Source organism: Microbulbifer aggregans (assembly GCF_001750105.1).
GTDB classification, from domain to species: Bacteria; Pseudomonadota; Gammaproteobacteria; order Pseudomonadales; family Cellvibrionaceae; genus Microbulbifer; species Microbulbifer aggregans.
Genome location: NZ_CP014143.1, coordinates 1,595,516 through 1,653,186 on the forward strand (window position 1 = coordinate 1,595,516; position 57,671 = coordinate 1,653,186).

At 60.1% G+C, this 57,671-nt stretch carries 49 protein-coding genes (2 of these 49 running past the window's edge); 36 read left to right on the forward strand and 13 right to left on the reverse strand.

Translation table 11 applies throughout. From position 1 onward, the window contains the following. Positions 1-712: the 5' end (the start) of an excinuclease ABC subunit UvrA gene (uvrA, locus tag AUP74_RS06985; RefSeq protein ID WP_069946948.1), read on the reverse strand. It extends 2,114 nt beyond the left edge of the window; 712 of the gene's 2,826 nt are visible here — the first part of the coding sequence; its start codon is at positions 710-712; the stop codon falls past the left edge of the window. A gap of 252 nt (positions 713-964) precedes the next feature. On the opposite strand from uvrA, the gene AUP74_RS06990 reads away from it, so the two are divergent. From AUP74_RS06990 to AUP74_RS07000, 3 genes are all read left to right on the forward strand, one after another. Further along, a complete protein-coding gene (locus tag AUP74_RS06990) occupies positions 965-2,131 on the forward strand; it encodes an MFS transporter (RefSeq protein WP_069946949.1) in 1,167 nt (388 codons plus the stop codon). Positions 2,132-2,237: 106 nt separating this feature from the next. Then, positions 2,238-2,822: a single-stranded DNA-binding protein gene (gene ssb, locus AUP74_RS06995; RefSeq protein ID WP_069946950.1), complete on the forward strand. Its 585-nt coding sequence runs from the start codon at positions 2,238-2,240 to the stop codon at positions 2,820-2,822. 15 nt (positions 2,823-2,837) lie between these two features. Further along, positions 2,838-3,674 carry a sugar nucleotide-binding protein gene (locus tag AUP74_RS07000; RefSeq protein ID WP_145924337.1) on the forward strand — a complete coding sequence of 279 codons (837 nt, stop codon included), beginning with the start codon at positions 2,838-2,840 and terminating at the stop codon, positions 3,672-3,674. An 87-nt stretch (positions 3,675-3,761) separates the two neighbouring features. Here the strand turns inward: AUP74_RS07000 and fabB are convergent, their stop codons facing one another. Then, the gene (fabB, locus tag AUP74_RS07005) at positions 3,762-4,985 is read right to left on the reverse strand and encodes a beta-ketoacyl-ACP synthase I (RefSeq protein WP_069946951.1); all 1,224 of its coding nucleotides are present in this window, start codon (positions 4,983-4,985) and stop codon (positions 3,762-3,764) included. A gap of 77 nt (positions 4,986-5,062) precedes the next feature. Next, a complete protein-coding gene (gene fabA, locus AUP74_RS07010) occupies positions 5,063-5,587 on the reverse strand; it encodes a 3-hydroxyacyl-[acyl-carrier-protein] dehydratase FabA (protein ID WP_069948749.1) in 525 nt (174 codons plus the stop codon). A 258-nt stretch (positions 5,588-5,845) separates the two neighbouring features. Between fabA and galU the strand changes: the two genes are divergently transcribed. Both galU and AUP74_RS07020 read left to right on the forward strand, forming a co-directional pair. Continuing rightward, positions 5,846-6,694 (forward strand): UTP--glucose-1-phosphate uridylyltransferase GalU, encoded by an 849-nt coding sequence (gene galU, locus AUP74_RS07015; protein WP_069946952.1) that lies wholly within the window; start codon positions 5,846-5,848, stop codon positions 6,692-6,694. Between the two features lie 13 nt (positions 6,695-6,707). Beyond that, positions 6,708-8,057, forward strand: a complete 1,350-nt coding sequence (locus AUP74_RS07020) for a phosphohexomutase domain-containing protein (protein ID WP_069946953.1) — start codon at positions 6,708-6,710, stop codon at positions 8,055-8,057. 478 nt (positions 8,058-8,535) lie between these two features. Here AUP74_RS07020 and AUP74_RS07025 read toward each other — a convergent pair whose 3' ends face one another. After that, positions 8,536-9,498 (reverse strand): polyprenyl synthetase family protein, encoded by a 963-nt coding sequence (locus tag AUP74_RS07025; RefSeq protein ID WP_069946954.1) that lies wholly within the window; start codon positions 9,496-9,498, stop codon positions 8,536-8,538. Positions 9,499-9,736: 238 nt separating this feature from the next. Here AUP74_RS07025 and rplU point away from each other — a divergent pair, with 238 nt between their 5' ends. From rplU to proB, 4 genes are all read left to right on the forward strand, one after another. Next, the gene (gene rplU, locus AUP74_RS07030; protein WP_069946955.1) at positions 9,737-10,048 is read left to right on the forward strand and encodes a 50S ribosomal protein L21; all 312 of its coding nucleotides are present in this window, start codon (positions 9,737-9,739) and stop codon (positions 10,046-10,048) included. Between the two features lie 18 nt (positions 10,049-10,066). Next, entirely contained in the window at positions 10,067-10,324 is a 258-nt protein-coding gene (gene rpmA, locus AUP74_RS07035) for a 50S ribosomal protein L27 (RefSeq protein ID WP_067086922.1), read from the forward strand. 140 nt (positions 10,325-10,464) lie between these two features. Further along, positions 10,465-11,667, forward strand: coding sequence for an Obg family GTPase CgtA (gene cgtA / locus AUP74_RS07040; RefSeq protein ID WP_069946956.1), 1,203 nt, complete (start codon positions 10,465-10,467; stop codon positions 11,665-11,667). A gap of 52 nt (positions 11,668-11,719) precedes the next feature. Then, positions 11,720-12,853 carry a glutamate 5-kinase gene (gene proB / locus AUP74_RS07045; RefSeq protein WP_069946957.1) on the forward strand — a complete coding sequence of 378 codons (1,134 nt, stop codon included), beginning with the start codon at positions 11,720-11,722 and terminating at the stop codon, positions 12,851-12,853. Between the two features lie 71 nt (positions 12,854-12,924). On the opposite strand, the gene rpsT is transcribed toward proB, so the two are convergent. The 4 genes from rpsT to AUP74_RS07065 all read right to left on the reverse strand — a co-directional run bounded on the left by rpsT (position 12,925) and on the right by AUP74_RS07065 (position 16,905). Next, positions 12,925-13,191 carry a 30S ribosomal protein S20 gene (gene rpsT, locus AUP74_RS07050; protein WP_067086911.1) on the reverse strand — a complete coding sequence of 89 codons (267 nt, stop codon included), beginning with the start codon at positions 13,189-13,191 and terminating at the stop codon, positions 12,925-12,927. Between the two features lie 89 nt (positions 13,192-13,280). Continuing rightward, positions 13,281-15,353, reverse strand: coding sequence for an ATP-binding protein (locus AUP74_RS07055; protein WP_069946958.1), 2,073 nt, complete (start codon positions 15,351-15,353; stop codon positions 13,281-13,283). A 37-nt stretch (positions 15,354-15,390) separates the two neighbouring features. Next, the gene (gene pdsR / locus AUP74_RS07060; protein ID WP_069946959.1) at positions 15,391-16,080 is read right to left on the reverse strand and encodes a proteobacterial dedicated sortase system response regulator; all 690 of its coding nucleotides are present in this window, start codon (positions 16,078-16,080) and stop codon (positions 15,391-15,393) included. Positions 16,081-16,215: 135 nt separating this feature from the next. Further along, positions 16,216-16,905 (reverse strand): OmpA family protein, encoded by a 690-nt coding sequence (locus AUP74_RS07065; protein ID WP_069946960.1) that lies wholly within the window; start codon positions 16,903-16,905, stop codon positions 16,216-16,218. A gap of 472 nt (positions 16,906-17,377) precedes the next feature. On the opposite strand from AUP74_RS07065, the gene murJ reads away from it, so the two are divergent. The 17 genes from murJ to AUP74_RS07150 all read left to right on the forward strand — a co-directional run bounded on the left by murJ (position 17,378) and on the right by AUP74_RS07150 (position 37,574). Beyond that, entirely contained in the window at positions 17,378-18,985 is a 1,608-nt protein-coding gene (murJ, locus tag AUP74_RS07070) for a murein biosynthesis integral membrane protein MurJ (protein ID WP_418287626.1), read from the forward strand. Between the two features lie 83 nt (positions 18,986-19,068). Continuing rightward, the gene (gene ribF, locus AUP74_RS07075) at positions 19,069-20,058 is read left to right on the forward strand and encodes a bifunctional riboflavin kinase/FAD synthetase (protein WP_069946962.1); all 990 of its coding nucleotides are present in this window, start codon (positions 19,069-19,071) and stop codon (positions 20,056-20,058) included. Positions 20,059-20,108: 50 nt separating this feature from the next. After that, positions 20,109-22,913, forward strand: coding sequence for an isoleucine--tRNA ligase (gene ileS, locus AUP74_RS07080; protein ID WP_069946963.1), 2,805 nt, complete (start codon positions 20,109-20,111; stop codon positions 22,911-22,913). Continuing rightward, on the forward strand, positions 22,906-23,436 hold the full coding sequence (gene lspA / locus AUP74_RS07085) for a signal peptidase II (protein WP_069946964.1): 531 nt from the start codon (positions 22,906-22,908) through the stop codon (positions 23,434-23,436). The genes ileS and lspA overlap by 8 nt, the downstream gene beginning before the upstream one ends. Before the next feature lie 5 nt (positions 23,437-23,441). Next, positions 23,442-23,882 carry an FKBP-type peptidyl-prolyl cis-trans isomerase gene (locus AUP74_RS07090; protein WP_069946965.1) on the forward strand — a complete coding sequence of 147 codons (441 nt, stop codon included), beginning with the start codon at positions 23,442-23,444 and terminating at the stop codon, positions 23,880-23,882. A 48-nt stretch (positions 23,883-23,930) separates the two neighbouring features. Next, complete coding sequence (gene ispH, locus AUP74_RS07095) at positions 23,931-24,863, forward strand: 4-hydroxy-3-methylbut-2-enyl diphosphate reductase (RefSeq protein WP_069946966.1); 933 nt, start codon at positions 23,931-23,933, stop codon at positions 24,861-24,863. A 258-nt stretch (positions 24,864-25,121) separates the two neighbouring features. Beyond that, a complete protein-coding gene (locus AUP74_RS07100) occupies positions 25,122-25,619 on the forward strand; it encodes a GspH/FimT family pseudopilin (RefSeq protein ID WP_069946967.1) in 498 nt (165 codons plus the stop codon). 10 nt (positions 25,620-25,629) lie between these two features. Continuing rightward, positions 25,630-26,109 (forward strand): type IV pilus modification protein PilV, encoded by a 480-nt coding sequence (gene pilV, locus AUP74_RS07105; protein WP_069946968.1) that lies wholly within the window; start codon positions 25,630-25,632, stop codon positions 26,107-26,109. Between the two features lie 2 nt (positions 26,110-26,111). Continuing rightward, positions 26,112-27,194, forward strand: coding sequence for a PilW family protein (locus AUP74_RS07110; protein ID WP_069946969.1), 1,083 nt, complete (start codon positions 26,112-26,114; stop codon positions 27,192-27,194). Then, entirely contained in the window at positions 27,194-27,754 is a 561-nt protein-coding gene (locus tag AUP74_RS07115; protein WP_069946970.1) for a pilus assembly PilX family protein, read from the forward strand. The genes AUP74_RS07110 and AUP74_RS07115 overlap by 1 nt, the downstream gene beginning before the upstream one ends. Positions 27,755-27,763: 9 nt before the next feature. Next, on the forward strand, positions 27,764-30,868 hold the full coding sequence (locus tag AUP74_RS07120; protein WP_069946971.1) for a PilC/PilY family type IV pilus protein: 3,105 nt from the start codon (positions 27,764-27,766) through the stop codon (positions 30,866-30,868). A gap of 493 nt (positions 30,869-31,361) precedes the next feature. Further along, positions 31,362-31,886, forward strand: a complete 525-nt coding sequence (locus AUP74_RS07125) for a GspH/FimT family pseudopilin (RefSeq protein WP_069946972.1) — start codon at positions 31,362-31,364, stop codon at positions 31,884-31,886. 9 nt (positions 31,887-31,895) lie between these two features. Next, a complete protein-coding gene (gene pilV / locus AUP74_RS07130; protein ID WP_069946973.1) occupies positions 31,896-32,369 on the forward strand; it encodes a type IV pilus modification protein PilV in 474 nt (157 codons plus the stop codon). A 2-nt stretch (positions 32,370-32,371) separates the two neighbouring features. Further along, positions 32,372-33,442, forward strand: coding sequence for a PilW family protein (locus tag AUP74_RS07135; RefSeq protein WP_069946974.1), 1,071 nt, complete (start codon positions 32,372-32,374; stop codon positions 33,440-33,442). Continuing rightward, positions 33,442-33,978 (forward strand): pilus assembly PilX family protein, encoded by a 537-nt coding sequence (locus AUP74_RS07140; protein ID WP_069946975.1) that lies wholly within the window; start codon positions 33,442-33,444, stop codon positions 33,976-33,978. Before AUP74_RS07135 ends, AUP74_RS07140 begins: the two co-directional genes overlap by 1 nt. A 9-nt stretch (positions 33,979-33,987) precedes the next feature. After that, positions 33,988-37,038 carry a PilC/PilY family type IV pilus protein gene (locus tag AUP74_RS07145; RefSeq protein WP_069946976.1) on the forward strand — a complete coding sequence of 1,017 codons (3,051 nt, stop codon included), beginning with the start codon at positions 33,988-33,990 and terminating at the stop codon, positions 37,036-37,038. Positions 37,039-37,115: 77 nt separating this feature from the next. Then, positions 37,116-37,574, forward strand: coding sequence for a type IV pilin protein (locus AUP74_RS07150; protein WP_069946977.1), 459 nt, complete (start codon positions 37,116-37,118; stop codon positions 37,572-37,574). Here the strand turns inward: AUP74_RS07150 and AUP74_RS07155 are convergent. From AUP74_RS07155 to AUP74_RS07165, 3 genes are all read right to left on the reverse strand, one after another. After that, a complete protein-coding gene (locus AUP74_RS07155) occupies positions 37,571-38,167 on the reverse strand; it encodes a GspH/FimT family pseudopilin (protein ID WP_069946978.1) in 597 nt (198 codons plus the stop codon). The two genes, AUP74_RS07150 and AUP74_RS07155, sit on opposite strands and share 4 nt — an antisense overlap. A gap of 105 nt (positions 38,168-38,272) precedes the next feature. Next, on the reverse strand, positions 38,273-39,682 hold the full coding sequence (locus tag AUP74_RS07160) for a sigma-54-dependent transcriptional regulator (RefSeq protein ID WP_069946979.1): 1,410 nt from the start codon (positions 39,680-39,682) through the stop codon (positions 38,273-38,275). 80 nt (positions 39,683-39,762) lie between these two features. Beyond that, positions 39,763-41,361: a two-component system sensor histidine kinase NtrB gene (locus tag AUP74_RS07165; protein ID WP_069946980.1), complete on the reverse strand. Its 1,599-nt coding sequence runs from the start codon at positions 41,359-41,361 to the stop codon at positions 39,763-39,765. Positions 41,362-41,460: 99 nt separating this feature from the next. Between AUP74_RS07165 and AUP74_RS07170 the strand changes: the two genes are divergently transcribed. Further along, complete coding sequence (locus AUP74_RS07170) at positions 41,461-43,089, forward strand: NAD+ synthase (protein ID WP_069948750.1); 1,629 nt, start codon at positions 41,461-41,463, stop codon at positions 43,087-43,089. Positions 43,090-43,155: 66 nt separating this feature from the next. Here the strand turns inward: AUP74_RS07170 and AUP74_RS07175 are convergent, their stop codons facing one another. Then, entirely contained in the window at positions 43,156-44,088 is a 933-nt protein-coding gene (locus tag AUP74_RS07175; RefSeq protein WP_145924338.1) for an outer membrane protein assembly factor BamD, read from the reverse strand. A 129-nt stretch (positions 44,089-44,217) separates the two neighbouring features. On the opposite strand from AUP74_RS07175, the gene rluD reads away from it, so the two are divergent. The 6 genes from rluD to AUP74_RS07205 all read left to right on the forward strand — a co-directional run bounded on the left by rluD (position 44,218) and on the right by AUP74_RS07205 (position 53,926). Continuing rightward, entirely contained in the window at positions 44,218-45,174 is a 957-nt protein-coding gene (gene rluD, locus AUP74_RS07180) for a 23S rRNA pseudouridine(1911/1915/1917) synthase RluD (protein ID WP_069946982.1), read from the forward strand. 82 nt (positions 45,175-45,256) lie between these two features. Further along, the gene (pgeF, locus tag AUP74_RS07185; RefSeq protein ID WP_069946983.1) at positions 45,257-46,021 is read left to right on the forward strand and encodes a peptidoglycan editing factor PgeF; all 765 of its coding nucleotides are present in this window, start codon (positions 45,257-45,259) and stop codon (positions 46,019-46,021) included. Positions 46,022-46,129: 108 nt separating this feature from the next. Then, positions 46,130-48,742 carry an ATP-dependent chaperone ClpB gene (clpB, locus tag AUP74_RS07190; RefSeq protein WP_069946984.1) on the forward strand — a complete coding sequence of 871 codons (2,613 nt, stop codon included), beginning with the start codon at positions 46,130-46,132 and terminating at the stop codon, positions 48,740-48,742. Between the two features lie 235 nt (positions 48,743-48,977). Then, the gene (locus tag AUP74_RS07195) at positions 48,978-50,117 is read left to right on the forward strand and encodes an efflux RND transporter periplasmic adaptor subunit (protein WP_226999909.1); all 1,140 of its coding nucleotides are present in this window, start codon (positions 48,978-48,980) and stop codon (positions 50,115-50,117) included. A 31-nt stretch (positions 50,118-50,148) separates the two neighbouring features. Beyond that, positions 50,149-53,223 (forward strand): efflux RND transporter permease subunit, encoded by a 3,075-nt coding sequence (locus AUP74_RS07200; RefSeq protein WP_069946985.1) that lies wholly within the window; start codon positions 50,149-50,151, stop codon positions 53,221-53,223. A 160-nt stretch (positions 53,224-53,383) separates the two neighbouring features. After that, a complete protein-coding gene (locus tag AUP74_RS07205; protein ID WP_083261100.1) occupies positions 53,384-53,926 on the forward strand; it encodes a fasciclin domain-containing protein in 543 nt (180 codons plus the stop codon). Positions 53,927-54,069: 143 nt separating this feature from the next. Here AUP74_RS07205 and AUP74_RS07210 read toward each other — a convergent pair whose 3' ends face one another. Continuing rightward, entirely contained in the window at positions 54,070-54,558 is a 489-nt protein-coding gene (locus tag AUP74_RS07210; protein ID WP_069946986.1) for a DUF4124 domain-containing protein, read from the reverse strand. A 500-nt stretch (positions 54,559-55,058) separates the two neighbouring features. Between AUP74_RS07210 and AUP74_RS07215 the strand changes: the two genes are divergently transcribed. The 3 genes in view from AUP74_RS07215 to ilvC are tightly spaced (at most 25 nt apart) and all read left to right on the forward strand, a layout consistent with a single transcriptional unit that may run on beyond the window. Further along, the gene (locus tag AUP74_RS07215) at positions 55,059-56,795 is read left to right on the forward strand and encodes an acetolactate synthase 3 large subunit (protein ID WP_069946987.1); all 1,737 of its coding nucleotides are present in this window, start codon (positions 55,059-55,061) and stop codon (positions 56,793-56,795) included. A 12-nt stretch (positions 56,796-56,807) separates the two neighbouring features. Then, positions 56,808-57,299 carry an acetolactate synthase small subunit gene (ilvN, locus tag AUP74_RS07220; RefSeq protein WP_069946988.1) on the forward strand — a complete coding sequence of 164 codons (492 nt, stop codon included), beginning with the start codon at positions 56,808-56,810 and terminating at the stop codon, positions 57,297-57,299. 25 nt (positions 57,300-57,324) lie between these two features. Beyond that, positions 57,325-57,671 carry the 5' end (the start) of a ketol-acid reductoisomerase gene (gene ilvC, locus AUP74_RS07225; RefSeq protein ID WP_069946989.1) on the forward strand. It continues 679 nt past the right edge of the window, so 347 of the gene's 1,026 nt are visible here — the first part of the coding sequence; the start codon lies at positions 57,325-57,327; its stop codon lies beyond the right edge, outside the window.

Below are 57,671 nucleotides of genomic sequence, written 5' to 3' on the forward strand. Positions count from 1 at the left end.
CCATAAAGGCGATGGAAGCGATACCATCGGTCAGGGTCAGGGCGGTTTCGAAGGACTCTGCCAGGCGCAGCTGCAGGTCGCTGCGTACCTTGAACCGGTCCACCACCACTTCGACGGTGTGTTTCTTGCGCTTGTCGAGGCTGGGGGTGTCGTCCAGATCGCACACCACGCCGTCGATTCGGGCGCGGACGAAACCGTCCCGGCGCAGGCGCTCGAACACGTGCAGGTGCTCGCCCTTGCGATCGCGCACCACCGGTGCCAGCAGCATGACCTTGGTGCCCTCCGGCAGGGCCAATACCTGGTCCACCATCTGGCTGATGGTCTGTGCCTGCAGCGGCTCGCCGTGGTCCGGGCAGCGGGGTTCGCCGACACGGGCAAACAGCAGGCGCAGATAATCGTAAATCTCAGTGATGGTGCCCACGGTGGAGCGGGGGTTGTGGGAGGTGGACTTCTGCTCGATGGAAATGGCCGGGGAAAGCCCTTCCACGGTGTCCACGTCCGGCTTTTCCATCATGGACAGGAACTGTCGGGCATAGGTGGACAGGGACTCCACGTAGCGGCGCTGTCCCTCCGCATAGAGCGTGTCGAAGGCGAGTGAGGACTTACCAGAGCCGGACAGCCCGGTAATCACGATGAGTTTGTCGCGGGGAATGTCCAGATCGACATTCTTCAGGTTGTGGGTGCGCGCACCCCGTACGTAAATCGTGTCCACGCTCTACCTATCAGTTGGCCGGAAAAACAGCGAAGTATAAGCCCGCAGTCAAGTGCACCAAAACCTCACTGCTGGTCATGTCGATTCCCCGTGCCTACGTTAGGGAGCGGATCACCGGATTCCAACACGTCTACCCTGGGGCAGACGGGCGTGACGCATAAGTCTGAACCTGCGCGGAGTGGCCACTGACCTGTTTGCGCGCCGCTGGTACAATGCGCGCCCTCAGCCAACTGTCGTGACCCGGATTGCCCCATGAATTCCAATGAGCGCCGCGCCCTAGCGGGTCTCGCCTCCCTGTACGTGTTTCGCATGCTCGGCCTGTTCATGGTGCTGCCGGTCCTGTCCGTTTACGGTGCAGACTACGAGGGCAGTACCCCGGTCCTACTCGGCATCGCCCTGGGGGCCTATGGCCTGAGCCAGGCGCTGCTGCAGATCCCGCTGGGCATGCTGTCCGATCGCTGGGGGCGCAAGCCGGTCATCTACATGGGACTGGCAATCTTCGCGCTGGGCAGCCTCGTGGCGGCGCAGACGGATTCCGTCTATGGCCTGATTGCCGGGCGCATCCTGCAGGGCTGTGGTGCGATTGCTGCGGCCACCATGGCGCTGATGGCGGACCTGACCCGCTACGAGAACCGCGGCAAGGCGATGGCGGCCATCGGCGCGGCCATTGGCCTGGCATTTATGCTGGCGGTGATTCTCGGCCCGTTGCTGGCGGGTGTCGGTGGCCTTGCCGCCATTTTCTGGCTGACCGCAGCCCTGGCCCTGTTGGGTCTGCTGATTGCGTGGCGACTGGTGCCGAATCCGGAAAAGGCCCAGGGGCCGGGCGTCTACCGCGGCGATTTTCGCACCCTGCTGGCCAATGGCGAGATCTGGCAGTTGGTCAGCGGTGTCTTCTTTTCCCATCTGCTGCTCACCGCGCTGTTCGTGCCGCTGCCGCCGCTGCTGGTGGCCCAGCTGGACCTGCCGGGGGCAGAGCACTGGAAGCTCTATGGCCCGCTTATGCTCGGTTCCTTCGTGCTGATGCTGCCGCTGATGCGCCTCGCAGAGCGCAGTGGGCGGGTGCCGCTGGCGCTGATGCTGGCCCTTGTGGGGCTCGGCACCGGAAGCCTGGCACTGTGGGCGGACAACAGTTGGCTCCTGATCGGCCTGTTGGCAGTATTCTTCATTGCCTTCAATCTGCTGGAAGCACTGCTGCCGGCGCAGCTGACCCGCTCGGCGCCGGCCGAGTCCCGGGGCGGCGCGTCCGGGCTTTACGCCACCCTGCAGTTCCTGGGGGCCTTTGCCGGTGGTGTGCTTGGTGGCTACCTGTATGGCCTCGGCGGCGCCGGAGCCGTTGCCCTGCTGGGGCTCGCGGTGGTGGTCCTGTGGGCGCTGCTCTGGTGGCGGCTGGGGGCGCGCCTGTTGTATGCTGCTGGATAAATATCCAAATAATCGTCGCCGGCCTGTTTGAAGGTCCGGCGGTGTTGTCAGAACTGAATTCAAATCCGCGGATCATTGATCCGCACGCACGTGAGAGGAGAGGCCAATGGCCCGGGGAATCAATAAAGTCATCCTGATCGGCAATCTGGGCGCGGATCCGGAAACCCGCTATATGCCCAGCGGCGGTGCCGTTACCAATGTGAACCTGGCGACGTCCGAAACCTGGAAGGACAAGCAGACCGGTCAGCAGCAGGAGCGTACCGAGTGGCACCGGGTGGTGTTCTTCAACCGCCTCGCAGAGATTGCCGGCGAGTACTTGCGCAAGGGCAGCAAGGTCTACATCGAGGGCAGCCTGCGTACCCGCAAGTGGCAGGACAAGCAGTCCGGCCAGGACCGTTACACCACCGAGATTGTCGCCAGCGAGATGCAGATGCTGGACGGTCGTGGTGAGCAGGGCGGCTACGGCCAGGGCATGGGCGGTTACGACCAGCAGCAAGGCGGTGGCTACGGTCAGCAGCAGGGCGGTGGTTTCCAGCAGGGCGGTCAGTCCTCCGGCTACGGACAACAGGGCAACGCCGCACCGTCCCCGATGGCTCCGTCCCAAGGCGGTGGCCACTCCGCTAATCAGGGTGGCAACCAGGGCCCTGCGGGTGGCTTCGATAACAGCTTCGACGACGATATTCCCTTCTAAGGATCTGTCGCGCCAGTGCAAATCCATCACACCGGCTATGCGCCGGATTCAGTCGCGGTCATCGGCTCAGGTGGCAAAGCCGACGGTATGCTGCAGAAGCGACTGCAGCGGGCCGGCTTTCGCGTTCAGCTCCTGAGCCTGGGAGAGCTGGATAAGCTGCGGCCCGGTGCCATGGTGGTGAACGCGATCTGCCTCGGTGGCAGCGAGGCGATGGACCGGGCACTGGAAACCAGCCGTCGGCTGGCGGCAGAAGACACCGGGCCATTGGTGCATATCTCCTCCTACCGGGTGTTTCCGGGAGGGACCCGCAAGCGCTACGACGAGGAGGACGAGCCCGCACCCACTACAGACCAGGGAGAGATGTGGCTCGCGTGCGAGGAGGCCCTGCGGGACCGGCCCGGGGTGACCATCCTGCGCTTCGGCTGGCTGGTTGATCGCAGTGAACAGGCGCTGCTCGGACGTATCCTGAAGGGGATCCTGTCCGGCAAGTCGCTGCAGCTCGATGACTCGAGCAGCGGCAGTCCGGTGACACTGGCAGATCTCTGTCGTGTGGTCGTGGCGGTCGTGCAGCAGCTGGCGAGTGGTGCGCCTGAATCTGGCGTCTATCACTACGGTGCAGCCGATGCCTGTACTGCCCTCGAATTCGGACGCGAAGTGCTCGAGCGGGCGCAGTCGTTTTACGACGAGGATTTCGGGGTGGCGCTGGAGCCGGCGCCGGGAGCGGAAAACCGCAGTGCCGTCCTCGCCTCCGAGAAGTTGCGGGATGTGTTTGGTATCCAGCAGCGCAGCTGGCGCCAGGGCCTGACCCGCCAGGTGGAATTGTGGCTGGAACGCCTCGGCGGCAGCCAGTAATTCAGCCGGATTTACCCCCCCCCAATAAAAAAGGGCGGAACCGATGCCGGTTCCGCCCTTTTTTTGCTCTTCAGCCTGTGACAGGTATCAGACCTTGTCGAATACCAGGCAGGCGTTGGTGCCACCAAAGCCGAAGCTGTTGGACAGCGCGCGCTGGATTTTCGCGTCGCGCTTTTCAGTCACCAGGTCCATGCCCTCGGCCTCGGCATCGCGGTTCTCCACGTTTGCGGACGCAGCGATAAAGTCATTCTGCATCATCAGCAGGCTGTAGATCGCCTCCTGAACGCCAGCGGCACCGAGAGAGTGACCGGTCAGGGATTTGGTGGAGGCGAACGGTGGCACGTTATCGCCGAATACCTCACGCAGGGCGCGGAGTTCTGCCACGTCCCCCACCGGGGTGGAAGTACCGTGGGTGTTGACGTAATCGACGCCGCCTTCCAGTCCCTTGCCGTCCATGCCTGCCAGCGCCTGCTGCATGCAGCGCACTGCACCCTCGCCGCTGGGAGCTACCATGTCATAGCCGTCGGAGGTGGCGCCGTAGCCGGTCAGTTCGGCATAAATGGTCGCCCCACGGGCCTTGGCGTGTTCCATCTCTTCCAGCACCAGGCAGCCGCCGCCGCCGGCGATCACGAAACCATCGCGGTCTGCGTCATACGGGCGGGAGGCGCGCTCGGGCGTGTCGTTGTATTTGCTCGACAGAGCGCCCATCGCGTCGAACAGGTGGGTCAGGCTCCAGGCCAGTTCCTCACCGCCGCCGGCAAAAACGATGTCCTGCTTGCCCATCTGGATCAGTTCAGCGCCGTTGCCGATGCAATGCGCACTGGTGGCACAGGCAGAGGAGATGCTGTAGTTGACTCCCTTGATCTTGAACGGGGTGGCCAGACATGCAGACACCGTGCTACCCATCACCTGCGGCACACGGAAAGCGCCGACGCGGCGCACGCCTTTCTCCTTGAGGGTCTGGGCGGCATCGATAATGGCGGCGGTGGAGGTTCCACCAGAGCCCATGACCAGGCCTGTACGCGGGTTGGAGATGTCACTCTCCTCCAGTCCGGAAGTGCGGATGGCCTCCTGCATGGCGATGTAGGCGTAGGCCGCCGAGTCGCCCATAAAACGCAGGTGTTTGCGGTCAATATGATCCTTGAAATCGATATCGACAGGGCCCGCAACCTGGCTGCGTAGCCCCAGCTCGCGGTATTCGTCCTGGAAGCGGATGCCGCTACGGCCCGCTTGCAGGGATGCGGTGACCGCCTCCAGATTCGTGCCAATGCAGGACGTGATGCCCATTCCGGTGATCGCAACCCGACGCATAGTGGTCTCCGTAAAGCTTGTCGACTGTGGACGTTGTTATTGTGTACTTGGCTCAGTGTCCGTTGGACGACTCGATATTAGAAGTTGTCCGTACGGGTGAACAGGCCGACACGCAGGTCCTTGGCCGTGTAGATCTCGCGTCCATCCACAGAGACGGACCCGTCACCGATACCCATCACCAGCTTGCGCTCGACCAGCCGGCTCATCTGGATATGGTAAGTGACTTTTTTCGCAGTCGGCAAAATTTGTCCGGTGAATTTGACCTCTCCACAGCCGAGGGCGCGGCCACGGCCAGGGTTGCCCTTCCAGGCCAGGAAGTAGCCGAGCAGCTGCCACATGGCGTCCAGGCCCAGGCAGCCGGGCATGACAGGGTCGCCGGGGAAGTGGCATTCGAAGAACCACAGGTCCGGGTGGATATCCAGTTCGGCGATCAGCTCGCCCTTGCCGTAAGCGCCACCGTCTTTTGACACGTGGGTGATGCGGTCAAGCATCAGCATATTGGGGGCGGGCAGCTGGGCGTTGCCCGGGCCGAACATTTCACCCCGAGAACAGGCCAGCAGTTCTTCACGGGTATAGCTACTTTTCTGAACGAAATTACTCATTTTGTTCTCGATTTTGGGCGTTTTTGCAAGAGCGGGCATTCTAAGGGTTGGGGATTTATTGTCCAGACAGTCACCGGCCTATTTGTGACTGGCATGGGGTTTGCTGACTAATTCACAGTGGTTTGCTGCCGCAAATGCCCATGCGGCTTTGGCCTGCCGCGACATGGGCCCTGCCGCTGAACCCGGTAATGAAAATGTGGTAAGTTTCGGGTCCGGCGCGGGGGAGCGCCATCTATTGATCATGGGGATGCAATAAGAATGCTGAAGAAATGTCTGTTTCCGGTGGCCGGCTATGGCACCCGGTTCCTGCCTGCCACCAAAGCCATGCCCAAGGAAATGCTACCGCTAGTGAATAAGCCGCTGGTGCAGTATGGCGTCGAAGAGGCCATCGAGGCCGGCCTGAGCGAGATTGGCTTTGTGACCGGTCGCGGGAAGCGCGCCATCGAGGACCATTTCGACACCAATTTCGAGCTGGAGCACCAGATTTCCGGTACAGGCAAGGAGAAGTACCTGGACAGTGTGCGCCGTGTGATCGACAAGGCCAGCTTCTCCTACACCCGCCAGGGTGAAATGCGCGGCCTCGGCGATGCCATCCTGCAGGGGCAGCGCCTGGTTGGCGATGAGGCATTTGCCGTCGTGCTGGCGGATGACCTCTGCCTCAACGACGGCCTGGGTGTGCTGGGCCAGATGGTGGAGCTCTACAAGCAGTTCCGCTGCAGCATTGTGGCGGTGGAAGAGGTGCCCCGGGAGCAGATTCACAAGTTCGGCGTCATCGCCGGCAACGAGATCAAGCCCGGCCTGTGGCAGGTCACCGACATGGTGGAGAAGCCGCCGGCGGAAGAGGCGCCGAGCAATATGGCCATCATCGGCCGCTACATCCTCACCCCGGACATCTTCGACCTGATCCGCGAGACCCCGCCGGGCAAGAACGGCGAGGTGCAGATCACCGATGCCCTGCTGGCGCAGGCCCAGCGCGGCTGTGTGCTGGCCTACAACTTCAAGGGCCGCCGCTTCGATTGCGGCTCCGTGGATGGCTTCATCGAGGCCACCAATTATGTCTACGAGAACGTGTACCTGCCGGAACAGGCAGAGCTCGAGAATAAGTAAAGGAAAGAAGTAAATGAGTGCACTGACCTGTTTCAAGGCCTACGACCTGCGCGGCCGCGTCCCCGACGAGCTGAATACCGATGTGGCTTACCGGGTGGGCCGCGCCTTTGCCCAGTTTCTTGATGCCCGCCGGGTGGTGGTGGGGCACGATATCCGCCTGACCAGCTCCGAGCTGACCGATGCGCTGGCCAACGGCCTGCGCGATGCCGGCGCCGACGTTTACCATATCGGCGAATGCGGCACCGAGGAGGTCTACTTCTCCACATTTCATGGCGATTTCGATGGTGGTATCTGTGTGACCGCCAGTCACAACCCCATGGATTACAACGGCATGAAGTTCGTGCGCGCCGGCAGCCGCCCGATCAGTGGCGATACCGGCCTGAAGGATATCCAGCGGCTGGCGGAGGAAAACGACTTCGCGCCGGTGGAAAGCCGTGGCGAACTCAAGCGCTTTGAGCACCGTGCCGACTTCGTTCAACATCTGCTGGGTTATGTGGATCGCGAGCAGCTCAAGCCCCTGAAGCTGGTGGTCAATGCCGGTAATGGCGGCGCCGGCTCCGTAGTGGATGCCCTGGCGCCGCACCTGCCGTTCGAGTTCGTCCGCGTGCATCACGAGCCGGACGGCAATTTCCCCAACGGTATCCCCAACCCGCTGCTGCCGGAGAATCGTGCTTCCACTGCCCAGGCGGTAAAGGAAAGTGGCGCTGACTTCGGCATCGCCTGGGATGGCGATTTTGACCGCTGCTTCTTCTTTGATGAAAACGGTGAGTTCATCGAAGGCTACTATGTCGTCGGCCTGCTGGCCGAGGCATTCCTGCTCAAGCAGCAGGGTGCCAAGATCGTCCACGACCCGCGCCTGACCTGGAACACGGTGGATATCGTCAAGTCGGCGGGCGGTGAGCCGGTGCAGAGCAAGACCGGACATGCCTTCATCAAGGAGCGCATGCGCAAGGAAGACGCCATCTACGGTGGCGAAATGAGTGCACACCACTATTTCCGCGACTTCGCCTACTGCGACAGCGGCATGATTCCGTGGCTGCTGGTAGCCGAGCTGGTCAGCCGCAGCGGCAAGCACCTGTCCGAGCTGGTGGGCGAGCGCATGGGTGCTTTCCCCTGTTCCGGTGAGATCAACTCCAAGGTGGAAGATCCGGCAGCGCTGCTGAAGGCTGCGGAAGAGAAGTATGCCCCGAGCGCGGAAAGCGTTGAGCATGTGGATGGACTCAGCGTGGCGTTTGCCGATTGGCGCTTCAATCTGCGCATGTCCAATACCGAGCCGGTGGTGCGCCTGAACGTCGAATCCCGCGGCGACGCGGCGCTGATGCAGGAAAAGACGGAAGAGCTGCTGAAATTGATTCGCGGCTGATCCGGCACTGCAGTGATGCGACCAAGGGCGAACATTGTGTTCGCCCTTTTTCGTTTAGTGCCTAGCATGGAGTGTAGTGGGGGCTCTTTAGCTGGTTAGGCCCTTTCGGGACAAGCCGACAGGGGCCTTACCGGCTAGCGAGCCTTCGCGTGATGCCCGGCGGCCTCGTCTGGCCCTTCAATCCACACTTTTCGAGGGAGGTAGTTCTTTCGAAGGCAGGATGGGTGTGCCCGGTCACATGCCGTAGCCCTCAGTCCGCTTTTTTTGCATAGGAATGGTGGGCAGCGGAGGGGGGCATTGTGGTGAGGGGCTGGAGGGGCCGCTCTTACTTGCCAAAAACGGCATTTGATGCGGAGGAAGGCACTGGTGCTGGCAAGTGCCTGACGGACCTTACGCGGATGTTTTTACGGCGTGTCCGGCAGGTGTTTGTCAGCGGCGGTGCCCCTTTTGAGGTGGCGACAGGCGCAGGGGGGAGGAATTACACCGACCTCTCAACCGCAAAGCTCGCCAGCTGCTGCAGGGCAGTCTTCTGTTCACTTTCTGCCAGAAACGCCAGCTGATCCTTGGCTTCACCCACGGCCGCGCGCGCCCGCTCCATGGTGTAATCCAGGGCCCCGCAGGCCTCGATCGCCGTCACGATCTCGGTCAGCCGCTCGGCACTGCGCTGCTCGATGGCTTCCCGCACCAGCGCGGCCTGTTCGGGCGTGCCGTTGGCCATGGTGTAGATCAGTGGCAGGGTCGGCTTGCCCTCGGCCAGGTCGTCGCCGACATTCTTGCCGAGTTCTTCCGGGTTGCCGCGGTAGTCCAGGGCATCGTCCACCAGCTGGAAGGCCAGTCCCAGTTTGCGGCCGTAGAGCTTGAGCGCGTCACGTGCGTCAGGGGTGCATCCCGCCAGCACTGCGGCGGTCTCACAGGCGGCCTCGAACAGGGCACCGGTCTTCTTGTGGATGACGGTGAGGTAGTTGTCCTCGCCGACCTGCGGGTCTCCCGCGTTCACCAGTTGCTGCACCTCACCCTCGGCGATGGTGTTGGTGGTGTCGGAAAGCACCGCCATGATGTCCATGTTCTCCAGTGCAACCATCATCTGGAAGGCCCGGGAATACAGGAAGTCGCCCACCAGTACCGCGGGCGCGTTGCCCCATTGGGCGTTAGCGGTCAGGCGGCCGCGGCGGCGTTCGGAGGTGTCCACCACGTCGTCGTGGAGCAGAGTCGCAGTGTGGATAAATTCGATGATGGTGGCCAGGTCGATATGGCTCTGGCCCTGATAGCCCGCGGCCCGGGCGCAGAGCAGCACCAGTAGTGGGCGCAGTCGCTTGCCCCCGGCCTCGACCAGGTAATGGCCGATGTTCTCCACCAGGGGGACATCCGAGTGCAATTGGTCGAGAATGCGCTGATTGACCGCGGCGAAATCGTCCGCGGCGACCCGGTGGAAAGGCAACATGCGAGGGTTCCTTATACTGCTTTATTAGGGCTGTCAGAGTCGCCGCCACCGCGGCGCGGGCGCTATTGTATCAATCACGGGAATTGATTAGAATCTGCGCCCCGTTTGACCGGCCCTCCCGGCCTGTCGCGGACAAGCTGTTTTAACACACGGCGCAAGCTCCCGAAATGCGGAGCAGTGACTACCTGGTTTTGGAGTCCGCCCGCTGCTTCGTGTCGTCCATTCGGAGCATAGAGATATGTACGCTGTAATTGAAAGCGGTGGCAAGCAGCACCGCGTAGAAGAGGGCGAAGTACTTCGCCTGGAGAAGCTGGAAGTTGCAACCGGCGATTCCATCGATTTTGACAAGGTACTGATGGTCGTCGACGGCGACAAGATCAACATCGGTGCCCCCGTTGTAGACGGCGCTAAAGTGACTGCCGAAGTGGTCAGCCACGGCCGCGGCGAAAAGGTGAGAATCATCAAGTTCCGCCGTCGCAAGCACTCCATGAAGCGTCAGGGCCACCGTCAGTGGTACACCGAAGTTAAAATCACTGGCATCAAGGCATAAGCAGAGGAGTAACGACTCATGGCACACAAGAAAGCTGGCGGTAGTACGCGCAATGGGCGCGATTCCGAAAGTAAACGCCTGGGCGTGAAGCGCTTTGGCGGCCAGGCCGTAGCGGCAGGCAACATCATCGTGCGTCAGCGCGGCACCAAGTTCCACGCTGGCGTCAACGTTGGTATGGGCAAGGACCACACCCTGTTTGCTACCGCGGACGGCGTTGTGAAGTTCGAGGTGAAGGGCCCCAACAACCGTAAGTTTGTCTCCATCGAGACTGCCTAAGCGGTAAAAGCCCAAGCTTCACGAAAAGCCCCGCACATTGCGGGGCTTTTTTGTTTCGGGACTCGCGAGTCCGGGTAGGAAAAGGTTGCGCAGGTTACACTGCCAGATACAGGAATGGCCGCAGCAGCGGTGGAGAACGCATGAAATTTGTCGATGAGGCGCCCATACACGTACAGGCCGGCAAGGGCGGCAACGGCTGTCTGAGCTTCCGCCGGGAAAAGTTCGTCGAGAAGGGCGGCCCCGATGGTGGTGACGGTGGTGACGGAGGCTCCGTTTATCTGGTTGCCGATCAGTCCCTCAACACCCTGGTGGACTACCGCTATCAACCTCGCTACAAGGCCGAGAGTGGTGAGCCGGGTCGCGGCCGCAACTGCACCGGCGCCAAAGGCGAGGACCTGGAGTTGAAGGTGCCGGTAGGCACTACGGTCATCGATACCGATACCGGCGAGACGCTGGGTGACCTGACCGAGCCCGGGCAGCGCCTGATGGTCGCCCAGGGCGGTTGGCACGGTCTCGGCAACACCCGCTACAAGTCCAGTACCAACCGCGCGCCACGCCAGACCACCAATGGTACGCCCGGTGAGGAGCGTACCCTGAAGCTGGAGCTCAAGGTGCTGGCCGATGTGGGCATGCTGGGATTGCCCAATGCCGGCAAGTCCACTTTCATCCGCGCCGTTTCCGCGGCCAAGCCGAAAGTGGCCAATTACCCTTTCACCACCCTGGTGCCGAACCTTGGCGTTGTGCAGGTGGAAAGGCACCGCAGCTTCGTGATTGCAGACATTCCCGGGCTGATCGAGGGGGCGGCTGAGGGGGCTGGTCTGGGTATCCGCTTCCTCAAGCACCTGACCCGTTGTCGTGTGCTGCTGCATCTGGTGGATCTGGCGCCATTTGACGGTTCCGATCCTGTAGAGAATGCCCGTGCCATTGAGCGCGAGCTGGCGTCTTTCAGCCCCACCTTGGCCAATCGCGAACGCTGGCTGGTGCTGAACAAAACCGACTTGGTGCCGGCAGCAGAGCTGGACGAGCGCTGTCAGGCCATCGTGGATGCGCTTGGCTGGGAAGGGCCGGTATTTCGTGTGGCCGCTATCCGCAAGGAGGGCACCGATGTGCTTGCCGGGCGCCTGATGGACTACCTGGAAGAGCGCAAGGAAGAGGAGGCCGCTAATCCCGAGCTGGTCGAGGCGGAGCTGGAGGCGCAGCGGCAGATGCAGCGAGAGGCGCGCGAGCGCATCGAAGAGCTGCGCGAAGCCCACCGGGCCAAGCGCCAGGCCGATCAGGATGAGGGTGACGATGACGATTGGGACGACGATGACCACGACGTCGATATAGAATACCGCCACTGAGGTCGGGAGGGCCGACCTCTGTGCCCTGCATTGGGGCGGTTTCGGGGGGAACATGGATTTCGTAGCGGCTCGCCAGCGGTTGGCAGGTACCCGGCGCTGGGTCATCAAGATCGGCAGTGCGTTGATTACCAATAATGGTCGCGGTGTGAACCGCGAGGCCATTTTCCAGTGGGTCAGCCAGATGGCGGCGCTGCGTGCCCGGGGTATCGAGGTGCTGCTGGTTTCCTCCGGGGCCGTGGCCGCGGGCATGGACCGCCTGGGATGGCATCGTCGCCCGGAGTCCATCCATCAGTTGCAGGCTGCTGCCGCGGTGGGGCAGAGCCACCTGGTGCAGGTCTACGAGCAGGCCTTCGGTCAGTTCGACTGCCGCACCGCCCAGATCCTGCTCGACCACGACGACCTCTCCAATCGCACCCGCTACCTCAATGCCCGCAGTACCCTGCGAACATTGCTCTCCCTCGGCGTGGTTCCGATCATCAACGAAAACGATACGGTGGTAACCGACGAGATCCGTTTCGGCGACAACGACACTCTGGCGGCGCTGGTGGCCAATCTGGTGGAGGCCGAGGCGTTGATGATACTCACCGATGCCGACGGTCTGTTTACCGAAGATCCCCGCGACAATCCCGCCGCAGAGTTGATTCGTGAGGGCTCCGCTGGCAATCCGGCGTTGATGGGGATGGCGGGTGGGTCCCGCAGTGGTCTCGGCCGCGGTGGCATGGCTACAAAAGTGCGAGCCGCCCAGCTGGCGGCGCGCTCCGGCGCCGGGACGGTCATTGTTGGTGGCGCCGTGGACAATGTCATCGAGCGGGTCAGCGGTGGTGAGCGCCTGGGTACTCTGCTGTTGCCGGAGGCCGACCCCATGACCGCGCGCAAGCGCTGGCTGGCTGGTCAGTTGCAGGTGCGCGGGCGCCTGGTACTGGATGCCGGCGCGGAGCGGGCGCTGCGGGATAGTGGTCGCAGCCTGCTGGCGGTGGGCGTTAGTGCTGTCGAGGGTGGGTTTCGTCGCGGTGAGCTGGTGTCCTGCTGTAATACCGCTGGAGTGGAGGTTGCGCGGGGTCTGGTGAACTACGACAGTAGCGAGACGGCCCGTATCGTGGGTCAGCCTTCAGAGCGCTTTGTGGAGCTGCTGGGTTACCGGGATGACGAAGAGCTGATCCATCGCGACAACCTGATCCTGCTATAGGCCTGCCGGTTAACGTGGCCCGAAAACAAAAAACCCCGCCGATGGCGGGGTTTTTGCGTTCTGAGCGCGGATCAGGCAGCCAGTGCTTTGATCTTGGCGTTCAGGCGGCTCTTGTGACGGGCGGCCTTATTCTTGTGAATAATGCCCTTGTCCGCCATACGGTCGATGACCGGTACCGCTTCCGCGTAGGCTGTCTTGGCTTTTTCCGCATCACCTGCATCAATGGCCGCAACTACCTTCTTGATGTAGGTGCGCACCATGGAGCGCAGGCTGGCGTTGTGTTTACGGCGCTTGTCGTTCTGGCGCGCGCGTTTCTTCGCTTGAGGTGAGTTGGCCACCGGTTGCTCCTGTTGGAATCTAAAAACTCTGTAACTAACGGGCCGGGGCCCGATTGGGACGCGACATTATCCCCACAGTTGGTTGTTTGTCAACCGCTTCCGGGGCTTGCGGCGGTCTGTCCATTTCCGGTCAATCCATTGGGTAGCAGGAGCGTGAACACGGCGCCCTTATTGTCTTTGCGATTGGCCGCTGTGAGCCGCCCGCCGTGGAATTCGGCGATGAGCCGGGCGATATAAAGACCCAGCCCCAGGTGGCCACCGCGGTCGCCGTCACCACGAACCGAGACCAAAGAGTCGAACAGCTTTCGGTCGAACCCTTCCGGCAGCAATGGCCCCTCGTTTTCCACCTGAATCCAGTAGGTGTCGCCCTGGCAGCGGGCGTGTACCCGGATCTCGCTGCCAGCGGGGGCAAAGCTCACGGCGTTGTCCACCAGCTTGTCCATCAGCTGGGCCAGCAGCTCGGGTGCGCCGTGACAGGGAAGCGGAGCGTCGGGGCAGTCGAGTAGGAACTGCTGAGTCGGATGGGCATCGCCGTAGCACTGCAGCAGTGCTTGCAGCAGGTCTGCCAGATCAAACGACTCGCGCTCCGCGTGGCGAATACTGGCCTCCAGGTCGCTGGCGGCAGACAGGCTGTTGAGGATACCGCTGAGCCTTGCACTGCCCTCCTGCGCCCGCTCCGCATAGCGGCGGCTATCCGCCGGTAACTCGGCCATGGACAGGTTGTCCAGCGATGAGCGCACTACGGCCAGGGGCGTGCGCAGCTCGTGGGAGAGCTTGCTGGCCAGGGTTCGCAGGTAGTGATGGTAACGGTCGAGCTCTGCCAGCAGGTCGGCAAAAGCGCGGTTGAGGTCGCCCAGCTCGTCACCGAGGCGGGCCCGCGGGAAGTCGCCGCGCAGGCGGCCGCTGCCATCGATGGCATTGGTCGCGGCCCGATGCAGTCTGCGAACCCGCCAGGAAAGCCAACTGGCGTAGCCGAGCAGCAGCAATGCCGCGGCGCCGGCGGCAGTGGCGGATAGAAGCCAAAGGCGGTGAGCGGCCGACTCCGTCAGTGCCAGGACGCTGTCGCCGGACTGGAGCGCGATGACCCGGCCCAGCAGCGGGCGCTCGACAATGGCGTCGGCCCGGGTGATCACTGGCACGCTGGCCGCGGCGATGCGGCCATCCCGGGGGGCGCGGAACCAGTGAATGCTTGGAACACGCAGATTGGCCTGGAATACCGGTAGGCCGTCATCAGGGAGCGCAGGCAAGTCGCCCCTGTTCAGCAGTTTGCGGTAGGCCCAGCTCTGTAGCCAGGACTGCTCGGCCCCGGCGGGGCGCTGAGTCTGAATGGTGCCGGAAGAGGCGAGCAGGTAGCCCTCGCTGTCGACGACGGCGAGCCTGAGTCCTTGCCTGTCGAAGTGCTCCAGTTCAGTTTGCAGGGCTCGCAGCGGCTGTACCAGGCGGCCGGGAATGCCGTCGCCGGGGAGGGTCGAGGCCAGCCTGGAGGGGGTGCCGCCGTTGCTGTGGCGACGGTCGAGCACGGTGATTGCCATCTCACCGTCGGTCAGGACGTGGGGCAGGCTCAGCTCCAGCTGGTAGCCATTGGCCGACGAGGTCCAGCGACCCCGCAGACGCAGCTCCCGATCGACACCGCCGCGCTGCCGGTTGTGCCACAGGGCTACGGTCGGCCCCTGGCTGGCTACGGGGAGGGTGTAGTGGCGGCCGCCGGTTTGAATCTCTACCGCGTCGCCGCTGGCACGCAGGCCAGTGCGGGGATCGTGGTGGCTGGGGGTGTCATCGCTCACAGTAAGCAGAAGGTAAATGCGTTCGCCGCTCAACCCCAGTGTGGCCCTTGCCATTGGCTGGCCGTCCGCATCTACGAGTTGTTGTGGGGCGAGGGACCACTGCCGCCACTCGTCGCCGTAGCCGTCGACCAGGGGGGCTTGTGGCAGCGGGTTGAGGTAAAGCTGGGCCCCGGGGGGGCGATGTTGCCGCTCGGGGTCGGGCAGGATCAGTTGCGGGGCGCTGGCCAGGCGCGCGGCCACGGCGCTGGCGGTTGCCTCCAGTGCCTGCACCTGTCCGTCGGCGAGGGCCTCGTCGACCTGGCGCAAGTACTGGCAGCCCGCCCATGGCATGGCCAGGGTGACCAGGCTGACGAGGAGGAGCTGGCGTCTCAGTCTCACCGTCTAATACCCGACGCTCGTTGAGTGCATGGCCGGCTCAGGCCTGCCAGCGGTAGCCGAGGCCGTAGGCGGTGGCAATGGCATCGAATGCACGGTCCACATCCTGGAATTTCCGGCGAATGCGCTTGACGTGGGAGGTGATGGTGCTGTCGTCCAGCACGACCTGGGCGGCCTCCATCAGCTGGCTGCGGGACTTCACATGGCCCGGCCGGCGCGCCAGTGCGTGCACGATCCAGAACTCGGTGACGGTGAGGTCGACGGGGTCGCCACCCCAGCGGCAGTGCATGCGTTCAACGTCGAGTTCCAGGGCGCCCTGTTGCAGGCGCTCGCCCTCGTCGTCGCGGCTTTTCAGTACACTCACACGCCGTAGCAGTGCGTTAATCCGGGCCTGCATATGGGGCAGGGATATGTCTTTGGTGAGGTAGTCATCGGCGCCCAGGCGCAGGCCGGAAATGATATCCAGTTCAGAGTCGCGGGCGGTGAGGAACAGGATCGGCAGAGCCGGTGCCATGGCCCGCAATTCGCGGCAGAGTTCGAAGCCTCCTTCCACCTCTGCGCCGAGGCCGACATCGATGACCGCAAGATCCGGCAACCGCTGCCGGAAGGCGTCCAGCGCCTCGCTGCGGGTCTCGTACAAATTGACCTGGTAGCCGCTGCGGCGCAGGGCGTCGCGATAGTTTTCAGCGATCGCTCGCTCGTCCTCAACGATGGCAATGGTGGGATTCATGGCTGCTTCGGCGTTTTTTTAGTCATGCGGGGGCATGATGCCCCATTTGCAGGGAGGAGGCGAGCGGCTGCGGCCTTTGGGGCATCCACTGGTGGATGCCCCGGCAGAGGTCTGGAAAGCCTGGTGTGGGTGGGCTCAGAGTCCGGCGGTGGACTCTGGCACGACGAAGTGGATGTCGACGCGGCGCTCCATGGCGTAGGCGTCGATGTCGCCGCGGGGGGCCTGGGAGTAAGTGGCACCGAGTGCCTTGCGGCTGATTCTTGCGCTGTCGATGCCCCTGGCAGTCAGTGCCCGCTGCACGCTCAGTGCACGCTGGTCCGAAAGCACGTTGTTGTAGCCGTCGCTACCGCGGGGATCGGAATGCCCCTCCAGCTGGATTTGCAGCTGTGGGTGGCGCTGAAGGAACTCGGTGAGCGCCGAGATCTGGTGCAGCTGGGTTTCGGCCAGCTGGTCGTTACCGGTGGTGAAAAAGAGCTGGAATTGCAGGCTGTCAGCGGCCAGCTGGTTGGCATCGTTAGCCGAGAGGCGCGCTGCGTCCAGTTGGTGGGCCAGGTTTTCCAGTTCGCTGCGGCTCTCTGTGAGTTGTGATGCCAGCATGGTTGCCTCTTCTGCCTGTTTAATCTGCTCGCCCAGCCAGGCTCCACCAAGGGCGCCGGCGATAAATCCAATGGGGCCGCCAACTGCAGCGCCCGCGACTGCGGCGCCAGTGAAGGCGGTGGCCTGCTTGGCCGGGGTGAGTTTCGATCCTTGATACTCTGCGGTGTCCGCCTGGGCGCCCGATGCGATTACTGTTCCCAGGGTCACTGCGATTATTACTTTTTTCACTGTCGTTCTCCTTGCGGTAGTTTCAGTTTCGGCGGGCACCGTTTCTGGCCCGGTCGAGACTTATTTAAAGTCCGCAAGAAGGCATCGGCATGGCGCCGATGAGGCAAATCTGGGTGCAATTATGGCGAATGATGGCATCCGCCGGCCCGCGCACCCCGCGGGCTAATGCTGGCGCCGAAACCGATGGTCTCGAGGCGTGTCTATCCGGACGCGAACCCGCTTCGGGCGGGGGCCTAGTGCCACGGCGACATACAGCAGGACTGCCAGCGCCAGGGCGATCAGTAAAGCGTTGATGGTCATCCGTCATCTCCTTACGCCACCAGTCCTGTGCGGCGCGCCTTTCGCTCTTCCTGAGTATAGTTTGCCTGTGACCACGCGGTAGGCAAATCTGCAGGCTTGGCGGCGTCCGGGCCCGTTTTTTGCGGTAGACTTGCCGGCCTTTCCACCAATGCCGTCTCCGGGAGTCAGTGAATTGTCCTCAGAGTCCGCCAGCGACGAAAAGTCCACCGCTTCGCGCGCCCCCGGGCTGCTGCGCGGGAGTTCCGTGGTTGGCGGGGCAACCCTGCTGTCCCGTGTCATGGGGCTGGCGCGGGACATGGTGTTCGCACGCTTTGCCGGCGCCGGGGACGCGGCCGATGCTTTCTTCGTCGCCTTCAAGATCCCCAACTTCTTCCGCCGCCTGTTCGCCGAGGGCGCCTTCGCCCAGGCCTTTGTACCGGTGCTGGCGGAGTATAGGCAGAAAGGCGGCATCGCCGCGGCCCGTGAGCTCAACGACCGGGTGGCCGGAGCCCTTGGCGGCACCCTGCTGCTGGTGACCCTGTTCGGTATCCTGTGCGCGCCGCTGGTGGCGGGAATTTTCGCATTCGGATGGTGGTGGGACGGCAGTGAGCGGGAAAAGTTCGCTCTGGCCACCGACATGCTGCGCATCACCTTCCCCTACCTGATGCTGATTTCCCTGACTGGCTTTGCCGGGGCTGTGCTCAACAGTTTCGATCGCTTTGCTGTTCCTGCCCTGACTCCCGTGCTGCTCAATCTGGTGTTGATCGGCGCTGCTGTGATCGGTACCCGCTGGTTCGAGCCGCCGATCATGGCGCTGGCCTGGGGTGTGCTGGCCGCCGGGGTGGTGCAGTTGCTGTTCCAAGTGCCATTCCTGGTGCGCATGGGGCTCTTGCCCAGGCCCAAGTGGGACTGGCGCTATCCGGGTGTTCGCAAGATCCTGCGCCTGATGGCGCCGGCGATCTTCGGTGTCTCGGTCACCCAGATCAGTCTGGTGCTGGATACGGTGCTGGCCTCCTTCCTGCCCACGGGCAGCGTGTCCTGGCTGTATTTCTCCGACCGGCTCGTCGAGTTGCCGCTTGGCGTGTTCGGGGTGGCCGTGGCGACCGTGATCCTGCCGAACCTGTCGCGGCAGCACGTAGGGGGCGATCCGCAGCGCTTCAGCCAGACACTGGATTGGGCGTTGCGCTCGGTGACCCTGATATCCCTGCCGGCGGCGCTGGCGCTGATCGTGCTGGCCGAGCCCCTGCTGACCACGCTGTTCCAGTACGGGCGCATGGAGCCCCGGGATATGGCGATGGCCGCCTGGTCACTGCGTGCCTACGCATTGGGCCTGCTGGGCTTCATGTTGATCAAGGTGCTGGCGCCGGGCTACTTCGCCCGTCAGGACACCTATACCCCGGTGCGCTTCGGCCTGATCGCCATCGCCGCCAAGATGCTGCTGAGCCTCGCCTTCGTCATTCCGCTGCACCACTATTTCCGCCTCGGACACATGGGGCTGGCACTGGCCACCGCGGCCCAGGCCGCCCTTAATGCGTGGTTGTTGTTCAAGGGGCTGCGCCGCGACCAGGTTTATCGGCCGGAGCGGGGTTGGGCGGTGTTCCTGCTGCGCCTGATGGCCGCCAACCTGGCCATGGTGGGCCTGTTGCTGGGTGCACTGGCGGTGTGGCCCGAGTGGAGTGACTGGTCCTGGTGGGAGCGTGCGTGGCGGATGGGCGTACTGGTTGCGGGTGGCGGAGGCGCCTACCTGTTGGTGCTGCTCGTCAGCGGTCTGCGCCCCCGCCATTTCCGACCTCAGGCCTAGCATTGCCGCGGTCGCGGCCACTGACCGCACACCCCGAATCCGCTATACTGCGGCGCTCAATTTTGTGAGGATGGGAAAGCCCCTTGGTCCAGGAGCGCGAACTGATCCGCGGGTTGCACAACCTGCGTCCCCGCCACCGCGGTTGTGTGGCCACTATCGGCTCGTTCGATGGGGTGCACCGCGGACACCAGGCGATCATTGCGCAGGTTCGCGAACGGGCGCGCGAGCACGGTGTGCCCTCGGTGGCCATGATCTTCGAGCCCCAGCCCCACGAGTTCTTCTCTGGTGAGCGGGCCCCGGCGCGGCTGATGCGCTTCAAGGAGAAGGTGCAGGCGCTATTTGATGCGGGTATCGACCGCGTGCTGTGCCTGTACTTTAACGGGCACCTGCGCAGTCTCAGCGGCGAGGCCTTTATCCGGCAGATCCTGGTCGATGGTCTGGATATCCGTCACCTGGTGGTGGGGGACGATTTCCGCTTCGGCTGTGACCGCAGCGGCGACTACCAGTTGTTGCAGAAGCACGGCGCCGAGGCGGGCTATACGGTGGAGGATACCGCCACCGTGGAAATCCGTGGCGAGCGGGTCAGTAGCACCCGCATCCGCCAGGCCCTGGAGAGCGGGGACTTTGAACTGGCGGAAACCCTGCTGGGCAAGCCCTACCAGATTACCGGCCGCGTGGCCCCCGGCCGTGCCCTGGGTCGCCAGCTGGGTGCGCCGACCGCGAACGTACGGCTGCACCGCTACCGCTCACCGTTGGTGGGTGTTTACACCGTGCGGGTGCGGGCCACCGATGGCAGTGAACTGGCAGCCGGGCGTCGGGAGGTGGACGGGGTGGCCAATGTGGGCTTTCGCCCCACGGTGGAGGGCGAGGGCGCCCAGCCACTGCTGGAGGTCAACCTGTTCGACTTTAGCGGTGATCTCTATGGCCGCGAGCTGGCGGTGGAGTTCTGCCACAAGTTGCGGGACGAGGAGAAGTTTGACTCCCTCGAGATTCTCAAGGCGCAGATTGCCCAGGATATCCGCGATGCACGGGCCTGGTTTGATCAGCACCCCCGGCCATCGGATGCCCGCTGAATCCACGGCCCAACAACAAATTTCCAGTCTAGAGCTGAAGTAAATACCCAATGACCGATTACAAAGCGACTCTGAACCTGCCCCATACCGATTTCCCCATGCGCGGTAACCTGCCGCAGCGGGAGCCGGCCACGCTCAAGCAGTGGCAGGAGGGCAAGCTCTACGAAAAAATCCGCGCGGCCCGCGCCGGACGCGAGCAGTTCATCCTGCACGATGGCCCTCCCTACGCGAACGGTGATATTCACATCGGTCACTCGGTCAACAAAATCCTCAAGGACATCATCGTCAAGTCCAAGACCATGAGCGGCTATGACGCGCCCTATGTGCCGGGCTGGGACTGTCACGGTCTGCCCATCGAACACCGCGTCGAGAAGAAGATCGGCAAGGCGGGCGCCAAAGTCGACCACCGCACTTTCCGTCAGAAGTGCCGCGAGTACGCCGCCAAGCAGGTGGAGGGTCAGAAGAAAGACTTTATCCGTCTGGGGGTGTTCGGTGAGTGGGACAATCCCTACCGCACCATGGATTTCCAGTTCGAGGCGGACATCATCCGTGCCCTCGGCCGCATCGTGAACAACGGCCATCTGGCCCGCGGCTTCAAGCCGGTTTACTGGAGCGTGGTTGGCGCCTCCGCCCTGGCCGAAGCAGAGGTGGAGTATCAGGACAAAACCTCCTTCTCCATCGACGTCTGCTACCCGGTTACCGAAGAGACGGCACTGGCGATTGCCGATGCTGCCGGTGGCCATGCGGGCGATGGTGAGCTGTCAGTGGTCATCTGGACCACCACTCCCTGGACCCTGCCATCCAGTCAGGCGATCTCCGTCAACGGTGAGCTGGAGTATGTGGTGGTACAGGTAGGCGATCGCCGCCTGCTGATGGCCGAAGAGCTGAAAGACGCAGTGCTGGAGCGCGCCGGCCTCGAGGGCAAGGTAGTCGGTCATATCCGCGGCGCAGCCCTGGAGCACCTGAAAGTCCATCACCCGTTCTACGACAAGACTCTGCCCATCGTACTGGGGGATCACGTCACCACCGACGCCGGTACCGGCTGCGTGCACACGGCACCGGACCATGGCCCGGACGATTTCCAGGTGGGCAAGAAATACGGCATTGAGACCCTGAACTACGTCGACGAGAACGGCGTCTACCGCGACAGCGTGCCGCTGTTTGCCGGTGAGCACGTGTACAAGGTGGATGAGAAGATCGTCGAGACCCTGAAAGAGAAGGGCACGCTCTTGCACGAGGGCAAGCTGGTACATAGTTACCCGCATTGCTGGCGCACCAAGACGCCGCTGATCTACCGCGCGACCCCGCAGTGGTTTGTCAGCATGCAGCAGAACGACCTGCTGGATCATGCTCAGAAAGCTGCGGACGAAGTGCAGTGGATCCCCGGTTGGGGCAAGGCCCGCATCGACGCCATGCTGGACGCGAGCCCGGACTGGTGTATCTCTCGCCAGCGTACCTGGGGCGTGCCCATTGCCCTGTTCGTGCACAAAGAGACCCATGAAATCCACCCGGACACTCCGGCACTGATGGACCAGGTTGCCCAGCGTGTCGAGGAGGGAGGTATGGATGTCTGGTTCGACCTGGACCCGGCCGAGCTGCTCGGCGACGAGGCGGACCAGTATCAGAAGGTGACCGATACCCTGGATGTCTGGTTCGACTCCGGCGTGACCCACTATGCGGTGCTGGAGCGCCGTGACGGGCTGCGCTTCCCCGCAGACCTGTATCTGGAAGGTTCTGACCAGCACCGTGGCTGGTTCCAGTCCTCACTGAAGACATCCATCGCCATCAACGACTGCGCGCCTTATAAGCAAGTGCTGACCCACGGCTTCACCGTGGATGCCGAAGGCCGCAAGATGTCCAAATCCATCGGCAACACCGTGGCGCCCCAGGATGTGATCAACAAGCTGGGTGCGGATGTACTGCGCCTGTGGGTCGCGGCCACCGATTTCAGTGGCGAGATGGCGGTCTCCGACGAGATCCTGAAGCGCACCGCTGACTCCTACCGCCGCCTGCGCAACACCGCGCGCTTCTTCCTGTCGAACCTGGCCGGTTTCGATCCGGAAAAAGATTTGCTGCCGGCAGAAGACCTGCTGGCGCTGGATCGCTGGGCGATCGACAAGGCGGCGCGCCTGCAGGACGAGATCATCGCGGCCTACGACAACTACCAGTTCCACCAGATCTACCAGAAGCTGCATAACTTCTGTGTGGTGGAGATGGGCGGTTTCTATCTCGATATCCTCAAGGACCGTCAGTACACCACCCGCGAGGACAGTGTTGCCCGACGCTCTGCGCAAACTGCCCTTTATCATATCGTGCAGGCCTTCACCCGCTGGGTGGCGCCGATTCTGAGCTTTACCGCCGACGAACTATGGCAGTTCATCCCCGGCGAGAAGGGCGAGAGTGTGTTCCTGGAAGAGTGGTACCCACTGGAGAAGCTGCCGGCTGAGGCAGATAAAGGTGCGGAGTTCTGGGCCGAAATCGCGCGGGTCAAAACTGCCGTGAACAAGGTGCTCGAGGAACAGCGCAACGCCGGCCAGATCGGTGGGTCCCTGCAAGCTGCAGTGACCCTGTATGCCGATGACGCCCTGCGGGAGAAACTCTGTGCACTGGAAGACGAGCTGCGTTTTGTATTGATCTGCTCTTCCACTAACGTCCAGCGTCTGAGTGACGCGGCCGGCGCCCACGACACCGAGCTGGAAGGCCTCAAGGTGGATGTGCGCAAGGTGGATCATCCGAAGTGCGCGCGCTGCTGGCACTACCGCGCCGATGTCGGCTCTGTGCCGGAGTACCCGGAGATCTGTGGCCGTTGCGTGGAGAATGTGGCCGGCACCGGTGAGGAACGGCACTATGCCTAAATCGTTTAAGTCTCCTTCTCTGCTTGGCCACCCGTGGCACTGGTACTGGCTGGCGCTGGCGGTAATTGCGCTGGATATCGTCACCAAGGTGTGGGCGGTGGAGCGTTTCATGTACGGCCCGGAACTGCAGATTATTCCCGGCCTGTTGCAGTTTACCTATGCGGAAAACTACGGCGCTGCCTTCAGTTTCCTCGCCGACGCCGGTGGCTGGCAGCGCTGGTTTTTTGGCGCCGTGGCCCTGGGCTTTAGCGCAATGGTGATTGTATGGCTTTGGCGGCTACCGGCGGCCAAGCGTTGGGAGCCAATTGCCCTGGCCCTGATTCTCGGTGGTGCCATCGGCAATCTGTGGGATCGCATCCTGCTGGGCTATGTGCGTGACTTTATTTCTGTTTACTACGGCAGCTGGCACTTCCCCGTGTTTAACGTAGCCGATATGGCCATCAGCATCGGCGCCGCCATGCTGGTGATCGAGTTGCTGTTTTTTGCCGAATCCAAAGACGCTGAGAAAAGCGCAGAAGTTTAGAAAGTATGAGTAACAACGTAATCGGCGAGCACAGCCGCGTCACCCTGCATTTCAGCCTCAAACTGGACGATGGCAGCGAGGTGGATTCCACCTTCAAGGGAGACCCCGCTACTTTCAGTGTCGGCGACGGCAGCCTGCTGCCCGGATTCGAGAAGGCGCTGTTTGGTCTGCAGGCCGGAGATGAGGCGGAGATCGAGATTCCGCCGGAAGCCGGCTTCGGCCAGCGCAATCCTTCCAATCTCCAGAAAGTGCGCCGCGATCACTTCTCCCCGGATCTGGAGCTGGAGCCTGGCCTGGTGGTGTCTTTCGACAACGGCAGCGGCGAACTCCCCGGTGTGATCCGCGAGGTGGGCGACGACGAAGTGACCGTCGACTTCAACCATCCACTGGCAGGCCAGACGCTGAACTTCCACGTAAAAATTATCGAGGTGGCCTCCGTCAACTGAGGGGCTGAGGGTGACCCATGACCTGGGCCCCGAACAAGGTGACAGACTATGCAAATCCGACTGGCAAATCCCCGCGGTTTCTGTGCCGGCGTCGATCGTGCGATCGATATCGTCAATCGCGCCCTCGATGTCTTTGGTGCGCCCATCTATGTTCGCCACGAAGTGGTGCACAACAAATTCGTGGTGGACAGCCTGCGTGAGCGCGGCGCTATCTTCGTGGATGAGCTCTCCGAAGTGCCGGACGACGTGATCGTGATTTTTAGTGCGCACGGTGTTTCCAAGGCCGTGCAGCAGGAAGCCGCCGACCGCGGCCTGCGTGTGTTCGATGCCACCTGTCCGCTGGTGACCAAGGTGCATATGGAAGTGAGCAAATTCAGCAGCGAGGGCAGCGAGTGCATACTCATCGGTCATGCTGGCCACCCGGAGGTGGAGGGCACCATGGGGCAGTACGATGTCAGTGCCGGCGGCTCCATCTATCTGGTCGAGGACGAAGAAGATGTGGCTCGCCTGCAGGTAAAAGACGAGAACAATCTTTCTTTTGTTACCCAGACCACCCTGTCCATGGATGACACTGCCAAAGTGATTGATGCACTGCGCGCACGTTTTCCCGATATCCGCGGTCCGCGCAAAGACGACATCTGCTACGCCACCCAGAACCGCCAGGATGCGGTGCGCCAGCTGGCGCTGGAGAGTGACCTGGTGCTGGTGGTGGGCAGCCCCAACAGCTCTAACTCCAATCGCCTGCGGGAACTGGCGGAGCGCTGCGGTGCTTCGGCCATGCTGATCGATGGCGCCGGTGATATCGATCCGGCGTGGCTGGAAGGCAAGCAGGCTATCGGTATCACCGCCGGTGCGTCCGCTCCTGAAGTTTTGGTTCAGGGCGTCATCGAGCGCTTGCAGCAACTGGGGGCGCAGTTACCAGAAGAGATGTCTGGCCGCGAGGAGAATATTCGTTTCTCGCTGCCAAAAGAGCTGCGTTAGAGAGGTGTTACACGCCCGTTTTCGCCAGGGAAGGTGAAACCCATTCGGAACCATGCCGCGTATTTCTACCCCGCTGTTGGCAATTCCGCCGATCTCCTGGCATCAAACGCCAAACCTCCTGCTATTTTCTTGCCCGCTCGTCTGTTGAGCACGACCTTTGATCCCTCTCGGTAGCATCCTGCGCCAACCTGTATTGCGCCGACGTCGACGCTAACGGTAAAAAAAGGCGTCGTCTAACGACTGCAGGAAGCAACAATAATGATGAATGGATTCAGCAAGCGCGCCGGGTTTACCCTGGTGGAGCTGCTTATCACCGTGGCGATTCTGGCTATCGTAACTGCCCTGGCCGCCCCCTCTTTTAATGACCTTATTCAGCGCAACAAGCGAACCGCTTGTGCGAACGCCCTCGTGGGTGTGCTGCAGCTGGCGCGCAGCGAAGCCGTTCGCGTGGTCGCCCCCGTCACCGTTACCGCGCCTTCCGGCATCGCAGCCGGCGTGACCGTGTACCGCGATCTCGATGGTGGCAGTGATGTTGATCCCGATGAGGTACTTCGGCGGACCAGCAGCTGCAATGGCCCTTCCGTTTCAGTCGCCAGCGGCAGTATCGATTTTTCCTACCTGCCTGACGGTCAGACCAGCATGCCGGGTCTGCTTGAGATCGAGATTTGTGAAGACTCTACGAGTGGTGAGACCGGACGGAAACTGAGTGTCCTGTCTACAGGCGTACTCCAAAGCATGCCGCTCACCTGTAGCTAAGGAGGAAGCCATGAAGGGAATCATGCACAGACAGGATGGCGCAACCATGATCGAGGTGCTGGTGACCATCCTGGTATTGGCCGTCGGTCTCCTCGGCCTTTCCGCCACTCAGGTTATGAGCCTGAAAAATGGCAACAACGCCCACCATCGTTACATGGCTGCACTGGCCGCACATGAAATGGCCGAGCGGATGCGGGCGAACCCGGATGGTCTGGAGCTCGCCAGTTACGACGGCAAAACCGTGGACGGCAGCGAGGCCAGCGTCACATGCAGCAGCTCATGCGGTGCTGCCAATCTTGCCAGTATGGATCTCTACGAGTGGGGACAGGTGATCTCCACCAACCTACCTGCGGGTGAGGGAGAAATTGAGCGGGCCGGGCGAACGGTCACGCTCACTGTGACCTGGAATGAACAGCACACCGGGGAGAATCGCGGCACCGCGGCCGGCGGTACCGAGGAATCCACATTTGAAATGGTGGTGGAGCTTTGAAGATGAACCTACTGGGAAAACAGCGTGGCCTATCGCTGATCGAACTGATGATCGCTTTGCTACTCAGTGCGATGCTGCTCTGGGGGGTGCTGCAAATTTTTGACAGCAATCGCAACACCATGCAGATGCAGACGGCTTTTGCACGGGTGCAGGAGAGTGGCCGCTTTGCCACCGACCTGCTGACCAAGGAGATCCGCATGGCGGACTATTGGGGCTGTGCTCCGGACAAAGACAGCATTCAGAACCATCTCGATACCACCGATCCGGATTACAGCGGTTCTTCAGCGAAGGATCTATACGATCAGATTGGTGCCGACGGTGTCGGTGGTGTTGACAATGCGAGTGGCCTCACCGTCGGTACCGTTGCAGTCCTGGACGGTACGGATACGTTGACTATTCGTGGCGCAGACGATGCCTGCCGCGGCACGGGCCGAATGGTGCCCAGTGTCCAGGCTGCCGCGTTGCACGTCAGCGCACAGTGCGAGGTTGACCCCGGTGATGTCATTCTCCTGACGAATTGTCAGAGTGGCGAATTGATGACAGTCACCTCGGTGCAACACGAGGGCGGCTGCAATACAACTTCCAGCGTGAACAACACCAATAACAGGAAAAAAACAATCACGCACAATACCGGCGCCTGTAATCAGGTCGGTGCAATCGATAACGCCACCAAAGCGCTGCAGCGCCAATATGGCGCCGACGCAAGAATCCTGAAACCTTTCGAGCGTACGTATTTTATTGCCAATAGTGGTGTAACCGGCGAGCCCTCCCTGTATGTCGCCGACACCGGCAATGCCGCCATGGAACTGGTGCCGGGCGTAGAGGATATGCAGATCCTGTATGGCCGCGATGCAGACAATGATGAAGTAGTGGATACCTGGAGTTCTTCCGCGGGCTTGTCTGCAGCGCAGATGGAGCAGGCGGTGGCGATAAAAGTGCAGCTGGTCGCAGCCAGCGATACCAGTGTCCGGGCAGACGATTTGGATGTGACGGATCTGGATGGCGAAACCACCACCTACACGGATGGCAAACTGCGCAAGATCTATCTGACCACTTCAAAAGTGCGCAACCGGGGGAGGCTCTAATGAACACACTGGGGTACTCGCGTTTTTCGGGTCTTTCGCAGCAGCGCGGTGCTGTGCTCGTCATCAGCCTGATTGTCCTGTTGGTATTGACACTAATTGGCGTTTCCGCAGCGCGCACCGTGCTGCTGGAAGAAAAAATGACTTTTGCTTCACGGGACGCGAAAGTGGCCCTGGAGGTGGCGGAGTCATTGGTCAAAGCCGCAGAGTCGGAGATTGAGGAAATGTCAACGACAGGAGATTTTGGGATAACCGCTCATCTTCACCGTGAAGGCGAAGGGCCTGACAGCCTTTTTGACAGCGCAACCTGGGACACCGGCAATTCCGCGTCAAAATCCGTAAGTATGGAGGCGCCGGACGGCACTGCCCTGACCGGCCGTTATTACGTTGAGCTCGCCGGGAATGCCAATAAAGAAGACCCTGCCGACAGCATTACAGTCGGTGGCTACGGACAGACCACCGGTGGTGGTGAGATCAAGGTATTCCGCATTGTCGCCCAGGGGCGGGGTCTGACGGACAGCACTACCAGAATCATTATCAGCCACTACGGAAAGCGCTTCTAGGGAAGAAAAATGAACAACAAGCTGCTCGGGAAATTCGCGCTGAAGCCGCTGCTGTGCGGGATTTTTGGCTTTGGCTTTACTTTCTCAACCTGTGTAAGTGCCGAGCCCCTTACGCTGTCGAACGTGCCTCTGCAGGCTACGGGTAAGGTGGAGCCAAACCTGATGATTCTGATGGACTCATCGGGTTCTATGGCCTATTACCTGGATAGTGCGGAACGAGCTGTCGATCCAAAAGACAGTCGGCTATATATCGCCAAGGAAGCAGGGAAGACAGTGGTTCGGGGCTTGGGTGATCTGCGAGTGGGGCTCGCACAATTCAACGGCGAGGACGGAGCCAAAATATTGCTGGGGTTGCGGAGCATCTCAGAGGATGGTGCTCGCGATGCGCTCTTAACTGAGATTGATAATATCTCTGCTGACGGCTATACGCCATTGGCAGAAGCGCTGACGGATGTCGGTTATTACTTTGTGGAGGGGTTTACCGGAGCTGACGACAAAGTAACAATCCATCCCGGAGAGGTTGATAGTGCGAAAGTGTCTGCAGGTGCAGTTCTGGGTGCCACTAGTAATCCTGGTCCTGTGTATGCAGAAGGCGTTGCCAAACCGACGAGGGATAATCCCGCGATCCAGGAATACTGCCAGGCCAACTTTGTCATGGCACTGACCGATGGCTTGCCAAATAGAGATTCAGCTTATACAGACTATTTAAGAAGCTACGATCCGGATACAGACTCCAATGATGCTGACGCACTAGACGATGTCGCTAAGGCGTTATATGACATTGATTGGCGACCAGAGCTTGACGACCCAAATGACGATGGGCATAAGAACAATATTACCAGCTACTTTATTGGTTTCGCTGATCCTGCGTTGGCAAACAATAGCCTTCTGGAGTCAGCGGGGTTGAACGGTGGGGGCAGTTATCAGTTTGCTGACAATGCGGATTCTCTGGCAACTTCGCTCAACGACGCGGTTAACTCGATCTCGAATTCTGTAGGTACTCAGGCTTCGGTCGCATTTAATTCTACGTCGCTGGATATCGGTTCCGTCATCTATTCTGCAAAATTTGATACCTCTGATTTTAGTGGCCGCCTTTATGCGCGTTCGCTGAACCCGGATACTGGTCGAATCGCCAATACCCTCTGGGAGGCCTCCGAGGAGTTAGCTGATGAGTCCTCATCAACGAGGGAAATCATTACCTACCTGAATGGCAATGGCGTGCCTTTCACAGCCGATAGCGCCGGAGTCGATGCGGATTCGCCGGACTCTCCTCACGAGGACGACCTGAACGTAAACAAAAGCACCGGACTGGATGATGGTGCGTGGACAGGTCGCCTGAATTACGTCCGCGGCGATACCACTAACGATGGTGTTGGGGATTACCGTCAGCGGGGCAATTTCTCAGCACTGGTCGATAATATGACCGGACCCAAGCTGCTCGGTGACATCGTTCACAGCACACCAATTTATGTTGGCAAGCCTGAATTGAACTGGCCGGTTACCTTTGGCGGCAATAATGCAAACGAGTCCTATGAGCAGTACCGTATCGACAATGCAGATCGAACCCCCATGGTCTATGTCGGTGCCAATGACGGTATGCTGCATGGATTCAATGCCAACACGGGTGAGGAAGTCTTTGCTTATATTCCCGCTCTACTGCTGAATAGTGGCCGTCACGAGGGGCTGCATAGCTTTACCGATAGCACCTATCAACATAGTTACTTTGTGGATCTGACTCCTACCGTCTCGGATGTCTATATCGACTCCGACGGCAATGGGAGTGACGAGTGGGCGACAGTACTGGTCGGTGGTTTGCGCGGGGGCGGCCGAGGCTATTTTGCTCTGAATGTTTCCGGTGCGGGCAAGAGTGATGCAAGCGGCACTGTTACCCAGGGGCACCAGTTTGATGAATCAAATGCGGACACTGTCGCCATGTGGGAGTTTGATGGTGCGACTGATGCCGACTACCTCGGCTACTCGTATTCCGAAGCGCAAATCGCCAAACTTAACAATGGCAAGTGGGCGGTAATCTTCGGCAACGGTTACAACAGTGACAATGGCGTTGCCGGTCTGTTCATCGTTTATATCGAGGAGGGTGCCGATGGCAGTTGGGATGCCGGTGACTGGGAGTTTATTTCCACTGGCGTTGGCGCTGTTGGTGAACGCAAGAACGGCTTATCTTCCCCACGCCTGATCGATCTCAACGGTGATCGGATTGTGGACCGCGTCTATGCCGGAGACCTGATGGGTAATGTATGGTCCTTTGATCTTTCGGATCAGGATGGCAATGTCAGCGGAGGTAATGATAGCGCGACATGGGACCGCTATGGGGGCGTTCCCCTGTTTACCGCGGGCAATACTGGCGAATCCAACAACGCGATTCTCTCAGCCCCCCTGGTCGCCCGTAATACCAGTATGGCGCCAGCCGGCAATGGGGCCAATGTGCTGGTGATGTTCGGAACAGGACAATACCTCAATACGGGCGATCTCACTGGCAGCAGCCCGGGGGCCTTTTATGCTGTATGGGATAACGACTACACCCTGACCAATGGTGCAGTGACTGGAGATGACCTGGCGGAGCAGGTGCTGAAACCAGTCGGCACTAATCGGACCATCGATGAAAACTCCAGTGTCGCCGTGGACTGGGGAGTTCACCAGGGCTGGAAGATGGCCCTGGATGACGGCAGTGGGTTTGGCTCCGGTTATGCGGCGGAGCGGGTGATTACATCGCCAACCATACGCCGCAATACCCTGTTTTTCAGTACCATCAGCCCCAACCCCCAGCCATGTGCATCGAGCGGCTCCGGTTATCTGATGAGCCTGGATTTCCGCACCGGTCGTGCCGGCAATGATGCCGTTGCTGACTTCAATAATGATGGTGAAATCAATGCACAGGACGAGGGCTACGTTGGCAAGCAGTTCCAGGCCTGCACGGAGGACTGTGGTGAGGGCGGCGGCTCGGGTGGTGATCCCGGTATGCCCGGCCAGTCCGGTTTTATCGGTGATGTGCGGTGTACCCCGGGTAGTAGCGGTGATGTTATCTGCGATGATATCGACGTGGGTGATGAGGAACGCGAGGGGCGCTTGTCCTGGGAGGAGTTCTCGCCCAGGTAGACTTCCCTCCAGTCTCGGTGGTATCCCGGGTGAAAGCGGCCGGAGCGAGGCCGCTATCCCTACTGCCCCGGCAGTGGTGTCGGGCAATGACTGCAGCGGCAAACGCCGTAATATTGTCAGCAGGGCATAAGTCTGCGGTGATCACCAGTGGCATGTTGGCAGCCGGAATGGGTGGCTATCTTGGCAGGAGGTGACCCCGCGCTAGCGCTGCATCCTTTCAGATAACCGGCCGGGCGATCGCTGTGGGCCCCGGGCAGGCTTCCGGACTCCGCCAGGGTCCATCTGCTTTTGGGCTGGCATCGCAGCCCCGGTGAGATCCGGTTCTCACCGGGCGGGTGGCGATATGCCGCTTGTCGGGAGGAATTCGCCGCTCGTCGGTCTGGCTTTTTAGTCAAATTCATTCCAATTCTCCTCGGTTAGAATCCTTTCCGCCAATCTCTTAAGGACAAGGGCTTGGGCAGCTGTGTCATGTTTCGGAAATGGGTCAACCGCGATGTTAACTTCCCGTGCCAGTCAATCTGGCTTCACCCTGGTTGAGCTGATGATGGTAGTGGCGATCCTCGCCATCGTCATGAGTATCGGGGTTCCTTCATTCAACACCATGATCAAGAACAACCGCCTGACGGCGGCCTCGAATGACGTGGCTGGTGCATTGCACTTTGCCCGTTCTGAGGCTGTGCGCCGCGGGCGTGATGTGCAGGTAGAGGCGCTCGACAACGATATCGCCAATGGCCTGCGTGTCTGGTTCGATGCTGACGGCGATGGCGGCTTTGATGCAGGAGAAGAGCTCCGCGTGGTTCGCCTTCCGGCAGCCTCCGGCTTGGTAATCAAAGGCGAAGTCGACAGTACCGCGAAGACTGATATCGACATGAGCTACAGCCCCCGTGGCGCAGTTAACGGTGGTGGCAACGTGATGGAAATTACTGTCTGCGACGACCGTACTGGCAATCACGGCAAGAAACTCAGGTTGCTGGCCTCCGGGGTGCTGCGCGCCTCTGCCGGTGAAGCTTGTAGTTAAGGAGGCACGATGAAGCAGCAGACTGGCGCGACCATGATTGAGGTGCTGGTGACCATCCTGGTCCTGGCCGTGGGGCTCCTGGGGCTTTCGGCCACCCAGGTCATGAGCCTGAAGAATGGCAATAACGCGCACCACCGCTATATGGCCGCACTTGCAGCCCACGAAATGGCCGAACGCATGCGGGCAAACCCGGATGGCCTCGAGTTGGGAAGTTATGACGGCAAGACAGTGGACGGCAGTGAGACGGCGCCTACCTGTGGTGCGACGCTTTCTTGCTCTGCCGGAGACCTCGCAAATCTGGATCTGTATGACTGGGGTCAGGTCATCGATAGCAACCTGCCGGCAGGGACAGGAGAGATTGCCCGCGCAGGACGCACGGTCACCCTGACAGTGAGCTGGAACGAACAACATACCGGCGCAGACCGGGGCACCGCTGCCGGCGGTACAGAAAACTCCTCTTTTGTGATGGTCGTGGAGCTGTAGAGATGAAGTTACTTGCCAGACAGCGAGGCCTGTCACTGATTGAACTGATGATCGCAATCCTGTTGAGCGCCCTGCTGCTCTGGGGCGTATTGCAGATCTTCGATAGCAACCGCAACACCATGCAAATGCAGACTGCCTTCGCCCGGGTGCAGGAGAGTGGTCGCTTTGCCATGGACCTGATGACCAAGGAAATCCGCATGGCCGATTACTGGGGCTGTGTGCCGGATGAGAGCGCGATCCAAAATCACCTCGATACGAATGATTCCGACTATGCCAATGCGCAGGACCTTTACGACCAGATCGGGGTCGATGGGGTGCTGGGTGAGGATAATGTCAGTGGCCTGACCATCGGAACGGTCAATGTCCTGGACGGAACCGATACCCTCACGCTGCGCGGGGCGGATGATGCCTGCGGTGGCGCAGGGCGCATGGTGCCAAGCATCCAAGCCGCGGCTCTGCATGTCAGCGCTTCATGTGAGGTGGATTCCGGCGATATCGTGTTACTGACCAACTGTCAGAGCGGTGAGCTGATGACAATTACCTCGGTGCAAGGAGAGGGTGGCTGTATCAACTCGGGTGCGGTGAACAACTCTAATGCCGATAAAAAGACCATCACCCACAACACCGGCAACTGTAACCTGAACGGTGCTGTCGATAACGCGACCCAAGCATTGCAGCGGCAGTATGGTGCCGATGCGCGAATCTTGAAGCCCTACGAGCGCACTTACTTTATTGCGGAAGGGACTGGTGGCCCATCACTGTATATCTCCGCAACCGGCACCGGTGTGCAGGAGCTGGTGCCGGGCATCGACGATATGCAAATTCTCTATGGTCGCGATAATGACGGCGATGAAGTGGTAGACGGCTGGACCTCAGCCGCGGGTCTGACTGCGGCACAAATGGAAGAAGCAATCGCGATCAAGATTCAATTGGTGGCTGCCAGTGACAGCGTGGTGCGTGCCGATGACCTGACGGTGACCGATCTCGATGGTGCCGATACCACCTACAGCGACGGCAAGCTGCGTAAGGTTTACCTGAGTACGGCCAAGGTCCGCAATCGGGGGAGAATGTGATGAGAGCACTGTCACAACAGAGAGGTGCAGTCCTGGTTGTCAGCCTGATTGTGTTGCTGGTGTTGACCCTGATCGGCGTCTCGGCCGCGCGCACAGTTTTGCTGGAAGAGAAAATGACCTTTGCTTCACGAGATGCCAAGGTCGCGCTGGAGGTTGCCGAGGCGTTGGTCAGACAGGGTGAGCAGTATATCGATGGTATCTCCACCACCGGTGAGTTCGGCAACCAGAACTGGCTGCACGCCGAGGGCGATGCGCCCGATGACCTGCTGGCAGCTGCCACTTGGAGTGATAACTCATCCAGCAGTTTTGAGGTGCCGATGGAGGATTCCAAGGGCAACCAGCTGTCTGGCCGCATGTACATTGAAATCGCCGGCAATGCCGACAAAGAGGATCCCGCAGATAGTATTACTGTCGGCGGCTACGGCCAGACGACAGGCGGAGGGGAAGTGAAGGTATTCCGCATCATTGCCAGGGGTCAGGGCCTTACCGACAGTACTACTCGAGTGATCGTCAGCCACTACGGCAAGCGCTTCTAGGAAGGATTCATGAACAAAAAAATGCTGAAAAAATTTGCTCTGAAGCCGCTCTTTTACGGTCTGTGCGGTTTTTCTTTTACTTTTTCTACCTGTATCAGTGCCGAGCCCCTGACACTTTCCGATGTTCCTTTGCAGGCCACTGGTAAGGTCGAGCCTAACCTGATGATCCTGATGGACTCCTCCGGTTCCATGGCGTGGTACCTCGATAAGAATGAGGACGCAGTAGATCCCGCCGACAGCCGTCTCTATATCGCCAAGGAAGCCGCGAAAACGGTTGTCCGCGGTATTGGCGATATGCGCGTCGGCCTGGCGCAATTTAATGGAGGTGACGGCGCGACAATCCTGAAGGGGCTCACCAGTATTGGTGGTGAGGGTGTAAGAGACAGCATCATTCAGGAGATTGATCAGATCGATGCTGATGGTACCACCCCGTTGGCGGAGGCCCTTGCTGATATCGGTCGGTATTACATTGAGGGCTATCCGAATCAGACTGTCAGCGTCTATCGCAGCCAGCCCGGGAGAGAGCAGGATGTTTCTGCCAGCGCGATCCTTGATGTAGAGCCGAATTACGCTACTGGCGTGGTCAAGCCCGGTACCGGGGAAAGTGCCTCAATCCAGCAATACTGCCAGAAGAACTTTGTGCTGGCTTTGACTGACGGCTTGCCAAACAATGACTCAGCTCGCAACCAGTATCTGCGTGACTACGACGGTGATGGTAATTCAGAAGATGCCGATGCTCTCGATGATGTGGCCCAGGCCCTCTTCGATATCAACTGGCGTCCTGACCTGGTGGATCTGAATGATCCGGAGCACAAAAACAATATCGTCAGCTACTTCGTTGGTTTTGCCGATCCGGCTCTTGCGGATAATCAGCTGTTGAGGGATGCCGGCAGCCAGGGTGGGGGTAGTTACCAGTTTGCTGACAGTGCCGATAGCCTGGTTTCATCCCTGAATGATGCCGTCAATGCGATTTCAAACTCCATTGGTACTCAGGCCTCTGTCGCATTCAACTCAACCTCCCTGGATATCGGTTCGGTAATTTATTCGGCCAAGTTCGATACCTCTGACTTCAGCGGTCGCCTCTACGCTCGCTCACTGAATCCCGAGACCGGGCGGATCGCTTCCACCCTTTGGGAGGCTTCTGAGAAACTTGCGGATGAAACGTCCTCGACCCGTGAAATCCTCACCTATTTTAATGGCCAGGGTGTTCCTTTGACCGGGGCAAGTTCGGGTGTGGATGGTGATCCAACAGACTCGCCCCATGAAGACGATCTCAATATCAACGACAGCAGTGGTGTTGCCGATGGGACCTGGACTGATCGCCTGAGCTACCTGCGTGGTGATACCACTAATGACGGCCTAAATGGGTATCGTCAGCGAGGTAGCTTCTCCTCACTGCTGGACGGCTTTACCGGTCCCAAGCTGCTGGGCGATATCGTCCACTCCACACCGATCTATGTCGGCAAGCCCGAACTCAACTGGCCTGCCAGCTTTGGCGGCAACAACAACAATGAAAAATACGAACAGTTCAAGATCGATAACACCTCGCGCACACCAATGGTCTACGTAGGTGCGAACGATGGCATGCTGCATGGTTTCAATGCAGAAACCGGTGAGGAAGTTTTCGGCTACGTACCTTCGCTGGTCTTGGACGCCGCCAGGTATGAAGGCTTGCACTCCTTTACCCATAGCGAGTACAGCCACAACTACTATGTCGACCTGACCCCCACGGTTTCGGATGTCTATATCGATCCAAATGGCGGAAATGGTAATCAGGAAGAGTGGATTTCTGTTCTGGTCGGTGGCTTGCGTGGCGGTGGCAAGGGTTACTTTGCCCTGAATGTGACTGACCCCAGCCATCTCAATGAGACTTTCGCCGACGAAGTCGTGATGTGGGAATTTGATGGGGCCGATGATGCCGCCAATCTCGGCCACTCCTACTCCGAGGCGCAGATCGCCAAGCTCAACAATGGAAAGTGGGCTGTCATCTTCGGTAACGGCTACAACAGCGATAGTGGTCAGGCGGGTCTGTTTATTGTCTACATCGAGGATGGTGTCGACGGTAACTGGACTGCCGGTGAGTGGAAGTATATTCCGACAGGGGTTGGTACCGATGGGACCGGGCGAAAGAACGGTCTCTCTTCGCCTCGGCTGATCGACCTGAATGGCGATCGCCTTGTCGACCGTGTGTATGCTGGCGATCTGATGGGTAATATGTGGTCGTTTGACCTGTCTGCTACGGCAGACACGGGCTGGGGCGTCTATGGCAACAAACCGCTGTTCAGTGCCGGAGCGATGGCCGGCCAGCCCTCGGCTGCCATTATGTCAGCGCCGCTGGTAGCCCGTAACACTGCGATTAGTAGTGCTGGTGCAAATGTTCTGGTGATGTTCGGAACCGGGCAGTATCTGAATGCAGGAGACCTTGTTGACGACCAAGCGGGTACTTTCTACGCGGTCTGGGATAATGACTATACCCTGGGCGCCAACTCGGTGGCCGCTGATGACCTGGCCACCCGGGAGCTTACGTTCGACGGCACCGCCCGTAAGATCGATTACGATAGCCTGAATACCGAGACGCTCGATTGGACAACGCATCAAGGCTGGAAGATCATACTGGATACCGGCGATGTGAATGGTTCAGGCTACGCCGGGGAGCGGGTGATTTCCTCGGCCACACTACGCCGTAATACTCTGTTCTTCAGCACGGTAAGCCCCAACCCTCAGCCCTGTGCGTCCAGTGGCCGCGGGTACCTGATGAGCCTCGACTTCCGCACGGGTGAGGCAAACGATGATGCCGTGGCCGACTTCAACAATGACGGCTCCATCGATGCTCAGGATGATGGCTATGTCGGCATGGCTTTTGATGGCTGTGTCGGTGGCGGCTGTGATGAGGACGGCGGTTCCGGCGGTAGTGATCCAGGTATGCCCGGCCAGTCCGGCTTTATCGGCGATGTACGCTGTACTCCGGGGAGCAGCGGCGATGTAATATGTGATGACATCGAAGTGGGCGACGAGGAGCGTGAAGGGCGCTTGGCTTGGGAGGAGTTCTCCCCCAGATAGCGTTGCCGGCATCAGGTATTCAGAGCGCGGGCTGCTGTGGTGGCCCGTTGCAACATGGAAAATGGTAGACATCAAAGATGATAAAAATACAGCGTGGCTTTACCCTGATCGAACTGATGATCGTTGTAGCGATCGTTGCCATCCTCGCGGCTGTTGCCTGGCCGTCGTACCAGAATCAGGTGCGTTCGACTAATCGCGCTGACGCGCAGGGTGCCTTGCTGGGGCTGGCGCAGGCGATGGAGCGGCACTTTACTGAGAATGGTACTTATGAGGGGGCCGCGACTGCTGACGCCGACACTGGGGCGCCGCAGATCTTCCCGACAGAGTCTCCTCTGGATGGTGGTAATAAAACGTATGACCTGCGTATTACTGCAGCAGATGGCTCTTCTTACACGTTACAGGCGCAACCAAAAGGTAGCCAGGCACCTGATGGAATCGTGCAGCTCTCCTCTAGCGGTGAGAAAGTCTGGGATCGTGATAACGACAGTGACCTGACTGAGGCCAGTGATCTCTGCTGGAACAAGACCTGTAGTTAACCTGCCCCAGCTCCTATGGTAGCGGTGCACGACAGGTTTGCGCCGCTGCCATTCTCCACGACGCTATTCCCATCTTTGTCCCTGCCGAAATAGGGGCGTCCCATCGCATTCAGCACGATAATCCAGCCTTGCTGCTCGTTGCCGTCAGGCGGGCAGTAACTGAAATTACCACTCTGGTTTCTCGTCAATCCGTTCGGACGGAACTGCAAATAGGACTTGTTGCCGAAGCTGCTCCAGGTGAGAGACGAACCTGCTGGTAGAGGCTCCATCACTCTCTCAATCTTCTCGTCACTGCTTCGGGAACCATCACCATCGCTATCAACGAAAAGTAGGGCCCCGTCGGCCCAGGCTTCGCTGCAGGTCTGTCGATCTGCGCTGCCGCAGAGTGTGTAGATTTCGCCATGACCATAGGCTTTGCCCCGGCTGAGGGCGATCAGCTCGAAAAGCTTTTGTCGCTGAATTTCGGCCTGGTAGCGTTTGAGAAAATCACTCATCGGTGGTGCGGCGAGAGAGATCACTACACCGAGGATCGTCATCACTAGCATCAGCTCAATTAATGTGAATCCTCGAATATTTTTTATTATTTTTTTCATTATGGAGTCCTCCGTCCGTGAGGGAACTCCAGCATAATCATTCGGGTGCAGAAGCCAATCACACGCGCTTACAGCACGTGCGTATCAGATGTAAGCAGCGGGTGGTTAATCTTCGAGGCCAAGCTTCTTTAGTCGGTAGCGCAGCGACCGAAAACTGATACCCAGCTTCTGCGCGGCAGCAGTGCGGTTCCAGCGGGTTTCCTGCAGCGTACTTTCGATCGTCTGCCGTTCAATGCTCTCCAGGAACTCATCCAGTGAACCGTAGTGGCCGGTTTCAAACTGGCCCCGGTACTGCTCATGGGAGTCAGCGATTGCCTCGGCCCGAGGGGAGCGGCTGACGGGGTTGACTGCGGAAGAGGGGCCGGCATCCTGCTCCAGGTTCAGGTCCTCCTCGCGAATGAGGCCCTCGTCACACAGGGTGAAGGCCCGTTCGAGAATGTTTTCCAGCTGGCGCACATTGCCGGGGAAGCGGTAGCGCTGCAATGCGCCGAGAGCGGCGGGGGCCAACTCTGGTGGAGGCGAGCCTGCGGCGCGAGCGATGCGTCGCAGGATGGTGTCCGCCAGCAGTGGGATATCGCCGGCGCGTTCCCGCAGTGCGGGTACCTGAATCTCGATGACGTTGATACGGTAGTAGAGGTCGTTGCGGAACCGTCCCTCGATGACTTCCTGTGACAGGTCTTTATGGGTGGCGCACAGAATCCGCACGTCCACCGGAACCTCCTGGCCCGCGCCAATGGGACGCACCGCTTTCTCCTGGATGGTTCGCAGCAGTTTGACCTGCATCGGCAGCGGCAGGTCTGCAACTTCATCCAGAAACAGCGTACCGCCGGCGGCGCTCTGGAACAGGCCCGGCTTGTCCCGGTGGGCGCCAGTAAAGCTGCCTTTCTTGTGGCCGAAGAATTCACTCTCCATCAGCTCAGTGGGAATCGCCCCACAGTTGACGGCCACGAATGGTTGCTCGGCCCGGGGACCCTGCAGGTGAATGGAGCGCGCTGCCAGCTCTTTGCCGGAGCCGGACTCGCCACTGATATAAATCGGTGCGTCACTACGGGCCACCTTGGCAATCTGCGCGCGCAGTTTGCGCATCGCAGGCGCCTCGCCCAGCAGAAGACGAGGAGCGGAAGTGGCGCTCTGGTCGTCGCGCTCACGGTTGAGTCGCAATGCCAATTGTACGAGGCCGCGGAGTCGCTCCAGGTCCACCGGCTTGCTGACAAAGTCGAAGGCGCCCAACTTCAGGGCGTTGATGGCGGTATCGGTATTGCCGTGGGCGGTGATGACTGCAATTGGCAGCTGGCCGTCCAGATCTCGCTGGATCCGTTCAACGAGCTCCAGGCCATCCCCGTCGGGCAGGCGCATGTCGGTGAGGCAGAAGTGGTAGCGGTGCTCCGCCAGCAAGCGGCGGGCCTGCTCCAGGGTGGCGGCGGTATGGCAGCGCACATCCATCCGCTGCAGGGTCAGCGTCAGGAGCTCACAGATATCCGGCTCGTCGTCGACGACCAGTGCCAGTGGTTGCATGGTTCCAGTACTTTTATTTTTGCTTCCTGAGATTGCCCGATTATGACAGAGAAGCCGCCGGATTTGGTGGCCTCTGTCGGTTAGTGAACGATGCTTTCCACGGGCGCGAACTCGACCCGGAAGCAGCTCCTGTCGTAGCGGTCGCGGCAGTGGTAGAGGTTGATCTGGTTGGCCTCGCTAAGCTCCCGGGCAATGTAGAGGCCAAGGCCGCTGCCGCCCTGGCCGGTGGTGAAAAATGGCTCGAAGATCTGGTCCATGTGCTCCGGTGGTACCCCTGGCCCCTGATCGCTGATGTCGAGGACTGCGCAGTCTCTTTGCGGGTGCCGGTAGACCTCAAGGCCGAGCCAACGATGTCCGCAATTCTCCCGGGAGTGGTGCAGGGCGTTATTACAGAGGTTGGTAACGATCTGCGCCAGTTGCTGTGCGTCGAATCGAGCCGGGATCTCCTCGTTGGGCATTTCCAGTTCGATAGTGGTGTCTGCCGGCGCCCCAGCGCGGAAGTCGGCCACAAACCGCTCGGTCCATAGACCCAGGTCCAGCAGGCGCGGTTCCGCCGGCTGGCGGCGCGACAGCTGCATCACGTTCTCCACGATCTGGTTCACGCGCAGGCTGTGGCGGCAGATGATATCGACCAGGTGACGGTCCTCGTCGCTGAGCTGGGGTGATTCGGACAGTAACTGGGCGGCGTGACTGATGGCGCCGAGCGGATTGCGGATCTCGTGGGCGATGGAGCCGGTGAGGTGGCCCAGGGAGGCCAGCTTGAGCTTTTGTGCCGCTTCAGCCAGCTTGCGGGTGTCCTCCACAAACAACAATGTGCTATTGCCCTGTTCCCGCGGCAGGTTAGTGAAATTCACGCGCAGTTCACTGCCATTTTCTCCCTGCAGCAGCGGGGTGCCGAGGGACGGATCCTTGCGCCAGTCGCGCACCAGTTTATGCAGTGCATTTTGGCCGTCAGCACCTGCTTGGAGCCGCTCCCCGAGCAACTGTTGCGCTGCACGGTTGACCAGTTCCGGCTTGTTAGAGGGGTCCAGTACCAGTACGCCGGTGCGCATCCGTTCCACGATCTGTTGTGCCAGGCGCTGTAAGTGCGCCGCTTGGCGGCTCTGCTGATCCGCGCGGAGCGTAGCACTGCGAATGCGGCCGGACAGATACTGTAGCGCGCTGACCGTGGCAAACAGCAAAATGCCGAGGCTGCCGGCAGAGACGATGTCCTGGGTGTCGGCAATCCCGGCGAGCAGTCCGTAAAGCTGCTGGCCGATGACCGCCATACTGGCGACGGCGGCAAAGAAAGCCCCCATGCGTCGATCCAGCAGCATCGAACCCACAGAGCAGTTGATCAGTAGCAGGTAACCGAGTCCGGAGTTCAGTCCGCCGCTGGCCTGAATCAGAATCAGGAATGCGAGGATGTCGCAGCCGAGAATGACACCAACCTGGCCGGTACTTGTGCGGTAGTGATTGCGGCTCAGGTAGAGGAGCCAGCCCAGGTTGAGGGCGCAATAGCTCACCACGGTCTTCAGGTAGATGGCCGGGGCAGAATTGCCCACGGCACCGCGACCGAACTCCGAGTTGAAGATGCCGAGCAGTATCAGCGCAATGGCGACCCGGTAATAGGCGTAGATGCGCAACAGCTCATGATGTTGCAGGGTCAGGCCGCTGGCGGCGGGGGCTGTGCTGTTCACAGGGTGAATCCCGGAATTTTTTGTCGTTATTCTGACGGCCGGTGCTGACTTTGTCCGGCTCGCGGTACAATTGCGGTCTGTATGGACCGAGGTGAGAAGATGTCTACTTTGCAGCTAGTGCTGGCACAAATCAATTCCCTGGTGGGGGACATTCCCGGCAATACCGAGCGGGTGATCGATAGCGCCCGCGAGGCCTATCGGAAACACGGTGCCGATCTGGTGGTTTTCCCTGAACTGACGCTTTGCGGATACCCGCCGGAGGATCTGCTGCTACGGCCGAGCATGCAGCGGCGCATCGACGCCGCGCTGGCGCAGCTGAAAGCCGCGGAGCTGCCCTGCGCTGTACTGATTGGTTACCCGCGGGTTGTGGCCGGGGCCGTCTTCAATATGGCGGGGCTGCTGGTAGACGGCGAGCTGGTGGTTGAGTATGCCAAGCAGAAGCTGCCGAACTACCAGGTGTTCGACGAGCTGCGTTACTTCGTCGCCGGTGACAAACCCTGTGTGGTAGATATTGCTGGCATTCCGACGGCCATCACCATTTGCGAGGACATCTGGCATCCGCAGCCTGTGGCCCAGGCTGCGGCAGCGGGCGCAAAGCTGATGCTCAATATCAATGCTTCTCCCTTCCACCGTGGCAAGGCGCAGGAGCGGCTGGAACTGCTCGGGGCGCAGGCACGCGCGGGCAATATGCCCATCGTATACGTCAACTGGGTGGGCGGTCAGGATGAGCTGGTGTTTGACGGTGGTTCCTTCGCCGTCGACAGTCAGGGCAAGCTCGCTGTTCGCGCGCCGGAGTTCACCGAACAGCTGCTGCCTCTCCAGGTGGAGCAGAAGGGCGGGGCGGTGACCCTGCACTCAGGGGCGATTACCCCGGCTCAGGAGGATCTCGCCTCTGTGTACCAGGCACTGGTGCTGGGGGTGCGGGACTACGTTAACAAGAATGGTTTCAACGGCGTCGTCCTGGGCCTTTCTGGCGGCATCGACTCGGCTTTGACTCTGGCCATCGCGGTCGACGCGCTCGGCAAGGAGCGTGTGGAGGCAGTGATGATGCCGTTCCGCTACACCTCCGAGCTGAGCCGCAATGACGCCGCGGATCAGGCCGAGCGCCTCGGCGTCAACTACCGGGTGATCAGTATCGAGCCCATCTTCGATGCCTTTATGGCTGCCCTGGCGAGCGAGTTCGAGGGAATGGCACGGGATACCACCGAGGAAAACCTGCAGGCGCGCTCCCGCGGCGTGCTGTTGATGGCCATCTCCAACAAGAAAGGGGCCATGGTGCTGACCACCGGTAACAAGAGTGAGATGGCGGTGGGCTATGCCACCCTGTATGGCGATATGGTGGGGGGCTACAACGCCCTGAAAGATGTGCCGAAGACGCTGGTCTATGCCCTCTCCCGTTACCGGAATACCCTCTCCGAAGTGATTCCGGAGACCGTGATTACCCGGCCACCCAGCGCCGAGCTGGCACCGGACCAGGTGGACTCCGACAGCCTGCCGGATTACGACGTGCTGGACCAGATCCTGAATCTGTATGTGGACCAGGATATGAGCGCAGCCGATATCGTGGCCGCGGGCTTCGAGCGTGAGGTGGTCGAGCGGGTGGTCCGGTTGGTGGACCGCAATGAATACAAGCGCCGCCAGTCGGCGGTCGGGGTGCGTATCTCCCGCCGTGGCTTCGGTCGCGATCGGCGCTACCCGATCACCAATGGCTGGAAGGCCGGGGAGTGATTTTCTGAGAACAATAAAAAACGGCGCCATCAGGCGCCGTTTTTTATTGTTGGTGCGGGAGCGGGGTTACATCAGCTCCGGCGGTAGAGGCGCATCTTCGCGGCGGTATTCCACATTGTACTGATCCCGGCTGTCGAAGCCGCGGGGGTCAGACTTCTCGAACAGGCCCAGCGTCAGACGGTGCACGATGCTGCGGCCGCTGGCGCCCTTGTAATAGTTGTAGTTGAAGCTGCCGTCATTGCGAAATGCCGGGTGATCCGGATAGTTGGCCTGCAGGACGGTCAGGGAGTTGGCCTCCAGGTCGGGCATTTCCAGCAGGTGGTAGCCCTGTACCATCACGGCCAGCGCATCCGGTACGGCCGGGGTCTGCTGGAAGTTTTCCACTACATAGCGGCCGCGGTTGGTGGCGGCCAGATAAGCGCCGCGCTTGAAGTAATAGTTGGCCACATGAATCTCGTAGCGGGCCAGCAGGTTGCGCAGGTGGATCATGCGCTTTTGCGCATCCGGTGCGTAGCGGCTCTCGGGGAATCGGGCCATCAGCTGGGCAAAGTAGGCAAATGACTCGCGGGCGGAGCCCGGGTCGCGGCGCGTCATATCGGTCGGCAGGAAGCGCTCAAACAGCCCGGTGCCTTCGGTGAATGAGGCCAGGCCTTTCATGTAGTAGGCATAATCCACATTGCGGTGCTGGGGGTGCAGGCGGATGAAGCGGTCCGCAGAGGCGATGGCGGCATCGTTCTCATAGTTGCGGTAGTAGGCGTAGATCAGTTCCAGCTGTGCCTGTTCCGCGTAGCTGCCGAAGGGGAAGTTGTCTTCCAGGGCGCGCAGGTTCTTGATCGCCAGGTCCCACTGGCTGGAACGCAGCTGACGCTGGGCGGCTTCGTAGAAAGCCTGCTCGGTGCGGCTGCCGGAAGGCAGGCCCTCTTCTGACTCGTCGGTACTGGCACAGGCGACCACGATTGCGGACATCACCACCAACCACAGGGTTTTCCAGGCCTGCATAGTGCCTCGCTCTATCATTATTACTCTCTACCTTATTAAACTACGCGCCATCCGTTCATCCCGGGGCGGCCCGACATTTAACCACAGTCGCGGATCTGCCCAAAGTTTTCGTGCCCGAAGGCCCAGTGTATGACCGAACAGATTCAAGTGGACATCTTAGTACCTGCCCACCTGGCCGGTCACAGGTTGGACCAGGTAGCAGCGGAATTAATTCCCGAGTATTCCCGCGCCCGCCTGCAGGGCTGGATCAAGAGCGGTGAACTGACCGTCAACGGGCGCCGCGCCAAACCCAAGGACAAGCTGTTCGGCGGTGAGCAGCTTGTCCTGCGTGCCGAACTGGAGCCGCAGGGGGAGTGGCAGGCCGAGGACCTGTCCCTGGACGTGGTTTACGAGGACGGCAGCCTGCTGGTGATCAACAAGCCCGCAGGGCTGGTCGTGCATCCGGCAGCGGGGAATCCCGACGGCACCCTGTTGAACGGCCTGCTGTACCACTGCCCAGCGCTGCAAAATATTCCCCGTGCCGGCATCGTGCATCGGCTGGACAAGGACACCAGTGGCCTGATGGTGGTGGCCAAGACATTGACTGCCCAGGCAAACCTGGTTGACCAGCTCAAGGAGCGCTCTGTCAGCCGCCTTTATGATGCAGTGGCCCAGGGGGCCATGACCGCAGGAGGTACCGTCGATGCCCCGATCGGTCGACATCGACAGAACCGCCTGAAGATGGCGGTACTGTCCGCCGGCGCCGCCGGGGCCAAAGAGGCGGTGACGCACTATCGGGTGGTGGAGCGTTTCGCAGCGCATACCCTGCTGCGCTGTCAGCTGGAGACCGGCCGCACCCATCAGATCCGGGTCCATATGGCGCATATCCGCCATCCGCTGGTCGGGGATCCGCTCTACGGCGGGCGCGGCCGCCTGCCCGCCGGCGCCTCCCCGGAATTAGTCGAGACGTTGCAATCGTTTCCACGCCAGGCGCTACATGCCGCCGAGCTGTCACTGCAGCACCCGGAAACCGGGGAGACGCTGAGCTGGAGTGCAGCGATGCCGGAGGATATGCTGAACTTGCTGGAGAGGTTACGGGCAGGCTGAATGCCCGGCCTGGGGTATCAGCAAGGCCCACATTTAATTCATCGCGTCATTTTCTGTCAGTGCCGCGATCTCAGGAGACATCATGGCCCCCGATCACTATCTGTTCCCGGACTGGCCCGCCCCTGCCAGAGTCCGTGCGGCTGTCACCCTGCGCGGCGGCGGTCACAGTGAGGGTCCTTACCAGTCTTTCAATCTGGGCAACCACGTCGGCGACAACGAGGCTGCGGTATCTGCCAACCGCCAACAGCTTCGACAGGAGCTGCAGCTGCCCTCGGAGCCCCAGTGGCTGGAGCAGATTCACAGCGACAAAGTAGTGGAAGCACACGCTGACGACGTGGTACGGACTGCCGACGCCGGCTTTACCGGCAGTCAGGGAGTGGTTTGCGCAGTACTGACGGCAGACTGTCTGCCAGTGCTGCTCTGCGATCGGGAGGGAACGCAGGTGGCTGCAGTGCACGCCGGCTGGCGCGGACTCGCCGGAGGCGTGGTGCGCAACACGGTAGCTGCCCTCGACAGCAGCCCCGAGAACCTGCTGGCCTGGCTGGGGCCGGCAATTGGCCCTGACGCTTTCGAGACCGGTGTTGATGTGCTCGAGGCTTTTTTTGAAAGTGCCCAGAATGCGGAGCACGCCGAAAAAATGGCGCAATGCTTCCGTCCGCACTCACAGAAACCCCTGCACTTTCTCGCCGATATCTACGGGTTGGCCCGGGCCGAGCTGGAAAGTCTCGGTGTCAGCGACGTGTATGGCGGTGATCGCTGCACGGTCTCTGACGCTGAAAACTTTTACTCCTACCGCCGTGATAAAACCACCGGCCGTATGGCTTCCCTGATCTGGCTGGAGTCCTGACCAGCCGAAAGTCCACACGTCGCGTATTGAAAAAGCCTCAACCGGCCACACATCTGTAACTAGACTCAGAAGCTGTGCTGTCGCATCAAACTGTAAGAGGATTTTTCCGTGCGCATAGACCGTATGACCAACCCGCTCCAGTCAGCGATTGCCGATGCGCAGTCGATCGCTGTCGGCCGCGACCACAACCAGATTTACCCCGAACATCTCCTGCAGGCACTGCTTAACCAGAACAATGGCAGTGTGCCCGCCTTCCTGTCCCAGGCCGGTTTCAACCTGAACGGCCTGCGTAACGACCTGGCCAAACGCCTCGATGCACTGCCGACCATCAGCTCACCCACCGGCGATGTGGGCATGTCGCAGGAGCTGGTGCGCCTTTTCAATCTCGCCGACAAAAAGGCCCAACAGAATGGCGACTCCTTTATTGCCAGTGAAACCGTGCTGCTGGCGGCCTTCGATTCGGCGGCTGGCGAGGTGGCAAAAATCCTGCGCGCCAATGGCGATGTAAAACAGCTGGAGGAGGCCATCAAAAAAGTGCGCGGCAGTGAAAAGGTTGATGATCCTTCTGCCGAAGATGCACGCCAGGCGCTGGACAAATACACCATGGACCTGACCGAGCGCGCCGTGGCTGGCAAGCTGGATCCGGTGATCGGTCGCGACGATGAAATCCGTCGCACCATTCAGGTATTGCAGCGCCGCACCAAGAACAATCCGGTGCTGATTGGTGAGCCGGGCGTGGGCAAAACCGCCATCGTCGAGGGCCTTGCCCAGCGTATCGTTAACGGCGAAGTACCCGAGGGCCTGAAGGACAAGCGCCTGCTGTCGCTGGACCTCGGTGCCCTGCTGGCCGGGGCCAAGTTCCGTGGTGAATTCGAGGAGCGCCTGAAAGCGGTGCTCAACGAGCTGTCCAAGCAGGAGGGACGTGTCATCCTGTTTATCGACGAGCTGCACACCATGGTCGGCGCAGGCAAGGCGGAGGGCGCCATGGACGCCGGCAATATGCTGAAGCCGGCTTTGGCGCGCGGGGAGCTGCACTGTGTGGGTGCAACCACCCTGGACGAATACCGCAAATACATCGAAAAAGATGCCGCACTGGAGCGCCGCTTCCAGAAAGTATTGGTGGATGAGCCCACCGAGGAAGACACCATCGCCATCCTGCGCGGATTGAAAGAGCGCTACGAAGTGCACCACGGCGTGGATATCACCGATTCGGCAATCATTGCCGCCACCCGGCTCTCCCAGCGTTACATTACCGATCGGCAGTTGCCGGACAAGGCCATCGATTTGATCGATGAGGCGGCCAGCCGCATCCGTATGGAAATCGACTCCAAACCGGAGGCAATGGACAAGCTGGAACGCCGGCTGATCCAGCTCAAGATCGAGCGCGAAGCGGTCAAGAAAGACAAGGATGATGAGGCGGCGCAGAAACGTCTCGCCAAGCTGGAAGAGGACATCAACCAGATCGAGAAAGAATACGCCGATCTGGATGAGGTCTGGAAAGCGGAAAAGGCCCAGCTCGCCGGCAGTCACGATATCAAGGAAAAACTGGAGCAGGCCAAGCTGGATATGGAGGCGGCGCGCCGTGCCGGTGACCTCACCCGTATGTCCGAACTCCAGTACGGGGTGATCCCTCAGCTGGAACAGCAGCTGCAGGCGGCGTCCACCGCTGATACCGAGGCCGCGGAAGAGCCGCGCCTGTTACGCAACCGCGTCACCGACGAGGAAGTGGCGGAAGTGGTCTCCCGCTGGACCGGTATCCCGGTGTCGAAAATGCTCGAGGGTGAGCGCGAGAAACTGCTGCGCATGGAAGAGGCACTCCACACCCGCGTCATCGGCCAGGACGAAGCGGTGAATGCGGTCTCGAACGCCGTACGCCGTTCCCGTGCCGGCCTTGCCGACCCGAACCGGCCCAACGGCTCTTTCCTGTTCCTCGGCCCCACCGGTGTGGGCAAGACGGAACTGTGCAAGGCGCTGGCCCAGTTCCTGTTCGACACAGAGGACGCGATGGTGCGGATCGACATGTCGGAGTTTATGGAGAAGCATTCCGTCGCACGCCTGATCGGCGCGCCTCCAGGCTATGTGGGTTACGAGGAGGGCGGCTATTTAACCGAGGCAGTGCGCCGCAAACCCTACTCGGTCATCCTGATGGACGAGGTGGAGAAAGCCCACCCCGATGTCTTCAATATCCTGCTGCAGGTGCTGGAAGACGGGCGTCTCACCGATGGTCAGGGCCGTACGGTGGACTTCCGCAACACGGTGGTAGTAATGACGTCCAATCTGGGCTCGGACCTGATCCAGAAATACGCCAGTGCCAAGGAAGAGGATGAGCTGGACAGCGAGATTCGCTACCAGCAGATGAAGAGCGCTGTGATGGAGGTGGTCGGTGATCATTTCCGGCCGGAATTCATCAACCGTATCGACGAGGTGGTGGTCTTCCATCCGCTGGGTCGCGAGCAGGTGCGCGAGATCGCCGAAATCCAGCTGGATCATCTCCGTCGGCGCTTGGCCGACCGGGATCTCAATCTGGAAATCTCTGATGAGCTGTTGAATAAGCTTTCCGAGGTGGGTTTTGATCCGGTCTACGGCGCCCGTCCGCTGAAGCGTGCCATCCAGATGTGGCTAGAAAACCCGCTGGCCCAGGAAGTTCTGGCCGGTAAGTTTGCTCCCGGTGATACCATTCACGCCGGAGTCGAGGGCGACAAGGCGGTATTCCGCACCTGAGCCCCTGGGGGCGGCGGGTAACTCCTCGCCGCCTTTTCCTTTCTCTCCTTCCGCGGTTTGGTGCTGGCTGTCAGGGCGCAGCAATTATCCTTTCTTAAGTTCTCACTCCTCTTTATCGCTTACCGGTGCCGGTGGAGCGCTGCCGTAGCTGGTGATTGCCTATGCTGAGAGCGACGGTGCGCTCGGGATTACGAGGCGTCCGGCGAACAGTGGTAGATAAGAAACGGGATTTCGAGTGGCGGCAAAAAACCGAGTATTCAACAAGCCCATGCTGCTGATGCTGCTCGGTTGCCTGCTGCTGTTCGGCGGTATTTTTGCCTTCAAGATGTTCGGCAAAATGATGATGAATCGTGCCTTTGACACCATGGCCCTGCCACCGGCCACGGTCACTTCGGCGATGGTAGAGATGCAGACCTGGCAGGAGCAGCTGACGGCAGTGGGCACACTGCGGGCGGTCAATGGTGTGGACGTCACCACCCAGGCCCAGGGGGTGGTCAGCCGAATCTATTTCGAGTCCGGAGAAACGGTGCAGCGAGGGGCTCTACTGGTGGAGCTCGCCGCTGAGCCTGAGCGGGCGCAGCTCAAGGTGCTGGAGGCGGAGCTGCAACTGGCGCGCCGGGATCATGAGCGGATCAAGAAGTTGCATGGTCGTGGTGTGACCACCGATGCGGAGCTCGATGACGCCCTGAGTACCCTGGAGCAGGTGCTCGCCAGTATTGAGGTGCAGCGCGCTACCGTGGCCGAGCGGCGGGTGACAGCACCGTTTTCCGGCCAGCTGGGAATTCGTATGGTGGATCTGGGGCAGAATGTCAGTCCCGGCGATGCGGTGGTATCCCTCCAGCAACTGGCGCCCATTTATGCCGATTTCTCGCTCCCGGAGCAACACTTTGCGCGCCTGAAGATCGGGCAGGTTGTCTCTGTCCGCACCGGTGCGTATCCAGAAACCCGCTTCCCCGGCAAGATCACCGCGATTGATCCCCGCGTGGACAGTGAGAGTCGCAATTTCCTTGTCCAGGCCACCTTGCCGAATGACGCGCAGAAGCTGCGGCCCGGCATGTACGCTGATGTCACCCTAGGGCTTGCCGCAGAGCGCAGTGTGCAGGTGGTGCCTCGCACCGCCATCCGGTTTGCGCCTTACGGCAATTCAGTTTTTGTGTTGGAGAAATCGCCTGAGGGAGAGGGACTTGTGGCCTACCGCCGGGTCGTGCAAACCGGAGAAGAGCGCGGCGATCTGGTGGAGATCCTTAAGGGGGTGGAAGCCGGTCAGCAGGTGGCGACCAGCGGGCTGCTGAAACTGCGCAACGAGGGTGCCGTATCGATCAACAATGAAAACACGCCACCAGCGAAGAGCGACCCCAACCCGGCGAATCGATGACGGATGACCAGATGCAGCTAGGGAAGCGCGGGTGAACTTTACCGAGATCTTTATTCGCAAACCGGTACTGGCCACGGTGGTGAGTCTGTTCCTGTTGCTGCTGGGCCTGCGCGCTGCAACAGAGCTCAATGTGCGGGAATACCCCGAGCTGGAAAATGCGGTCATCACCGTCAGTACTGTTTACGTGGGCGCAGATGCTGATCTGGTGCAGGGATTCATCACCACGCCCCTTGAGCAGGAGGTGGCGACCGCCGACGGCATCGATTACATGGTATCCACCAGCGTACAGGGGCTGTCCACGATTCAGGCCTACGTGCGCCTCGGCTATAACGCCAACGAAGTGCTCACCCAGGTGGTGGCCAAGGTCAACAAGCTACGCAGCGAGCTACCGGAGGAATCCGAAGACTCCACTGTGGATATGGCCATCGGCCAGACCGTGGCCGCCATGTACCTATCGTTCTCATCCGAGTTACTGGATAACAACCAGATCACCGATTACCTGACCCGCGTGGTGCAACCCAAGCTCTCCACCATCCCGGGCGTACAGCGGGCGCGGTTGCTTGGCAATCGCACCTTTGCCATGCGTATCTGGCTGCGACCAGCGGACATGGCAGCCTTCGGGGTGACACCGGGCGATGTGAGTGCCGCGTTGCGGGTCAACAATGTGCTTTCCGCGGTCGGCAGTACCAAGGGCACCATGGTGACCGTGGAAATTTCAGCCGATACCGATATCGCCACCGAAGAGGCATTCCGGCAGCTGGTAGTGCGCTCTGATGGCGATCGAATCATTCGCTTGCAGGACATTGCCGAGGTTGAACTGGGCTCCGAGTCCTACGAGAGTTCGGTCACATTTAACGGACGATCGGCCACCTTTATTGCCGTCGAGGTGGCTCCGGATGCCAATGCGCTGGAGGTGATCCGCACGGTACGGAAAAAGCTGGAGGGGGAAATCTTTCCGCAGTTGCCCCAGGGCATGATTGGCGAGATTCCCTACGACAGCACCGAGTATATCCAGGACTCCATCAATGAGGTGATCAAGACCATTGTCGAGGCGGTACTGATTGTCATCGTGGTGATCTACCTGTTCCTCGGCTCTTTGCGCAGTGTTGTCATTCCGGCGGTGGCCGTTCCCCTGTCACTGATTGGCGCATTGTTTCTGATGTTGCTGATGGGATTTTCCATCAACTTACTGACCCTGTTGGCGATGGTGCTGGCCATCGGCATTGTTGTTGACGATGCCATTATCGTTCTGGAAAACGTGCACCGGCATATCGAAGAGGGGATGAGCCCGAATGAGGCCGCCATCGTGGGAGCGAGGGAGCTTGCCTGGCCAGTGGTGGCGATGACAACGACCCTGATCGCGGTTTATCTACCTATCGGCTTTCTCGGCGGACTCACCGGCACGCTGTTTCTGGAGTTTGCCTTTTCCCTGGCCGGGGCAGTGCTCCTGTCCGGCGTCGTGGCCCTGACCCTGTCACCGATGATGGCATCAAAAATTCTTCGTCCCCATAGTGAGGAAGGCGGATCGCGGCTTGAGCGGTGGCTGGGGAAGCGATTTGATCGCCTGCAGGAGGGCTACCAACGCCGCCTGCACAGTGCACTAGATTATCGGTTCGTAATCCTGGTGTTCGGCTTGATCGTCATCACCAGTTGTTACTTCCTGTTTATTACCAGCCCGGCGGAGCTGGAGCCGGACGAGGATCGCGGCTTTGTGCTGACAATTTCCTCTGCCGACGCCTACGCCACGCTGGATTATCTGGAGCTCTTCACCCGCGAGCTGGATGTGATCGCCGAGCGTCATCCGGAAGTGGAAAATCTCTTCCTGCTGAATGGTGTTGGCGGTGCTGCCAATGCTACCAACAGTGCTATCGCCGGCTTCGTGCTGGACTCCTGGAATAAGCGCAAAAAGGGCACTCAGGAGATGCAGGAGATCATCAGTGAAGAGGTGACGCAAATCGCAGGGCTCAAGGTGGCAGTGGTGGTGCCACCCAGTCTGCCCACCGCCGGTGGTAACCTGCCGGTGGAATTTGTGATCGGCTCTACCGAGCCGATGGAAAACCTGGCCGGCTTTGCCGATGAAATCATGGGCAGGGCGCTGGCCAGCCGCAAGTTTATCTTTCTGGATTCGGATCTGAAGATCGACAAACCCAAGTTGGCGGTCACCATCAACCGGGACAAGGCGGCCTCGATCGGCGTCACCATGGCGGAAATCAGTCGGGAGCTGGGGGCTATGATGTCGGGGGCGTATGTGAATCGCTTCTCCCTCGACAACCGTAGCTACAAGGTGATCCCCCAGGTGGTACGCCGGGAGCGGCTGACCGGAGAGCAGTTGAAACAATATTATATTCGCGCCGGCAACGGTCAACTGGTGCCGATGTCCACGCTGGTAAACCTGCGGGAAACCGTTGAGCCGCAGCAGCTGAAGCGTTTCCAGCAGTTGAATGCCGTCACCATTTCCGGTGTTCCCCGTCCCGGTATTACCCTCGGCGAAGCCCTGGGCATGCTCGAGAGTGCGGCAACGGAGATCCTGCCTGCGGGTTACTCCGTCGATTACTCGGGGCAGTCCCGCCAGTACAAGGCCGAGGGCTCGGAACTGGTCCTCACTTTCTTTTTTGCCCTGATCGTCATTTACCTGGTGCTGGCCGCTCAGTTCGAGTCCTGGCGCGACCCGCTCATCATGCTGGTGACCGTGCCCATGAGCGTTTGCGGGGCGATGATCTTTGTCAGCCTCGGATTCACCACGATGAATATTTATACCCAGGTGGGGCTGGTGACCCTGATCGGAGTGATCTCCAAGCACGGCATTCTGATTGTGGAGTTCGCCAACAAGCTGCAGCAGGACGGCCATGGCAAGCGCGAAGCCATCGAGATGGCAGCGGCGATTCGCCTGCGTCCGATTCTGATGACCACTGCTTCCCTGGTGCTGGCGATGGTGCCGCTACTGGTCGCCGCAGGCCCCGGTGGTGGAGCCCGCTTTGCCATGGGGCTGGTGGTGGCCACGGGAATGACGATCGGCACCCTGTTCACAATATTTGTTGTGCCCGCCATGTACTCCTATCTGGGACGTGACTACGACCAGTACGCCGAGGAGGCGGCTAGGGTCTGAATACGAATATCGACAGAGGCCAGGAATCTGTGCTGTTGAAGGGTTATACGCGAATCCCTGTTGGTGCCAGTGGGCCGACCCTATACTGCCGGGCAGCTCAATCCTGTCTGGGGGTATCTTCCTCCCGATGAAGTTTGGGTTCTACTGTGGAGGTGCAATCATGCGTTCACTGCAATTCTTTTTTTCTCGATTTGTGCTGGCACCAATGATGCTGGCAGCCCTGTACTGCGGATCCCTGCAGGCAGATGAAAGTAAAACGATCGCGCAGAATGCCGCCGGTGCCGATCAATTGTCTACTCTGGTGGCGGCAGTCAAGGCTGCGGAGCTGGTAGATACGCTGAATAGCGAGGGTCCCTTTACCGTATTTGCGCCGACGAATGATGCCTTCGCTGCACTCCCGGCCGGTACCGTGGATATGCTTCTCAAGCCGGAAAACAAGGGCAAGCTGCAAAAGATTCTTGGTTATCACGTGCTACCCGGCAAAGCCACCGCGGAAGTCGTCATGGAGCTGACCAAGAAAGGTGGAGGGCATGCCAAAGTTGCTACGGTGCAGGGTGAGGAGCTGACCCTGAAGGTCGATGGCGGCAAAGTCATGGTTACCGATACCAAAGGGAACACGGCCACGGTAATTCAGGCTGATATCATGAATTCCAATGGTGTGGTACATGTTATTGATGGCGTGCTGATGCCGACGAAGAAATGAGTTGGTTGTCGGTCATGCACAAAGGCGACTCTACGGGGTCGCCTTTTTTATGCAAGGAAGAACTTATTGGGTCGCGTGGGGAGTGCCGGATCGTTAGGAGAGGGAGCTGCCGCTGCAAGCCAGCGGCTGGTCTGTATCCGGATTTAGCAGTTTTCGGCGATGATGCTTCTGGCGCGGGCAATGCGGGCCTGGCGCTCTTCCTCGGGCAGGACGCGCTGTTTGCCGTCGGTGCCGATCTCGCGCACCCGATTGTGGCTGGTTAGTGATTCCAAATTAGTGCGCGCCAGACGACAGCGTTGCGCCCGCACTGCCATCTCGGCTTTTGTAAGCTGTTTGACCTCGGCATCCTGATTATTCGGCGCCGCCTCCGCAGGTTTATCTGCCGCTTTCTCTGCAGTTTCCGCTTCGCCCTCTACCGAGGCCTGCGTTGCCATCTGCTCGGATTCCCACTGACGGTAGCGCTCGGACTTGGGCTTGCGAACGACTTCTACCTGCTTTTCCGACTGAGGAGGTTGTGATCCGAAATGCACCACGCCATTCTCATCCACCCATCTGTAGATGCCGTCGGCTTGGGCGGCCAGTGCCAGGGTCAGTGTCGTAACTGTTGCGAACATCGCGAGAGCAGTGCGCATGAAAGGCCTCAGTCTTATTCGATCTTATTAGGTTGGACGTCAGTGCCCATTGTACAGGCCCCGGCGAGCTTGCCCACTACGTCTTTAACACTTTGGCTTGAAAGTGTCGGTAAAGGACGTACTTCGGTTGACAGCTCCCGCTGAGTTTGGAGAATCTGGGCCCTCCTCGACAAGCAGAGACCGCCGCGCACCCTGCGGTCCGCTCGCCTTACCGGCGGGCAGGGTTCCTGCCTCCACCGGGCCAACCGCCCGTCAACATCCGTCGAGACGGCTCTCCCCACCCCCGGAGGCCTGATAGTCCACAGTGGTTTCGACCGCTGGGGATCGACGCACCCCGCTGAGCGATGAAGTTATCCTAAAAATCGTCCGAAAAGTGCGTTTCAGGCTGATATTCGTCACCTTTTTCCTTTACAATCGCGTCTGACATCCTCGTTGGGCAGTGGTTTTCGGTCTTTCGGGTGATGATTGTCCTAATTTTCGTAAAAACTTAGGGGGCTCCCGTGGAATTACTCTCCGGCGGCGATATGTTGGTTCGCGCGCTGCAGGATGAAGGGGTAGATCTGATCTTCGGCTACCCCGGTGGGTCGGCGTTGCATATATATGATGCCATCTTTCGGCAGAAAAAGATCAAGCATGTTCTGGTGCGCCATGAGCAGGGCGCCACGCACGCGGCAGATGGTTACGCCCGCTCTACCGGCAAGGTGGGAGTGGTGCTGGTGACTTCCGGGCCCGGCGCGACCAATGCCATTACCGGCATTGCCACTGCTTACATGGACTCGATTCCCATGGTGGTGATTTCTGGTCAGGTACCCAGCGACAAGATCGGTGAAGACGCCTTTCAGGAAACCGATATGGTGGGGTGCTCGCGCCCGATCGTGAAGCACAGCTTTCTGGTCAAGAATGCCGAAGAAATTCCGGCGGTGATTAAAAAGGCGTTTTACATTGCCAGTACCGGTCGCCCGGGGCCGGTAGTGGTCGATATCCCCAAAGATGTCACCAACCCGGCGGACCGCTTTCCGTACCGGTATCCGGAAAAATTACGCATGCGTTCCTATACGCCAGCAGGTAAGGGGCATACCGGGCAGATTCGCAAGGCCATAGCGCTGCTGCTGTCGGCCAAGCGCCCGGTAATCTATGCCGGTGGCGGTGTGGTTCAGGGTGAGGGCTCCCAGCAACTGACAGAGCTGGCGCAACTGCTCAACTTCCCGGTTACCAATACCCTGATGGGGCTCGGAGCCTACCCCGGGACGGATCGCCGCTTCCTCGGCATGCTCGGAATGCATGGCACATTCGAGGCCAACACCGCCATGCACCACGCGGATGTGATCCTGGCGGTAGGTGCGCGCTTTGATGATCGCGTGACGAATACACCCAATAAGTTTTGCCCGGGTGCAAAGATCATTCACGTGGATGTGGACCCGGCCTCCATTTCCAAGACGATCGTTGCCGACGTCCCCATCGTGGGTACAGTGCAGTCGGTACTTGGCGATATGCTTGAGATGCTGAGGGCCTCCGATGAGCAGCCGGACCAGTCTGCAATTGTTGACTGGTGGCGGCAGATAGAGGACTGGCGCGAGCGGCATGGCATCTATGCGGCGCCCCGGTACCGCACGGATGGCGACATGTTGATGCCGCAAGAAGTGATCCGTGCGGTGCACGAAATCACAGAGGGGGATGCATTTGTCACCTCTGACGTGGGCCAGCACCAGATGTTTGCAGCTCAGTACTATCTGTTCGACAAGCCGCGTCGCTGGATCAATTCCGGTGGTCTCGGAACCATGGGGTTCGGTTTGCCCGCCGCTCTGGGGGTGAAGATTGCTCATCCGGATACCGAGGTGCTGTGCGTCACCGGCGAAGGCAGTATTCAGATGTGTATCCAGGAGCTGTCCACTGCGACCCAGTACCACCTGCCGGTGAAGATCCTGTGCCTGAACAACCAGGCGCTGGGCATGGTGAAGCAGTGGCAGGAGATGCAATACGAGGGGCGCTTGTCCCATAGCGTATATGAAGAATCCTTGCCGGATTTCGTCAAGCTGGCGGAGGCCTATGGCCATCTCGGCATGAAGATTCAGCATCGTGACGAGCTGTACGGAAAGTTGCGCGAGGCGTTTGCGATCAAGGATCGCACGGTCTTTATCGATGTTTATGTCGATCCATCGGAGCATGTCTATCCGATGCAGGTGATGCCCAGTGGCTCCATGCGGGATATGTGGCTGAGTAAGACGGAGCGGACTTAGGGAATCATCGAGATGCGCAGAATAGTTTCAGTATTGATGGAGAACGAACCCGGCGCGCTGTCCCGTGTTGTAGGGCTGTTTTCCCAGCGTGGCTACAACATCGAGAGCCTCACCGTCGCGCCGACCGAGGATCCCACCCTGTCCCGGTTGACCCTGGTCACCATCGGTGACGACCACAAGATCGAGCAGGTCACCAAGAACCTGAATAAATTGATCGATGTGGTGAAGCTGGTTGACCTGACAGAGGGGGCTCATATCGAGCGGGAGTTGCTGCTGGTAAAGGTGCGGGCCACAGGTGCTCAGCGTGATGAAGTAAAACGCAGCGTGGATATCTTCCGCGGCCAGATCGTCGATGTCACCAGCAACATGTACACCGTTCAGGTGGCCGGCACCAGCGAGAAGCTGGATGCTTTCCTGCTGGCTCTTGGTGAACACACCATCATGGAGGTGGTGCGCTCTGGGGTGTCGGGGATTGCCCGCGGCGAAAAAGTTTTGAGTGTTTGATTTAGCAATAAACAGGAATAGAACAATGCAAGTTTACTACGACAAAGATTGCGACCAGTCCATCATCCAGCAGAAAACCGTTGCCATCATCGGTTACGGCTCCCAGGGTCATGCCCACGCCAATAACCTGAAGGACTCCGGAGTCGAAAACGTGGTAGTGGGGCTGCGAAAAGGTTCCAGTTCGTGGGCTAAAGCAGAAAAGGCTGGCCTGCGTGTTGCCGAAGTGGCTGATGCGGTCAAGGACGCAGACGTGGTGATGATCCTTGCTCCGGACGAGTATCAGGCGGCCATCTACCGTGAGCAAATCGCTCCCAACCTGAAATCCGGTGCGGCCCTGGCCTTTGCCCATGGTTTCAATGTTCACTTCGAGCT

Bases quoted from the DNA above. Each gene is read 5' to 3' on its own strand.
- lspA (WP_069946964.1), top strand. From the start codon at position 22,906: ATGCCTAAATCGTTTAAGTCTCCTTCTCTGCTTGGCCACCCGTGGCAC.
- AUP74_RS07025 (WP_069946954.1), bottom strand. From the start codon at position 9,498: ATGTTGCCTTTCCACCGGGTCGCCGCGGACGATTTCGCCGCGGTCAAT.
- cgtA (WP_069946956.1), top strand. From the start codon at position 10,465: ATGAAATTTGTCGATGAGGCGCCCATACACGTACAGGCCGGCAAGGGC.
- pilV (WP_069946973.1), top strand. From the start codon at position 31,896: ATGAAGCAGCAGACTGGCGCGACCATGATTGAGGTGCTGGTGACCATC.
- fabA (WP_069948749.1), bottom strand. From the start codon at position 5,587: ATGAGTAATTTCGTTCAGAAAAGTAGCTATACCCGTGAAGAACTGCTG.
- AUP74_RS07150 (WP_069946977.1), top strand. From the start codon at position 37,116: ATGATAAAAATACAGCGTGGCTTTACCCTGATCGAACTGATGATCGTT.
- AUP74_RS07160 (WP_069946979.1), bottom strand. From the start codon at position 39,682: ATGCAACCACTGGCACTGGTCGTCGACGACGAGCCGGATATCTGTGAG.
- AUP74_RS07210 (WP_069946986.1), bottom strand. From the start codon at position 54,558: ATGCGCACTGCTCTCGCGATGTTCGCAACAGTTACGACACTGACCCTG.
- AUP74_RS07090 (WP_069946965.1), top strand. From the start codon at position 23,442: ATGAGTAACAACGTAATCGGCGAGCACAGCCGCGTCACCCTGCATTTC.
- rplU (WP_069946955.1), top strand. From the start codon at position 9,737: ATGTACGCTGTAATTGAAAGCGGTGGCAAGCAGCACCGCGTAGAAGAG.
- AUP74_RS07170 (WP_069948750.1), top strand. From the start codon at position 41,461: ATGTCTACTTTGCAGCTAGTGCTGGCACAAATCAATTCCCTGGTGGGG.
- pgeF (WP_069946983.1), top strand. From the start codon at position 45,257: ATGGCCCCCGATCACTATCTGTTCCCGGACTGGCCCGCCCCTGCCAGA.
- rpmA (WP_067086922.1), top strand. From the start codon at position 10,067: ATGGCACACAAGAAAGCTGGCGGTAGTACGCGCAATGGGCGCGATTCC.
- galU (WP_069946952.1), top strand. From the start codon at position 5,846: ATGCTGAAGAAATGTCTGTTTCCGGTGGCCGGCTATGGCACCCGGTTC.
- AUP74_RS06990 (WP_069946949.1), top strand. From the start codon at position 965: ATGAATTCCAATGAGCGCCGCGCCCTAGCGGGTCTCGCCTCCCTGTAC.
- proB (WP_069946957.1), top strand. From the start codon at position 11,720: ATGGATTTCGTAGCGGCTCGCCAGCGGTTGGCAGGTACCCGGCGCTGG.
- ileS (WP_069946963.1), top strand. From the start codon at position 20,109: ATGACCGATTACAAAGCGACTCTGAACCTGCCCCATACCGATTTCCCC.
- AUP74_RS07205 (WP_083261100.1), top strand. From the start codon at position 53,384: ATGCGTTCACTGCAATTCTTTTTTTCTCGATTTGTGCTGGCACCAATG.
- AUP74_RS07125 (WP_069946972.1), top strand. From the start codon at position 31,362: ATGTTAACTTCCCGTGCCAGTCAATCTGGCTTCACCCTGGTTGAGCTG.
- AUP74_RS07175 (WP_145924338.1), bottom strand. From the start codon at position 44,088: ATGCAGGCCTGGAAAACCCTGTGGTTGGTGGTGATGTCCGCAATCGTG.
- pilV (WP_069946968.1), top strand. From the start codon at position 25,630: ATGAAGGGAATCATGCACAGACAGGATGGCGCAACCATGATCGAGGTG.
- ilvN (WP_069946988.1), top strand. From the start codon at position 56,808: ATGCGCAGAATAGTTTCAGTATTGATGGAGAACGAACCCGGCGCGCTG.
- pdsR (WP_069946959.1), bottom strand. From the start codon at position 16,080: ATGAATCCCACCATTGCCATCGTTGAGGACGAGCGAGCGATCGCTGAA.
- AUP74_RS07155 (WP_069946978.1), bottom strand. From the start codon at position 38,167: ATGAAAAAAATAATAAAAAATATTCGAGGATTCACATTAATTGAGCTG.
- AUP74_RS07120 (WP_069946971.1), top strand. From the start codon at position 27,764: ATGAACAACAAGCTGCTCGGGAAATTCGCGCTGAAGCCGCTGCTGTGC.
- AUP74_RS07020 (WP_069946953.1), top strand. From the start codon at position 6,708: ATGAGTGCACTGACCTGTTTCAAGGCCTACGACCTGCGCGGCCGCGTC.
- AUP74_RS07110 (WP_069946969.1), top strand. From the start codon at position 26,112: ATGAACCTACTGGGAAAACAGCGTGGCCTATCGCTGATCGAACTGATG.
- ssb (WP_069946950.1), top strand. From the start codon at position 2,238: ATGGCCCGGGGAATCAATAAAGTCATCCTGATCGGCAATCTGGGCGCG.
- AUP74_RS07135 (WP_069946974.1), top strand. From the start codon at position 32,372: ATGAAGTTACTTGCCAGACAGCGAGGCCTGTCACTGATTGAACTGATG.
- AUP74_RS07115 (WP_069946970.1), top strand. From the start codon at position 27,194: ATGAACACACTGGGGTACTCGCGTTTTTCGGGTCTTTCGCAGCAGCGC.
- ispH (WP_069946966.1), top strand. From the start codon at position 23,931: ATGCAAATCCGACTGGCAAATCCCCGCGGTTTCTGTGCCGGCGTCGAT.
- rluD (WP_069946982.1), top strand. From the start codon at position 44,218: ATGACCGAACAGATTCAAGTGGACATCTTAGTACCTGCCCACCTGGCC.
- AUP74_RS07145 (WP_069946976.1), top strand. From the start codon at position 33,988: ATGAACAAAAAAATGCTGAAAAAATTTGCTCTGAAGCCGCTCTTTTAC.
- AUP74_RS07100 (WP_069946967.1), top strand. From the start codon at position 25,122: ATGATGAATGGATTCAGCAAGCGCGCCGGGTTTACCCTGGTGGAGCTG.
- AUP74_RS07140 (WP_069946975.1), top strand. From the start codon at position 33,442: ATGAGAGCACTGTCACAACAGAGAGGTGCAGTCCTGGTTGTCAGCCTG.
- fabB (WP_069946951.1), bottom strand. From the start codon at position 4,985: ATGCGTCGGGTTGCGATCACCGGAATGGGCATCACGTCCTGCATTGGC.